Raw genomic sequence first — 43715 nt, forward strand, 5'->3', positions numbered from 1 at the left:
CATTTTATCAGCAACAACCGATTTAATCACCAACGACTCTGCCGATAAAACAATGAATAAAAATAGCTAAATAAATGGAACTAAAACCACAACTAACACTCTTACTTTATAAGTGTTTATGTTTCCCTTAGTAGTTATGTTTTTATTGCGCATTCTTTTTTAAGTAATGCGTTTTTTTTTGCCTAAATTCTAGTAAACGTTTCAGTAAAATTTTATCAACATTTTATCAGCAACAACCGATTTAATCACCAACGACTCTGCCGATAAAACAATGAATAAAAATAGCTAAATAAATGGAACTAAAACCACAACTAACACTCTTACTTTATAAGTGTTTATGTTTCTCCCTTAGTAGTTATGTTTTTATTGCGCATTCTTTTTTAAGTAATGCGTTTTTTTTTGCCTAAATTCCAGTAAAATTTTATCAACATTTTATCCGCAACAACCGATTTAATCACCAACGACTCTGCCTATAAAACGATGAATAAAAATAGCTAAATAAATGGAACTAAAACCACAACTAACACTCTTACTTTATAAGTGTTTATGTTTCCCTTAGTTATTATGTTTTTATTGCGCATTCTTTTTTAAGTAATGCGTTTTTTTTTGCCTATTATTTAGCAAAATGTTTGCTTATTATTTAGCAAAATGAAATGAGTAAAGTCAACGCAACAGGGAAGTGAGGTCTTACGAGAACGGTTATACTTGAACAAGAGTTTTATTGTCAGGAGTGAAAGATGGAATAGCACGTTAACTAACGCGCTATTCTGGCGAGTAATTATTAAAGACTATTTACCAAAATAGTCAGCTAAAAAAGTATCAAAATCTACTTTATCAGCGTTTTCAATATCCTTTTGTCCTTGATGTGACTTTGTTGCCGCGTCAATAAAATACTGCTCATTAAACACCTGATAATCTGCCGCTAGTAACTGTTGACGATAGTCTTGTGCTTTTTGTAAAGCGATGCCTGTTAAGCTTTGATTTTGATTTACCACACAATCGAGTAATTGAGCGGAAGGTGTTAGATTAGGATCAAGCAATTTTTGTTGTTCATTGGCCACCGCTTGACTATATTTGTCACTGCCATAAGCACTATCTAATAAGATTGCGACTTTCTCCATTTGTTGGAAAATTTCACTGCCCCAGGCTTTCACTGATTTATCACAACCATTATCATTGAGTAGTAAAAGTGGATCTCTGCCTCGAACAACAACTTCGTCCATATTGGCATCGCAGCTTTCTTGTTGTTGATAAGTAAATAAAGGGCTATCTGCTAAGGCACAATAGGTAATGAAAACATCGAGAAAATAAACTTGCTCAATGCTTATCCCCGTATCAGAGAATGGATTAACATCAAGGGCGCGTACTTCAATGTATTCAACCCCTCTATTTCTTAATGCTTCTGAGGGTTTCTCTCCAGATTTAGCAACTTGCTTAGGCCGAATAGGCGCATAAAGTTCATTCTCAATCTGTAAAATATTACTGTTAAGTTGCTGATATTTTCCGTTAACCTTTACACCAAAGGCAGCAAACTTTTCTGAAGGTAAATTAATCGCATTTTGTACACCATCTAAGTAACCACTTAAATCGTTATAACAAATTTTCAACGATGCTTGCTCGCTGTTGGTGTAACCTAAATCACTCATTCTCAACGATGTAGCGTACTCAAGGTACATATAACCACTCGCTGACTTTTTGAAAGGAAGCGTGGTGGTTTTATTTTTCAAAAATGAACCACAAATAGTTGGCGAGCTACCGTAAAGGTAAGGTATCAACCAGCAATATCGTTTGTAGTTACGTAATAATGAAAAATATTTTTCTGATATAAAATCATTTATCGGTGCCTTGTTTTCTGAAATTTTTTGCATACTTTGCCAAAAATTTTGAGAAAATGAGAAATTAAAATGAATACCAGAAATAACCTGCATCATACTACCATAGCGATTTTTTAGCCCTTGACGATAGGCTGTTTTCATTTGACCTACGTTTGATGAACCATAGTTTGCTAGCGGTATAGCATCATCATTATCAACAAAACATGGCATACTCATTGGCCACAGCAGTTCGCCATCAATTTTACTTAAGGTATATTTTTGAATATCTTGTAATTGTGCGATAGTTGTTTCGGGATCAAAACTCACCGGTGTAATAAACTCTAATAACGTTTCTGAGTAGTCCGTAGTGATATTAGGATGTGTTAACGCAGCGCCTAAGCTTTTATGGTGGGGGGCTAATGACAAACGTCCTTCAGGTAAAACGCGTAAGCCTTCTCGTTCTATGCCTCGCCCAATGCCTGTTAAGGAAGATAAATGTTCATCTTGGCTAAATGCCATTACATAGTCATCAAAAGAAAGTTTCAAAAATAATCCCTAATACATTAAGCGTAGCTGCTATTGACTATTTGAGGGTAATAATTAACTTTTCAATACTTTATCGTATTAAAAATCAATCTTAAGTGACATCCTCAAAATAAACATTCATTTTCTAAAAGCACTAGACCGTAATACACTAGTTTTATTTTCAAAATAAAACTAGTCAAATTTGTATGAATCTCTTACAAAGCAGTTTCTAAACATTAGCGCTTACGGTAAAGTGCCTTAATAAGATAATAATAAGAAAATAGTTAAAATCATGCAAGACAGTCCTTTATCATTACTTCCTCCACTTGTTGCTATTGTGATTGCCATTTGGCGAAAAAACGCTCTATTAGCTTTATTCTGCGGTTTAATTTTAGCAAGTATAATGTCGACAAACTGGCAAATAATAACTGGCTTAACCGATGGTTTTTTGGCGATTGGTGGTGTATTCACTTCTACCAGTAACCTTTATATCGTTAGTTTTAGTTTATTAATTGGCGCGTTAGTAACCCTAATGAATAAATCAGGCGCGGTTAATGGTTTTATCGAAAAACTGTCCTCATTAAATTTAGTCAAAAACGCTCGACAAGCGAGTATGCTGCCGACAATTATTGGTACCAGTATTTTTACCGATACTAATTTAAGTATGTTTACTGCTGGTATGGCTAGTCAGAAACTCTTTGATAAATATAAAATGAGCCGCGCAAAGCTAGCCTACCTAATTGACTCAACTTGCGCGCCAGTAAGCATTTTATTATTAGTAAACGGCTGGGGTGCTTATGTATTAGGGTTACTTGATGATTATCAACTTGCCGACTCAGTGGGTGTTCTAATCGGTACTGTTAGTTATAATTTTTACGCAATAATCGCTATTTTATTGGCTTTTTATACCGCCTACAGCGGAAAAATTTATGGTCCAATGAAAAGAGCAGAGTCTTTGGTAACCGAGCAGCAACAAGATACTGTAAAACAAATAGCGCCAGCCTATATCATGTGGTTGCCTTTATTAACGTTATTAGCACTGACCCTAATTTTATTATGGATAACAGGTGATGGCGACATACGCCGTGGCTCAGGCTCATTTGCTGTATTTTGGTCAATCATCAGCGCTTTTATTTTATTAGTGCTATTAATTACCTTGAATAAACTCCTTAGTGTTAAAGAAATAACCCTCAGCTCAGCTGCAGGCATTAAACATATGTTTCCTGCTGTTGCCATTTTAGTCTTGTCATTTGCTTTTGGTGACGCAATAAAAGGTTTGGGCACAGGTATTTATGTCAGTGAATTATTTAATGTTGAACTGCCGTTATTTTTAATGGCACCCGTTATTTTTATTGCCGCGGCGTTAATGGCTTTTGCAACAGGAACCTCTTGGGGGACTTTTGCTATATTGGTGCCTATTGCTGTACCTATCGCTCAACAGAGTGGGTTACCCATAGAATTTTTAGTCGCAGCAGTGTTAGGTGGTGGCGTATTTGGCGACCACGCCTCTCCTATTTCTGATACTACCGTGGTTGCATCCATCGCCAGTGGTTGTGATCATTTCGAACATGTTAAGACACAATTACCTTATGCATTATTTGGTGCTGTGCTCACAATTATTCTTTATATCTTCGTAGGATTAGGGCTTTCATAAGTGCAATCGATTAATATAATTTTTGAACACAATAATTTTATTATTGTAGAGAAACCGGCCGATGTTAACTTCCATGATGAAGGCGACCTTGAGCAAGGTTTTTTCAACCAAGTTAAAAAACAGGGAAAAGCGCAAGGTAAATTTGATGATTTATTCCCGGTGCATCGCCTTGATAAAATGACTTCAGGTTTAATGATTTTTGCAAAAAACTTAGCGACTACGCAACAGTTTCAAACGTTATTTGAACAACATAAGGTTGAAAAATATTACCTGGCGATCAGTGATAAAAAACCTAAGAAAAAACAAGGTTTGATTAAAGGCGATATGGAAAAAAGTCGCCGAGGCATGTGGAAATTACTACGAACACAAGTCAACCCCGCGATTACACAGTTCTTGTCGTATTCACTTAGCGATGGTCAGCGTTTGTATTTATTAAAACCGCGAAGTGGTAAAACCCACCAACTACGTGTTGCTTTATCCAGTATTGGCTCTCCAATACTCGGTGATCCACTTTACGCAACGCAAGACGCTTATCAAGAGCAACGTGGTTATTTACATGCATACGCGCTGAGCTTCACTTTAGATGGGGAAAAATATCAATTTGTACTTTGCCCATCTTCTGGAGAAAAATATTTAAGTGAATCTTGCCAACAACAATTAGAGACAATTAAGATCCCTTGGTCACTTACTTGGCCAAATATAAGCTAGCAACGGCCCCTACTGAACGCGTCATCTAGGCCAAGACTTCGTCATCCTGATACTGAAATAAATTCAGCATGACGACAAAGGTGAAAGAAAAACACCATCCCACTTACTAACGCATAGTCATCCTAACCAATTCACTGAGACTGTGAACATAAAAAAAGCGAGCTAAGCTCGCTTTTTTTATGCTCATTTTTAAACTCTACTGTTTTAAAAAAGATTTAATGAATGAATAAACACGACACCTATCGCTGTTGGACAAACAAACTTGGTATACCAAGGCCAAATTTTCCAAAACACACTATGCTCTGCACTATTATGACCTTGCTTAAGCTCCATAAGCACATCATTTCTATGCCAAATCCAGCCAACAAAAACACAACATAGCATCGCTATAATAGGTTGCCCATATTGCGTAGCAGCAATGGCAACAAAATCGAGCATAGTTTCAATATTTAAAACGATAACCACGCTCAATAAGAAAATACCAATACCAATTAAGGTGGTCGCTTTTTCTCTTGGAAGGTCATGACGCTCAACCACGTAAGATACCGGTCCTTCAAGCATTGAAATAGAAGATGTTAAAGCGGCAATAGACATTAATAAGAAGAAAGCAAAAGCGACAAAACTGCCCACATTACCCATGCTTTCAAATAAACTGGGTAAGACAGTAAAGACCAGACTTGAGCCATTGATTAAACTGCCATCATCAGCAAATATCGCCACGCCTTGCGCTTGAGCAACATACATAGCAGGAATAATTAATAAGCCGGCTAGGAATGCGATAGACACATCAATAAGCGTGACTTGTGCACCTAGGGTAATTAAATTCTCTTTTTTAGAAATATATGAACCATAAATAATCATCACACTGGTGCCTAGTGACAAAGAGAAGAAGGCTTGCCCTAATGCGCTAATTAATAAATCAGCTTCAAATACACGGGAAAAATCAGGGTTCAAATAAGCATTTAATCCCTCAGCTGCACCATCTAAGGTAACAACATAAATAATTAACAGTATTAATAAACCGATCAACATTGGCATTAAACGTTTTGACCATTTTTCAATACCATCTTCAACGCCATGGCGAATAATAAAAACGGTCAAGACCATGAATAAGGCGGTAAAGCCTAAATTACGCCACAAAGATTGTGAAATAACCCATTGCGCTGCATCACTTAAACCAACAAAGGTTAAAACGGGTTCAACGGCATAAGACATCATCCAGCCAGCTAAAATCCCATAGAAACTAAGAATAAGTGCCGCACAAACTATGCCTCCAAAACCAACAAAAAAGGCGAATTTTTTCTGCCAAAGACTGCGTGACATTTTTTCTAAAGAGCTAACTGCATTCGCTTGCCCGTATCGGCCTATCAATAATTCGGCCATAAATGCAGGGTAAGCTAAGCAAAAGGCTAAAACTAAATAAACTAAAACAAAAGCAGCACCACCATTACTTGCTGTTTGTGTTGGGAATCCCCAAATATTGCCTAAACCAACAGCGGAACCTGCCGCTGCCATGATAAAACCAATCCGAGAACTAAACCCACCTCTTGAAACACTCATTAAACGTAATCTTTATTATTATTAGAATGCGGTTAATCTACTTAATGTGTCATCAAAACAACAGCGTTAATTGTCTAAAAGTAAGCAATATGTCACTAAAATCATCGTGTACTTGTAAAGATAAGATTACTTACCGGGTAAAACAAAAAGTAAACGTATAAAAAAACAGCACCGATAGTGCTGTTTTTTAGTATTGAGATATTCACCCTTCAAAGGCTGAACGTATTAAGAAAGCGCTGTATTAGTCGCGAAAGTTATTAAACTGAAAAGATTGCTCTAGATCGCCTTCACGAATTAATTGCATGACCGCTTGTAAATCATCACGTTTTTTACCGGTCACTCGTACTTGATCGCCTTGAATGCCCGCTTGTACTTTTAACTTACTGTCTTTAATTAACTTAATGACTTTTTTAGCGATAGGCTGTTCAATACCTTCTTTAAATGAAAGATTTTGAGTGAAGGTTCTACCTGTATGCTCAGTATTAGAAAGGGTAAGGGCTTTAGCATCGATATTACGCTTTGCCAACTGCACGCGCACCATATCTACCAGTTGTTTTATTTGAAAGTCACCTTCAGCTTTTATTACCACATTGGGCTTTTTCCATTCAATGCTCGCTTCAACACCACGAAAATCAAAACGCGTTTCTAATTCTCTCTTGCAGTTTTCAGTTGCATTTCTTACTTCTTCCAAATTAATTTCGGAAACGATATCCATTGAGGGCATGATCTTGACCTTTCGATAATTCAATAATTTAAGTGTTGGCAATCTTAGCAAGATTACCACTAGCGGGTAAAGGTGATCGCAACCGCTATTTTCACATGTTATGATGAATAATTCTAAACTAATGACTTCATAAAATTACCCTTTAATGAAACGTTACATTCAACTACTAATTATATTAGTTTTTTTACTGGTATTAGCACTGATTTTTTTGATCCCTGACGATTTAAAAACCACCGTTATTAATAAAATACAAATAGATACTATTGGCCATGTTATTGGTTTTTTTGGTCTGACTTGGATTTTAGTCGGTTTGATGAAACTACCTTTAATCAATACGGTTATTTGTTTATTTTTTTATAGTGCATTGACTGAATTAAGCCAGTATTACTTAGGCTTTCGCAGTGGGGAATTTTTTGACTTTGTCGCTGATGTTGTAGGCATATCTTTCTTTGCTGTTCTTCAGTGGATTTTTTTACTTTATCAACAGCCCAAAGGCATAAAAAGATAAGATGAATATTGTTATTGTTGGCCAAGGTGCAATAGGTTTACTTTGTTATCATCGGCTTTCTCAAGCGATAATTAACCAACAAGGTGATAACTTAGTGTCATTGTGGCCGTCAACGCCAACAACATTATCTGATTACCTTTTTAGTGAAATGAATGATATTGCAAAAAGCTTTCCATTTACAATGGCTGATAACCAATTAATAGCCAGTGCTGACGTTATAATTTTTTGTGTAAAATCTTATCAAGTCACCGATGCGTTGAAAGCTGTTGATCATTTAATCAGTGACGATGCAGTTATGATTCTTACCCACAATGGTTTAGGAACTCTCGAAGAAATTAGCCCACGACTTAAACCATCACAATGTTTATTGGCTTTGTTACTTACGCAAGGCGCTAAAAAAGTCGCCCCTTATCATGTTAAACATACCGGTATGGGCCATAGCGATCTGGGTATTATTTATGGGACACTGCACTCAATAAAGCAAAAGCAATTATTAGAACATCTTAATAAAAGCCTGAAACAGCTTAGCTGGCAAGAAAACATTCAACAAGCGCAATGGAAAAAGTTAGCCATTAACTGTGTGATCAACCCTATTTCAGCACTAAACGACATTGAAAATGGGGAAGTAAATCAAAAAGCTTACCAAAGAATGACCGAAGATATTATCAGTGAAGTCGTTGCTGTAGCGACGAAGGAAGGTGTAATATTAAGTGAAATATTATTACGACAGTTAATCCATAATGTTGCTAAAAGCACCAATAGAAACACCTCTTCGATGCGCGCTGATGTGCGTAATAAACGTCGTACAGAAATAGAGTATATCAACGGTTACATTCACCGTTTAGGGGAGAAACATAAACTAACCACAGCGATGAATACTCAACTATGGTTAGCTGTTAAAGCACTTGAGGATAAATATTGACCCGAGTAAACGAGTCATATTAAGGACGGTAAACTTTAACGTTCTTATAACCTTCACCAATTAAGTAAAGTGCTTGTAGCTTACTCATTATACCTTGATCACAATACAGTAAATATTCTTTGTCTTGCTCTAGCTCACTAAACTTATTAGATAGCTTATAAAAAGGAATATGAACAACGTTGACGTTTTCAAGTTCTAGAGGATTTTCGTCTTCTTCATCAGGGCTTCTAATGTCAATAACGATTGAATCGCTAGGAAGATCGTCTACTGTATCAACTGCATGAATTTCTTCTTCACTTTCTTTACCGATATCGCGTATATCGTACATACGGGTTTCTTCGACAACCTTGTCTAAAATATCAAAATCAAAGTTTTCTTCTTCTGCTTCAATCTTTGGTAAAATAGCTTTTATTGTTGGTCGTTTAGAGATAACACCACAGTATTCAGGTATGGTTTTAGAAAAATCTTCCGTGCCAATTTTACGAGCAATATCAATAATATCTTGTTTATCGTAAGCAATTAATGGACGAAGAATTAACGTATCAGTTACTCTGTCAATTATGTTTAAATTAGTTAATGTTTGACTTGATACTTGACCTAATGCTTCGCCGGTAACCAATGATTTAATTTTAGCGCGTTTAGCAATTTTCCCAGCAGCACGCATCATCATACGTTTAAGAATAACGCCCATTTGTCCGTTATCTACTTTTTCTAAAATTTCAGCAACAACCGGTTCAAAATCAACGCAAAAGAATTTAACTTTGTGTGAAGCACCGAATTTATTCCACAAATAATAGCTCACTTGCTTCACACCAACTTCATGAGCCGCGCCACCTAAATTAAAGAAACAATAATGAGTACGAGTGCCTTTTCTTATCATTTGAAAACTAGAGACACCAGAATCGAAACCGCCTGACATTAACGATAAAACATCTTCTTGTGTTGCTATTGGGAATCCGCCTAAGCCTTTATGACGCTCAGCGACAATAAATAAATATTGTTCTTTAATTTCTAATAAGATAGTTACGTCAGGCTTTTTCAGTTTAACCTTAGATGACTCAACGTGTTTTTTTAAACCGCCACCAACATATTGTTCAACTTCTAATGAACTAAAATCATGAGTTCCTTTACGTTTTACCCTAACGCAGAAGGTTTTGTTCTCAATAGTTTTTTGGTGCGCTGCTAAGGTTTTTTCAAAAATATCATGAACATCAGTGTATAACGTTTGTTCGACCTCAAGAAAATGAGCAACACCAGGTATACACTTTAAGGTTTCAATTACTGCCAAACGATTTTTAGGGCAATTATTTTTAGTATTAACCTCTATATTATCCCAGTTTGCCTGAGTGGTAATTTGCTCATCAACACGTCGTAAAACATTTTTAATGCTGGATTCTAAAATTTTAGTAAAGCGCTTACGAACCGGGCGACTCTTTACAGCAATTTCAGATTGGAGTTTTACGATGAATTTCATGAACAAACGACCCTAAATATAAAACTAGACTAAAGGCCATAATCGGCCGACAAAAATAATGGCGCGAATTATACACGAAATTGAAATAAAGAGTAAGTTGAAATGAAGAGTAAGTTGAAAAATGTACGCTAAGCAATAAACGGGGGTTCATCACTTAACGCCATCACGATAGTTGAATTTATCGGCTTAATTTATTATTTAATAATAGAAACAGGTTCGGTTTCCTTTGCTTTACCTTGGTTAATTGAAATCTCAACACGACGGTTTCTTCTGCGATTTAGCGCGTTAGTATTAGGCACTACCGGTCTTGTATCGGCATGACCAACAACCAGTAAACGTGACTGGTCAAACTCAGGGACTTTAATCAATTCATGAGCAATAGCGACAGCTCGTTTACTTGATAAATCCCAATTTGAAGAAAATAACTCTGAACTAATACCGCGATCATCTGTGTGTGCTGAAACCATAATTTCACCCGGAACCGTGTTGAGTAGCTCACCTATTTCTCTAATAATAGGGCGAAACTGTGGTTGTAAAAAAGCAGAACCCGAAGGAAAAGAACCATTTTCACGAATACGAATAATCACTTGTTGTCCGAGAGATTCAAGCTCTATGGCACCATCTTGAATTTGTTGCTCTAATTGATCAGCAATTTTTTTAACTAATTCATTTACTTGCTCTTGCGAAGCCTGCTCTAATTCGTCTTGGGCCTTTTGCATTGCTTGGGCTGACATTTCATCTGCAGTACTTTGTGATTGTCCACCACGTTCTGTACCTCGTTGTTCTTGTCGACCACCAGCAGACGTTTCATCACCTGCTTGAAACTCTAGCATCTGTTGGGTCATTTCCATGGTTTGCTGTTGAATAACTTCTATAGGTGTTGGCTCAGGTTTACCCGGGCGAAATTCTTGCGCAATAATACTGGTGCCTTTGGGAATATCTTTTACTTCAATCTTATTTTGAACACCAAAGGCGAATTTCATTGAACCCGCGATTTGTTTAAATTTCAAAACATCCATTTCAGAAAAAGATAAAAGTAAAACGAAAAAGCACATTAATAGTGCCATTAAGTCAGCAAAAGTACCCATCCAAGCCGGGAGTCCGGGAGGTGGACATTTACATTTTTCAGCCATAAATTACTCCCGTTATTCTTCTTCTGTGGTATTTACAACACGCTTACCTTCAGCAAGATAGTTTTTAAGCAACCCCTCGATAACACGTGGGTTTTGACCATCTTGAATACCTAAAATAGCATCTAGAATGAGTTCTTGATTCATTTTCTCTTCAGCTAACCTAAGCTTTAATTTTGAAGCAATAGGACTAGCAATAACGTTGGCAAGGAACGCACCATAAAGCGTTGTTAATAGAGCAACAGCCATGGCCGGACCAATAGATTTTGGATCATCCATATTCGATAGCATCGCCACCAAACCAATTAAAGTCCCTATCATGCCCATTGCAGGGGCAACATCAGCAATCGCCATCATCATGCCAACGCCAGTTTCATGTCGCTCTGAGGTTAATTGAATATCTTTTTGTAAAGTACCTCTAACTACATCAGCGTCGTGACCATCGACCAACATATCCACACCTTTTTGCATAAAACCATTGGTGATCTCGGCTTCTTCTAATGCCAAGAAACCACCTTTTCGGGCCGCATCTGCCATTTCAACTGATTTTTCAATAAGGTCGTCAGGTTGTTCCATTTTGAACATAAAAGCTTTAACTATAATTTTCCCAATTCCAAAAAATTGACTGAGATTATATTGAGATAACACAACAAATATTGAACCACCAAAAACAATAATAACTGACTGAACGTCAATAAACATCCCGATATCACCAGACAACATCATTGCCATAATGAGTAAACCTATTGCGCCTACCACACCTAATATTGTTGCTATATCCACAAAAAAGTCTCCACAAAAAAATGATACGGATAGTCGTATTATTTGATAATACATTAAGGTATTACGATACGCGAATACTTATATTCTTATCCACACTCGTGATTTACCCGTAACCATCCAAAGCGCAGAGTTAAAACGGCATATGAATGGGGTACGGCTCTATAACTTTATTATCGCCCATATTGTCAATAACTTAAGTAATTAGTCGCTATATTTAAGCTAACCCAATTTATATTTATCTATTTATCGTTAACCGCAGCGCTTTAACGATAAATATAAGCGCCAATATAGTCGTAGAATGACCGACAAGAGAAAGTATATGATAGTCATTAAGGGGCAAAAGCATTTGAAGTTTATTGATTAATTAAGGCGTTTGGTATAAATTTGCGCCTAGATATTTAATCACTGAACTCTCGATGATGGCTAAGAAAAAAATAGAAAACTTAAGCTTTGAAGAATCACTCTTAGAACTTGAAACTATTGTTCAGAATTTAGAACAAGGAGCATTGAGTTTAGAAGATTCAATGACCCTTTTTGAGCGCGGCTTAAATCTCAGCCAAGCCAGTCAAGAAAAGTTAAAAAATGCTGAACAAAAAATTCAAATTTTACTGACTAAAAATGGTAAAGCCCAACTTGAAGATTTTGAAAACGAAGTTGACTCAGAAAGTTTGGGTAATAATTAGTGACCCAATTATACCAACTCGACTTTTATCAAACGCGCATTAATGAATACCTTGCCGACAAATTAGCCGCTTATGAAATAAATGATCAAAAATTGCTATCAGCAATGCAATACGGCTTATTAATTGGTGGTAAGCGTATGCGTCCTTATTTAAGTTATATTACCGGTGATGCACTGGGACTTGAATTATCTGACGTTGACGGTATTGCGGCAGCATTAGAATGTATCCATGCTTTTTCATTAATTCATGATGACTTACCTTCGATGGATGATGATGATTTACGTCGTGGGCAACCAACTTGTCATAAAGCGTTTGATGAAGCGACCGCTATTTTAGCAGGTGATAGTTTACAGACACTTGCCTTTGATATTTTAGTTAATCATAACTTTAGCGCCGCGGTTGAATCAAAACGTATTAGCTTAATCCGTCAATTAGTCAATGCTTCAGGTTACCAAGGCATGTGCGGTGGACAAGCACTTGATATTTCTGCGACCGATAAAGTGATCACTTTAGTTGAACTAGAAAAACTACATTCACTAAAAACAGGTGCGTTGTTAAAAGCTTCTGTGACCATGGTTACAGAGTTAAGTAACGATATTTCTGCCGATGAAAAGCACCAACTCGCCATTTATGCTGATCATATTGGTTTAGCCTATCAAGTGCGCGATGATATAATTGATATTATTTCTAGTGAAGAAGAACTAGGAAAACCAGCAGGTTCAGACGTTTCCTCTAATAAAAGTACCTACCCTGCGCTATTAGGTTTACAGGGCGCTCAGCAAAAAGCTGACAACTTATATCAACAAGCACTTCAAGCTTTAGCAACTTTACCCTACAATACAGATAACTTAGCTCAATTTGCGACGTTTATTATCAAACGCGCTCATTGATCTTGCTCTTGCAATTTAAAGAATAAACAAAATAAATATGACTATAAATCTTGCCGACTACCCTTTATTGGCCAATATAAATTCTCCTGACGATCTGCGCATGCTAAATAAAAGCCAGCTAATTCAGGCCAGTACAGAACTGCGTAGTTACTTATTAAGTTCTGTAAGTAAAAGTAGTGGCCATTTTGCTTCTGGATTAGGCACAATAGAATTAACGGTCGCATTACATTATGTTTATAAAACGCCTTTTGATCACCTTATATGGGATGTTGGCCATCAAGCTTATCCACATAAAATTTTAACGGGTCGGCGCGATCAACTGCATACTATTCGTCAAAAAGATGGTTTGCACCCTTTTCCGTGGCGTGAAGAAAGTGAATATGATGTATTAAGTGTTGGCCATTCAAGCACGTCTATCTCTGCAGCACTCGGTATGGCTGTTGCTGCAGAACAAGAAGCCAAAAATCGTAAAGTTGTTGCTGTTATTGGTGACGGCGCAATGACAGCAGGTATGGCTTTTGAAGCGTTAAATCATGCTGGTGATATTAAAAGCGATATGCTGGTTATTTTAAATGACAATGAAATGTCAATTTCAGAAAATGTTGGTGCATTGAATAATCACTTTGCTAGATTGTTATCTGGAAGTATATATACAGGAATACGCGAGGGTGGTAAGCGCATACTTAAGGGTATTCCACCTATTAAAGAATTAGCAAGTCGTGCCGAAGAACATTTAAAAGGCATGGTTGTACCCAGTACCTTTTTTGAAGAGTTAGGCTTTAATTACATTGGCCCTATCGACGGTCATGATGTCAATGGTTTGGTTGATACCATTACTAATATGCGTAACTTAAAAGGACCTCAAATCCTTCATATTGCCACGAAAAAAGGCAAAGGTTATCACGCAGCAGAGCAAGACCCGATAAAATATCATGCTGTCCCTAAATTTGATCCCGCACAAACGAGTTTGCCAAAGAGTAAGCCATGTTTACCTACTTATTCAAAAATATTTGGTGATTGGCTCTGCAGAACAGCAGAAAATAATGATTCACTAATAGCCATTACACCTGCCATGGGTGAAGGCTCTGGCATGGTTGAATTTAGTCAGCGCTTTCCTAAGCAGTACTTTGATGTCGCGATTGCAGAACAACACGCGGTAACTTTTGCTGCAGGTCTCGCTATTGGCGGTAAAAAACCGGTAGTCGCTATTTATTCAAGCTTTTTACAGCGTGGTTACGATCAATTCATTCATGATGTGGCGATCCAAAACTTACCCGTTTTGTTCGCGATTGACCGAGCCGGTATTGTTGGCGCAGACGGGCCAACTCATCAAGGCTCATTTGATTTAAGCTTTATGCGTTGTGTTCCAAATATTGTTATTATGGCACCATCGGATGAACGAGAATGTCAATTGATGCTTAGCACGGGTTTTAAGCATGATGGTCCTGCGGCTGTTCGTTATCCAAGAGGGTCAGGCAACGGTGCGCCTTTACCTGACATCAGCGAGACAATTGAAATAGGTAAAGCAAAAACTATTTTAGAAACAACCACTGATAGTGCTGAGCCGAAGGTTGCCATTTTAAACTTTGGTAGTACTTTTGATGAAGCTAAAGTAGCGGCTCAGCAATTAAATACTACGCTCATTGATATGCGTTTTATAAAACCGCTTGATGTAACACTTATCGACCACATTGTAAAAAGCCATAGTATTATTGTGACCGTTGAAGATAATGCAATTGCGGGTGGCGCAGGTTCAGCAGTCAATGAATATATACTAAGCCAAGGTGTTGCGATTAAAATATTAAATATTGGCTTACCTGATACCTTTATCAAGCATGGTACCCAACAAGAGATTCATCAAGAACTTGGTTTAGATAGTAAAGGTATTATTGATAAAATAACCCATTTTATTGAACGCTAAATATTGTTAAAACGCCCACCAAAAGTCACTAATAATAGTTAATTATTAGTGACTTAACCTTTATCCCCCCTTCTCTTTCCTTCTAATTATTCTTAGATTATTACGACTAATTATTGTTTTTTCTTTAAAAAATTGTCTTTATCTGCTTAAATAATATACGTGATATATTTCTCATATATGAATAAGGATTATTTAATGAAATTCACTCAAAATATTATTTCTCTTGCGCTAATTTCAGCCCTCACCGCTTGTGGTGGCTCCAGTAGCTCTAGTACTAACCCCCCTACAATAGCACCACCACCTGCTCCAGTCCTCATACAAACCGTTGTCAAAGGTAAAGCGATAAAAGGCACAATAGCAAACGCTGTGGTTACTGTTTATAAATACGTTGACGGAAAAGCGGTTAAACTTGAAGATGACGAGTTAGCTGCATCTTCAATTATTACTGAAGATGATGGTAGCTATACCATTACCCTTTTAGATTACGACGGCGCTATCAAAGTAGAATTATCTGTAGGTGAAAACACCACGATGATATGTGATGCTCCTGCAGGTTGTGGTCAATTAGCCCATGGCGCCCCAATAGCACTAGCCACTGTTGATCCAACCTTAGTCTTATCAGCGATTTCAACCGTAGGGAGTGATAATGCAGGGACCGCAAATGTAAATATTTCAGCACTCACCCATTTAGCCGCAGCACTTATAGAAGCCGATGAAAGCGGTGTTAGTGAAACGACAATACAAGCGCACTCTTCTATTATTGCCAATGCTTTTAATATTATGGGCAGTTTAACGACACTTGAGCCTACGGCTGTCGAAAATGCAGCCAGTGTTGCAGGTGAAGATAATGTTAATGAGTTACGCTACGGCTTGATCAATGCTGGCATTATGTCTGCTTTGTTTGCCGGTCAAGAAAATGCTACGGGTGTTTTATCGGATAGATTAGCCGATGTTATTGAAGATATAGTCGAACACAATGGCGCATTATTGGTACATCAAGATGATAACGATGAAGGTTTTGAACTGTCTTTAGTTGAAGTTCTTGATAGTGCTGGCGATGTCGCCGCTGCTGCAGCTCAAGCGATAGCTGCAGATCCAATATTATCAAGCCAAGATAACAGTGAAATACTGAGCGAGCTTGACCAACAAGAAATCACCTTAGAAAACCAATCAGAATATGAAGAGGCCAATGAAGATGAAGATGGCCGCAGTGAGCCTGAAACAGAAGTACCAACAGCAGGTGATGCTATTGCTAAAGCAAAAGCTATGGTTGCTGATGTACGTCTCTTTAGTCATTTATTTGAAGTGGGTAAAGAAGCCAATACCGGTATAGCCACCGAAGGCGACAAGTACATCGAGCTCATTGATAGTGCTGGTTTAATGGTTGAGGCTGAAGCAGCGAGCTTTTTATTACTAGCAGACGTTACCGACGCCTTATCAGAAATGGGCATAAGGTATGAAGCAGGCACCATTACGGAGGGAACCTTCCCAATAGGCCCATTTTTGAGTATTGATGGTGCGGTAGGTTCTATAACGCTTGATGAAGAAACGGCTAATGGCGGCATATTATTTAAAATCAGTGCCACTTCAGGTAGTGAAAAAATCAGCTTAAATGCTTCTGCTGTTTTTGCTGAAGACGGCTTGAGCATTGTTTTAAACCTTGATGGTTCAATTGAATCAGCGGGTGTCATGCTATCGTTAACTCAAGGTAGCTTCGCAAAAGTTAACCTTGATAGTGCGATCACTCGAACCTCACTTGAAGATGATACCTACGCAGGAGAAATAACCTCTGGGGAGTTATCGCTTGAAGTTATCTTAGAACAAAAAGCAAGTGATACGGTAATAGACCCCGTCGCTTTTACTGGCATGATTAAAACTAAGCTAATGCCGGTTAAATCACATGTTTTAGATGCAGTTGAACAATATGCAAGAGATGAAAATTACATAATTATTAGGGATGAAAATGGTAACCCTATGCGTGAAGTTGATCGATACTTAAAGAGTACCGAAACTAATATTCTTCCAGAAATGCTAACCTTAAGTGGTGGGTTTAGCTCGTTAGAAGGTAACTTAATTAGAGCAACTTTAACTGTTAACATTAAAAACTTAGAAAATTACGAAGCTCCTGAATTTAAATACATTGGCGCTCCGGTTGCCGATATGTATACGATTACCGTATCTGATGATAAAAACACTCTGAATGCAATATCTTCAGAGTTAATGTCTCAACCTGTCGATTATACTTTTGTTTTTACCTCTCATGACACACAAGGTGCTTGGAGTAGCGAAGAAACAATTTGGAATCCAGATCAATCTACTGAAACACCACATCGAGTCAACACTACAACACGAATCCCTCGAACATATGGCACAATGTCTGGCTTTGATACTGCAACCAATTTAGACGAATGGGCTTTCTTCGAAACAGTTACTCCAAATGATGATAATGGTGATGGCGTTGCTGATAGTTACACTTGGAAAGGCTATTCGGGTTCTATAATCAATGACGATTACGCTTTAGTTAATAATGAGGGTGAAGTTCATGATTTAGTAACACCTGAATGGGGCTCAAGTAGCTATGATACATTTGAAGAGTTGATGGAAGCACATAGAATGTATCCCGCTTCAATAGCGAATGCAGCAGATGCATTTATATTTGAGATTAAAGCATTTGAGCGTAATGAACTTGAAACTAACTTAACGACAGGTGCTCGTGCATCAGTTTTCTTTAGCGATAATGATTATTCTGCAATCGCTGAAGGGGGGGTCACAGTAATTGCTGCAAATATTACTTCGAGTTTGCCAATTGAAGATGTATTTACAATAACGGTGAGTGATGACAACAACACAGTTACTGTAAAAGACGATACTTATACTCGAGTCTATGGTGTTGATTATACGAACACGGCTAACTTTACCTTTACTCGCCATGTAACAAGTAATATCGGAGACGAGGTTACAGATATAAGAACTTTTTCAACGAATGATGTTGATTTAGATGTAGAAGAGCTCTTAATAAACCGACACGCTTCTTTTGGTATAGACGATGAGTTTTATCTATTAGTTCGAATCACTCCTATTGATGAAAATAATGATGGTTTAGCTGATTACTTTACTCAATCATACACATATAGCGATTACATCAATGAAGAAGGCGTATTAGTTGATGAAGATGGTATCGCTTTAATAGAGAATCCTTTTTATGCATTTGATACTTGGGATAGTGCTGAACTTCATTGGCAGATACCTTTTAATCCTTTTTCAACAACAAATGCTTTAGAAGCTTATAAGCAGTTTATAGTGAATGGAAGAGGATCTTACTTAACAACATATATCGACGGTGTAGGTTCAGTGGAAGCAGAACTATCAACCGAAGATATTGCTTCAATAGTTATAGGTAGTACAACCTTTTCTGGTGTTAACACGCATCCAGATAGTGATGAATCATTAGAAAACGAAGATGTCTTCTTAGATTTAAGTGCTGCGCTCTCATTAGAAGCAACTTTAGGTGATTACCAAGTAAACTTAATGCTATCAGGTCAACGTACCGCTTTTGATGACGGTAAGTTCGATCTTGAAATGAGTTACAAATTGCCTGGCGATCAGAATATGCGTAAGTTTGTTGCCCATATGAAAACTGATGAAGAAGGCGCTTTTAGTGTAAATAACAGCGAAGGTGTATTACTCATAATGAATGATGTGGAAGATTCAACATCCGATGTTATTGGTAGTATTGTAGTAGGTTCTTCAGCCACTAAAGTTGCAGATATAGAAGATCGTGATGGTGTGATTTGGTTTATATTTACCGATGAAACAACCGAAACATTGTAACCTCCATTATTAGCTAAATAAAGAGTAGAGATAAAATACCAGTCATGTGTGTGACTGGTATTTTTTTACTTATAAGTTAAGTTGTTTTATTAAACTTAACCTTTGTTTAGCTACAATAAATATCATGGAAAACACCGCTAGAACTTAAGGAAATTAATGAACGTTAATTATTTATTTTTATTACTATTGATATTTTTATCCACTTTTTCTCAAGCTTCAACAAAAGTTGAAGTATTTACCACAAGCCAATCATTTAGTAATATTTTACCCGTTAAGCAACTGATTACTGACAACTGGCGACAATCACCAGAAAAAAATGCCAGTGACGGTTTTACACAAAATGAAGTGGGTATGAGCAGTTATTGGCAACACTTGTCATTGAGTGTTGCACAACGCTATGATTATTTTGTTTATTCAAATCCCGATACAGCAAAAGTATTCTATTTAGACAGAAACGATTTAGCACTCGACACACAAGAAAAATATCATATCGCATTAAAGTTATTCCATCAGCGTAGTAATGGTTTACGTGTCGGCTATAAATATGAATTTGAAAACTTTAGTAGTGAAATACGTGTCGGTTATTGGGACTTAAATGTCACGAGGGAGTCTAACTTAACGGGTACCCTTGCAAGTGACCTTAATGGCAATATATCTGCCATTGCACAATTAGATGAGTTTTATACTGCCAATAATTTTTTAAAACGCCGCAATAGTAACGATTGGGATGCCGATGGCACAGGTATAACGATTGATATTCATTTAGGTTGGCAGCTAAGCCAATACTTCTCTATTAACGCTGATTTAAAAGATATCTATAACCATTTTACCGTTGACGAATCTGGCTTTAGTGCGGGCAACATAGATACCGATGGTACTTTTATTAATAGTGTTGGCGGGGTCGCCTACTTACCTGTTTATCGTGGTAAAGAAACAACCAGCAAACATCAGTTTGAGTTACCTAAACAATTAAGCTTTATCGGTTTTTATCATCACAGCGAGCAAATAAGTTATCTAGCGCGTTATAAAAGACAGGGCGAGCAAAATTTTTATTATTTAGGATTCGATATCGCACACGAAAATTCATCAACACGGATTTCATTTGATATTGAAAATACCGCCCCAGAAATCCAATATAAAAATGACTGGCTTTCAGTTACCTTTGCGATTGATAGTCTTAAAATAGAACAGGCAATGTTACTAAATTTAGGCTTTAATCTCTACTATCGCTTCTAAAACTAGCCAGTGGCTGAAGTGATGTCGCTTTTCGCTTGCATTGCACGGGAGAACCAACTAATTTAATGACAAAGCTATTAATTTTTTAATTTATATGAAAATTTTCGTTTGGATTATTAGCTGTCTTTTCATTGTTACCCTTAATAGTAGTTTTGCTGCTGTCGTTGAAAAAGACATCTTTGATCTCAGCATAAAAGAACTAATGCAAGTACGTATTAGTTTAGCGACAAAAACTGAAGAAACTGTTCTAACAGTACCTTCAACAATCACGGTCTTTGAACGCACTGATATTGAATCATTAGGGGTGAAAAATGCCTATGATGTGATGAATTTTGTTCCTGGCTTTCAAATGACTCGTGGTGATTGGGTGGGAGCAGTCCCGAAAGAACATGCACGTGGCGTTTATTTAGACAATGGTTATATTCTTGTTATGCTCAATGGCGAACGACTTAATGAAGTTTCCTTTGGTAAAGCTTCCGTTTATACCCCCCATATTCCCATTGATATTATTGAACGTATTGAAGTTATTCGAGGTCCTGGCTCAGCGCTTTATGGCAGCAATGCTTTTTTAGGTGTGTTAAATATAATTACTCAACAATCAGTTAAGCAGCTTAAAGTAAGTATAGGTGAAAAAGGTTATCAGCAACTTTCCTCTAGTTGGCAAAAGTCGATCTCTAAAAACTTACGTTTACACAGTAATATTTCGATTGAGAAGTCTAATGGCCATCAATATACCTCACCATTGAATCGCCAAGTTAAAGACCCCTATAGTAATACCTATTTAGAACTCGGTGCACACTATAAAAATAATAAACTTAACATCCGCTACAGCGAAAATGAACTCGATGAATTTATTAATCTTGGTGGCTATTCTGTCGATAATATCCACACCAGTGAAAGCTTTTCAATATCGGGTAAAAGTAAGATATGGCACAATGACAAGCATCAGCTAGAGATTAAGGCGTCTTATAGCCTCTTTGAAATCAAGTCTGCTGGGATGGCCTTAGCAAAAGAGTCTGGCCTTATCGAAAATGATTTTTTGGTGGGGCCCTTTTGGCGCACTCAATCAAGCGATGTAAACCTAGATCACAGTTGGATAGTTAATCCACGTATTCATCTCAATTCTGGGGTTGAATATCGCCGCGCTAATCAATTTCAATCGGGTAACGCCGTCACTTACTATGATTATCAGCAAGAGCGGATTATCGTTAGTGATGAAAACTATCTCGACAAAATTGTCGCTATCGCTGTGATGCCTGAAACAAAAGCGTTAAATCAAGCCCAAGAAATGCATGGAATTTACAGTCAACTCAAGTGGCAAGTCGCCAATAATATTAGTTTATTTTTAGGGGCTAGGTATGACAATGTGATAGATATTGATCATAAACTGTCACCGCGTGCCGCAGCCGTTTGGCAAGCCAATAAAAACCATAGCTTAAAACTGCAATATGGTGAGTCATTTCGTACTCCGGTAAACAACGAACTTTATTCAAATGACAGTGTGACTAACGGCAACCCTAATTTATCCTCAGAGTTTGTCAAAACAACAGAGCTCGTTTGGATATATCAACATAATGATTTTTCCAGTGAACTGGTCTTTTTTCATAATGATTTACGAGACTTTATAAATAAGGTTCCTGACGATGGCGACGCACAATTTACTTTTGTTAACCATGTTGATATGGAAATTAGTGGTTTGGAAAGCAGTGCCAGTGTTGAATTAACGCCAAAATTACGTTTTTCAATCAATTACACCCATCTCTTTGATGACCCCATTAACGAGAGTTTTAAACACTTTGGTAGCGCCAATTTAAGCTATAAGTCAGGACAATGGAAATTCAATGTTAATGGTATTTGGCGAGATGAAGTAACACTACCTCCAATTAATGATGTCCGTTTTATACAAAAACAGTATTTTTTAATTTCAGGTAAAGTCACTTATGAGCTTGATAAAAAACAGCAACTTTCATTAATTGCGCAAAATTTACTGGATAAAGATTATGTTGTCTTCGACCCAAGAGTATTTAACGGTGAAGTACCATGAAAAGGCAGAGAAATATCAGTGAGTTATCGCTATCAATTTTAACGTAATCACAAGCTTAAATGTTCATCTATAAAAATATTTCTATAGATGAACAAACTCGGACTAACGTTAATTATTCCGCTATATATTCAACAACTTCAAGACCAAATCCTGACAACGAATGATACTTAGTTTGTGAACTTAACAAGCGCATCTTACTAACACCTAAGTTAGAAAGGATTTGTGAGCCTACGCCAACGTTACGAGAGCCAACATGACGCTTTATTTCATTAACAACTTCACCCGCATCAATTTTTGCATACTTTTCAACTTGAGAAATTAACTCCGCAGTAGATTCATGCTTACCTAAAAGTACTAAAACACCGCCTTCTTTGGCAATTTTTTCTAAAGCATTAGCCATTGGCCATTGAGCAACACTCTCACGTTGGCTAAATAATAAATCTCTAAAGGTATTTTCTAGATGAACACGAACTAGTGTTGGTTCGTCAGCTTTAATCTCACCTTTAGTTAGGGCAAAGTGCGCCTGTCCATCAATGGTGTCTTTAAATACTGTTAAATCGAACTCTCCAAAGGCTGTTGGTAACTTACATTGAGAGACACGTTCAATAGTGGTCTCATTAGCATTTCTGTATTCAATTAAGTCGGCAATGGTGCCCATCTTTAAATCATGCTTTTCAGCAATAATTTCTAAGTCTGGTCGGCGCGCCATAGTTCCGTCTTCATTGAGTATTTCAACAATAACGGCGGCAGGCTCTAAACCCGCTAAACGCGCTAAATCGGTTCCAGCTTCCGTATGGCCTGCGCGATTTAATACACCTCCATCTTTGGCTATTAATGGAAAAATATGCCCCGGCTGAACAATACTTAAATGATTAGCATCTTTGGCAACAGCAGCTAATACAGTCGTTGCACGATCGCCAGCAGAAATCCCGGTAGTTACTCCTTGAGCGGCCTCAATTGACACAGTAAAATTAGTGCTAAATTGAGCGTCATTTTTTTCAACCATCAAAGGTAACTTGAGCTGCTGGCATTTTTCAACCGTCATCGGCATACAAATTAAACCACGACCGTGAGTCGCCATAAAATTAATGGCTTCGGGGGTTACTTTTTCAGCAGCCATAATGAAGTCACCTTCATTTTCTCTGTCTTCATCGTCCATCAAAATGACCATTTTACCTTGAGCAATATCGTCAATAATTTCTTGTGGGGTATTTAAATTCATGATCATCTCTTTTATTTAATTTTTTTTCATAATTTTGAGGAATACAATAGTGCGCTTGATATACAAACGCCACCTTGTTTGTTTACTTCATAAAACCGTTACGTGCTAATAGTTCATGAGTCACACCAGAACTATGGTGCTCGGCCGTGCTAGCGGCTTTTTTTGTTAATAGCCTTTCGATATAACGGGCGATTAAGTCAACTTCTAAATTGACTTTAGTGCCCGCTTTATATTGAGCAATAATGGTTTGCGCGTTAGTATGAGGAACGATCGTTAGACGAAATTTATCATCGGTGACACTGTTAACCGTTAAGCTCGTGCCATCAATCGTGATAGAGCCTTTTTCGGCAATGTATGGCGCTAAATCACTTGGCATTTCAAGCCAGTATTCTAGGCTATTACCATTATGTTCAATCGAGGTTATTGCAACCACAGCGTCGACATGGCCAGACACCATATGTCCGCCAAAACGAGTGGTGGGTAACATGGCTTTTTCTAAATTAACAGCCTGCCCTGTTTGATAATCAACAAAGCCAGTACGCTGTAAGGTTTCATTAGAAACATCGGCACTATAAGTTGATGAGTCAAAAGCGACAACGGTTAAACAAATGCCATTGGTCGCTATTGAATCACCTAATTTAACATCACTCATATCTAATAAACCGGTGGAAATAACAATTCTTGCACCCTGTCCAGTAATGTTTATCGCTTGAATGCTACCAACTGCTTCAATTATTCCTGTGAACATAATCACTCTTTAAGTCATTTTTAGGTCAAGTAAAACTCAACACCATACTAAAATTTTACGGTAAAAGTTTAGCAATAATACGGATATCTTTGCCGATCATACGTAAATCAATTATATTTAGTTCTTTTGCTTGGCTCAAGCTTTCAATGCTTGTCATATTCACTAAGCTTTTACTGTCTGCACCCATCAATTTAGGGGCTTGATATAAAATCAATTCATCGACTAAATTTTGTTCAATAAAAGCACCCGCTAATCGAGCACCTGACTCAATGAGTACATCATTTAAATTTAGCTTAGCTAAATATTGAAGTAATGCATGTAAGTCAATCTGTTGTTCATTAGCTAATGTATTGACTACAGGTAAAACCACCTGCTTTACAAAATGAGGCCATTGATGAATGTTTTCAATGGTACGACGAATTAAAATTATTGGGCTGTGCTCATTAAATAAAGCTAAGTTAGGCGTTAAGCGATTTTTTGTATCTATAATCACTCTTATCGGCTGCCTAACGTCTTCCTTTTGATAACTAGCTTTTAATTCTCCTAGCTCAGACCAACGTACCGTCATTTTTGCATTATCGGTTAATATACTGTCAGCACCACTGATAATCGCACAACTTTGTGCACGTAAACGCTGGACATCTTGTCGAGCTTGAGGGGAAGTAATCCATTTACTTTCACCATTTTTCATCGCGGTTTTTCCATCTAAACTCGCCGCTAATTTACAACGGACGTAGGGCAAACCTGTGGTCATTTGTTTGATAAAACCAACATTTAAATCTTCAGCCGCTTGTCTTAACAAACCGTGTTGCGAAGATATTTCCGCTTGGGCTAACATTTTTAAACCATTACCAGCAACTATAGGATTTGGATCAACCATCGCCGCTATGACATGTTTAATACCGGCAAGAATAAGTCCTTTAGCACAGGGCGGCGTTAACCCATAATGACTACACGGCTCAAGTGTGACATAAGCGGTTGCACCTTGCGCATTTTTACCCGCCATTGCTAACGCGTTAACTTCAGCATGACCTTCACCCGCTTTTTGATGAAAACCTTCTCCGACAATTTCACCATCTTTTACCAAAACACAACCAACGCGCGGATTAGGCGAGGTGGTAAAATGTCCTTGTTTGGCAAGCATTATAGCCCGTTGCATAAAACGGTAATCTTCGGCTGAAAATTCTTTCATCTATTTTTCATTACCTAAGCGCGCAATTTCTTCACTAAATTCGCGAATATCTTCAAAAGAGCGATAAACCGAGGCAAAACGCACATAAGCGACTTTATCTAATTCTTTTAATTGTTCCATGATGATATTACCAAGCAACTCACTCGATACTTCTCGCTCACCCGTGGCACGTAGTTTTGATTTGACTTTATTAATTGATAGTTCGACTTGCTCGACACTCACCGGACGTTTTTCGAGTGCTCGCACTAAACCATTACGCATTTTATCTTCATTGAAAGGCTCACGTGAACCATCATTTTTAATAATACGTGGCATAACTAACTCAGCAGTTTCAAAGGTAGTGTAGCGCTCATGACAGGCTAGACATTCGCGGCGACGGCGAACTTGATGACCGTCAGAGACCAAACGAGAGTCAATGACTTTGGTATCTAAGGCTCTACAAAAAGGACAATACATGGAAAGCTCCAAAAAAGGTTATACCAATCCCAATAAGTATATTTTTATCTTAATGGACTCGGTACTTTCGACACATAGCTCTGTTTAATTGACAGAAACAATAATGGCCGCTAATGCGGCCATTTTAGTCTAATTAAGCTATTGTTACATTAACTTATTTATAGCTTTTCCCATTAGACTTTAAGTGCCACAGCTATATCGCTTAAGACACTAAAGTCGTTAGCTTAATTTACGCGTATACAGGGAAGCGTGAACAAAGTTCTTTAACACTGGCTTTAACATCAGTAACCGTCTGTTCATTGTTGATATCGTCTAAAATATCACAAATCCAACCCGTTAATGCTTGAGTTTCAACAACGCCAAAACCACGACGCGTAATAGCCGGAGTACCTAAACGTAAACCAGAAGTTACAAACGGAGAACGTGGGTCGTTAGGTACTGAGTTTTTATTTACCGTAATATGGGCACGGCCTAATGCAGCATCAGCATCTTTACCTGTAATATCTTTATCAATTAAGTCAAGTAACAACAAGTGGTTTTCAGTGCCGTTAGAAACAACTTTGTAACCGCGTTCCTGAAGAACAGCAACCATAGCTTTAGCATTGTCTAAAACATTCTGTTGATAAACTTTAAACTCAGGTTCTAATGCTTCTTTAAATGCAACCGCTTTAGCAGCAATAATGTGCATTAATGGGCCACCTTGGCCACCTGGGAAAACAGCAGAGTTTAATTTTTTATAGATAGCTTCATCATCACAACCCGAAATAATTAAACCGCCACGAGGACCGGCTAATGTTTTATGAGTAGTTGTAGTAACAACATGCGCATGTGGCACTGGGTTTGGATATAAACCGGCGGCAATTAAACCAGCAACATGAGCCATATCAACGAAAAAGTATGCGCCAACACCGTCTGCGATTTTACGCATACGTGCCCAATCAACAACACCAGAGAAAGCAGAAAAACCACCAATGATCATTTCTGGTTTATGTTCTTGTGCTAAACGTTCCATTTCTTCGTAATCTATGTCACCTGTTTCTGGGTGAAGACCGTATTGAAATGCTTCGTAAGACTTGCCAGAAAAACTAACATGAGAACCATGCGTTAAATGACCACCGTGCGCTAAACTCATTCCTAACACTTTACCACCTGGAGTAACAAGCGCTTGAAAAACTGCAGCATTAGCTTGAGAACCAGCATGAGGTTGCACGTTCGCGTAAGTTGCGCCAAATAATTCTTTTGCACGGTCTATGGCTAATTGCTCAGCGATATCTACGAATTCACAACCACCGTAGTAACGTTTGCCTGGGTAACCTTCAGCATATTTATTAGTTAATTGAGAACCTTGTGCTTCAAGAACACGCGGGCTACAGTAATTTTCTGAAGCAATAAGTTCGATGTGCTCTTCTTGGCGAACTTTCTCATTGCTCATCGCTTGATAAAGTTCCGGGTCAAAATCAGCAATATTCATATCACGTGTAAACATGGTTTTTCCTCAATTATTCAGCCTTAGCTGTTACAGACAATTGTCTAATGGATAGCAAAATTTATGCGGCGTATATTGCCTGAAATCAGCTCAGTTGTACACGGATAAAGGTACAAGCTTTAGCTCATTTAGTAATCTAATATGCCAAGAGTGTTGCTGTTATTATCGATAAAAACTTTTACAGCTTTGATCAACGTTAACAGCAAATAGAATATAACGAAGAAAAAAAGCAATAACAAGAAATTTAAAACAGAAATAAAGCAGAAAAACAAAATATAATCTATTTTATTAAGATATAACCAATATTTATTTTATTAAAATATCATTTAGTTGTTTTAGCTCTTTTTGCCTTTTTATATAAAAAGACTGACTGACAAGCCAAATACTCACCAGAAATATATTCAAAATAGCCAGACCAACAATGGGCGATTTTTCTAATTGCTCGGTGACAGCAAAAACATACCAATTGGCAAAGGGCCCAATAATGAGACAAGAGAACTTTATTAACTTGATGTAGCTAATAGACGACTGACAACCGAGAATGGCATGTTCAATTGCTTTATCAGGACTGCCACAATTTATTTTCCATGCCGATAAACGAGCTTTAATGGCAAATATTACAAAAATAATGGAAAGAATGCCGCCACCACCTAAGTAAATAATGGTTGCTTGATCTTTCGATCCACTGAGCCACATATAGCTAGCTACAAACAACATAGCCAACGTAGCCATAATATCTATGACTAATAAAGATTTAGCCCACACAGTTCTTTGCTTTGTTTGTTTAAGTAAACGGTTAATATCGGTTTTAATAATAGGTTGGCTTTGCCAGTCTTGGCTCATCTGCGCCCATTGTTCATCAATTACCGAACTATCGAGTGGTTTAGTCGCTTTATTCTTGGGTAAAGTTGCAACATCAAGTATCGCCTCAGCTTGACTTTGAGTAGATAAAATCACTTTACTTTTTTTATGTAACAGGGAATCTTCTTCGTTCATACCGCCTCCATTAACTTACTCAAAGCGATTTTTGCGCGTTGTAAACGCACACCAACAAGATTAACGGATATCACTAAAATATCGGCAATTTCTTGATAACTCATACCTTCGAGCGCTAAGGTGATCACTTGCTGTTGTTCAAGTTTAAGTTGCCTAATAGATTGAGCTAAACGTTGTTGTCTACGTTGTTTTTCTAAGCTCTGATGGGGTGTAGGTTGAATTTTATCTTGCTCTGTCTCTTGGCAAATATCATCAATACTTTGCTCTACCTTGACACTTTTTACTGCTTTGGCAACATGCGTAGCTAAAACATTATGAGCAATACGAGCGACAAAAGTTTTTACCGTACAGTCATTTCTAAAGCTAGGTAGTGCCCGCCAAAGATTGAGGGCTATTTCTTGAAAAAGCTCATCTTGAATTGACGGTTTTGCTTCAAATCCGGTAATGATATGACGGAGTAATTTTTCATACTCTGTCATCCATTGGGTGAATGTTTGCTGATAATTTGCAGTACGTTTCAAAGAATAACTCAATATATGTTGATACGCCGTTTGAAAGCGGTCTTGTTGCTGTAATGTTAATTCTATCGAGTTATCCATCTTAATACCAACTCAGCGTATTGTCATAAAGATTAACTTAATGACATCACCACTTTTTCTGATTTTAATTTTTGTGCGAGTGCCAGCACTAATGCCACGGTCATCCCCACCGTAATTGCGGTGGTACTTGCAAGCACAGTCCAATCGACAGGTAAGCCCTTAAAAACATCTTCCATCAACATTGATTGTCCTGAAATAGGTAACCAATTCACCCATTCAGGCTTATCATCAATCATCATAATGGCAAACGGTACCATAGCAGGAAGCATAATTAGCATAGAGACGGTTGACTGCGCTTCTTTAAAACTTTTCGCTTGAAACGAAAAGAATAATTGTAAAGCCGTTGCAAAAAAACATAGTGGAATAAGTAGTAGTAATAAGGCCGCAATACTAAAGGCATTTAAACTAAAGGTTGCCCCTATTTTAGTGAGATCAATAAAGCCAACAGAAACGGTGGTTAATACCAACATGATAACAATAGACAATACTGAAATAGAACTGGCACAAGTCATTTTTGCCAACACTATTTTAAGGGTACTGACCGGCTGACATAGTAGCATCTCTAAAACATTACGTTCCCGCTCACCCGCACTCGAGTCAATGGCAATTGATAGCCCTGAAACAAAAGCGCCCATCAATAAATAGATACCTAAAAACATCGAGACCATCACTGCATTGCTGGTTGGAAGTGCTGTATCTTGTTCTTGCAGAACAATAGGTTGTAATAAATTAATATCAACTCCCCTGACCAGTAAACGCTTATAACCGATAGCAAGTGAGTATTCTCGTACCACTTCTTTGACTCTTCGGATCGGTGCACTAGAGGCTTTTTTACCAAAATCCGCACGTAAAACAACGTCTATAGCCTGACCCGCTAACATTTTTTCAGCAAAATCTTTTGGTATATCTACTTCAATATTACGTTCTTGCCATGCGTACTTTTCTTCTTCAGGTACATCGGCAAATTGTAAAATATTATTGACGGCAAACTTCTCAATCAATTTGGGTGCAAATTCAGCGCCGGTAAATTGCACATAAATAGGGGGGTTATCAACGATTTCTTTGATCATGGTTTTCGATATTACCATAATCATTATTGGCGCGAATAAGCCCATACTTAACGCGACCATCAAGGCACGTTTATCACGAAAGGCTTCTCTTAATTCTTTAATTAATAATGCTTTAAACTGGATCATGCGGCAACTCCTTCATCTGAGCCAATTAATTTAACAAAGGCATCTTCTAATAATTTTTCACCCGCTAAATCACATAACTCTTGTGGCGTGCCTTGTGCGGCTAATTTGCCATTAGAAACAATAATTACCCGATCACATAAGGCAGCAACTTCTTGCATGACATGTGATGAAAATAAAATACAATGACCTTTCTCTTTAAATTTGGCTAAGTGATTGCGCAAAACTCGTGTGCTCATTACATCGAGTCCGCGAGTCGGTTCATCAAGAACAAAGTTTTTCGGCTGATGTACTAAAGCCTGAGCTAAAGTGACTTTCATCCGTTGCCCTTGCGAGAAGCCAACCGTTTTACGATGCGCTAATTCTTCCATTTCTAAATCTTTAAATATTTGCGCTATTGCCGCTTTTTTCTTCGCTCCTTGCATACCATGAAGGCTGGCGAAATAGTCCACTTGTTCATAGGCAGTTAAACGCTCGTACAAACCAAATTTGTCCGGGAAGATTCCTAATCGTTGCCTAACCGCTAAAGGGTCTTCTAAAACATTAATACCATCGACTAATACCGAACCTTCATCAGCTTTTAGCAAACCATAGAGAGTACGTAAACACGTCGTTTTACCCGCACCATTTGGACCTAAAATACCGGTGATCTCACCATTTTTCGCAGTAAACGACAAACCATCTAGAGCTTTTACCGTATTTTTTTTATCGATAAAGCTTTTATGTAAATTGTTAACTTCAATCATAATAATTATATCCTTATAGGTTGCCGTTTAAATGCGTCATAAATGTTTCACTTTTTAACTCAGCTAAACACGATTCATCTAAATCATTCGGATTGAGTGTTGTTAGAAATTCATTAACAATTTCAATACCGCAAGGCGTTGAAGCAACAATATGTGCACTGTTTTTAGAAACAATGTGGTGATTATTAGGTAAGGTTTTCGCAGATTCATCACCGTTACTTGGCGGTGTTACTGGGTCTAAATTTCCTGATAAAATAAGTGTTGGGATATTAGCCGTTACACTTTGATAGAAATCATCGCTAACCGCATACTTAGGCCATAACGGACAGGCTTGTAGCCAAGCACTATGGCTATCGTTGCCACCAAAAGTATTGTTAGCATCGCCAGCAAACATTTCAGTAGTAATTTTAGGAAAGTCTTCATTACAGACAATATTTAACGTTAAGCCCACATACATACCCATTCCCCCTTCTGACATGGCAATTAAACCAATCATGGGTTGATAGTTACCTAAAAAAGCCTGATGTATAACCAAGGGCACTAAAGTACGGGTTTGCATAGAGTATAATTGCATGCGTAAATTACTAATAAACTTGCTACGACTTAACACGAAGTCAGTCTTTGTACCTAAACGGGGATGGGCTATTTTAAGATTTACCGGCGCTTGTTCTAGTCGAGCAATAACCGCTGTAAAGTCATCTTTTAATGAAGGGTAAGCACTATTACAACTTTCATCTTGCTGGCAGTTTTCGAGTAATAAATTAAATGAACGCGCGGAACTTTGACCAAAAGTACCAATAGGCACTTCAATGGGACCAACACTGTCTAGTACGACACTGTTAAGTGCATCAGGAAAAAGGTGCATATAAACCAAAGCCGCACGTGTGCCGTAAGAACCACCATAAATATTAATTTTTTCATGGCCGAGTGCAACGCGTACTGCATCAAAATCACGAATAGCATTTTCTGAATTATATTGACTTAAGTCGCCTTTGAATTGTGCGATACAGTCTTTGATTTCTTGTGGAGAAAAGTCTTCAGGAATAATTTCATAAGCGTTTCTTACTTCATTTTCATCACACGATAAAGGATGTGATTTCCCCGTACCCCGTTGATCCACTAAAATAATGTCATGCGACTTTTTAATTTCACCAAAAGTACTAAATATATGCGCAGCTAGTTCAACGGATGCTTGACCTGGCCCACCCGCTAAAAACATTAAAGGCGTTTTATTTTGACTACTATCAATAGCCGGCAGCACCGCAAAATTAACGCTTATTTTTTCACCTTCAGGTAAACTATAATTTTCTGGTACTTGTAATGTGCCACACTGAACTTGCGACTTAATGCCCTTTAGGTGGCAGTTTTCTAAGCTTAAAACTTCTTTATTATTATTTTGTGTATTATTGTCTTCAGCTAAAAGTAGTGAGCTAAAACTCAGTAAACTTAATGCTAAAAGGCTTTGCCATTTTATTTTCATTATTTTATTCCTTTTAAAATATCGAACATATAGTCTCAACCTTAGACTTTTTATTACAGTTTATTTTAATAAAGCTGTATTTATTTTTAAGTGATTGTTTATAAGTGACATTTAACTGTATTATTTTAAGCAAGGATCGATGATTTATAGCATGACGGTTTTAGGATATTTTACTGCAACTGCAAGAACAGATACTGAAATAAATTCAGCATGACGGCTTTAGTACCTTTTACTGCAACTACAAGAACAGATGCTGAAATAAATTCAGCATGACGGCTTTAGCATCTTTTACTGCAACTTCAAGAACAGATACTGAAATAAATTCAGTATGACGGCTTTAGTACCTTTTACTGCAACTGCAAGAACAGATACTGAAATAAATTCAGCATGACGGCTTTAGTATCTTTTACTGCAACTTCAAGAACAGATACTGAAATAAATTCAGTATGACGGCTTTAGCATGACGATAAGTGCGCACGACATACCGTACATCCTCGGCTCGGGCATCCATGCTTTGCTCTATCTCCTGCATCCATGCAGTCTTATACATTCGTCGTTCATTGCCATCCATGGCACCACGACATACCGTACATTCTCGGCTCGGGCATCCATGCTTCGCTCTACCTCCTGCATCCATGCAGTCGTATACATTCGTCGTTCATTGCCATCCATGGCACCACGACATACCGTACATCCTGTACATAAAAAAACCGAATAACATTTAATGCTATTCGGTTTTTACTTCTAGAGAAAACTGTTTTTAATCGTGATTAGAACTGGTTAGAGGTGTTGTTCTCGCCACCTGCTTTAAGCGCGTTCTCACCAGCAAAGTATTCTTTGTGATCATCACCCATGTCAGAGCCTGACATGTTTTGATGTTTAACACAGGCAATACCTTGACGAATTTCTTTACGTTGTACACCTTCAACATAACCAAGCATCGCCGCGTCGCCAAAGTATTCTTTAGCTAGGTTATCTACAGACAATGCTGTTGTATGGTAAGTAGGAAGCGTGATTAAGTGATGGAAGATACCAGCTTTACGTGAAGTCTCAGCTTGGAAGCTACGGATTTTGTCATCTGCTGATGCAGCTAACTCAGTCGTATCGTAATCAACATTCATTAAATCAGCACGTACATAGTTAGATACATCTTCACCCGCAGCAACCATAGCGTCAAACGCTTGCTGGCGGAAGTTTAATGTCCAGTTGAACGATGGGCTGTTGTTGTAAACAAGTTTAGCATTTGGAATTTCTTTACGAACTTCATCCATCATGGCTGTGATATCGGCAACGTTAGGTGTCGCTGTTTCTATCCATAACAAATCAGCACCCGCTTTAATTGCTTCTATGCTGTCAAAAACACAACGCTCTTCACCAGTACCTTGACGGAATTGGTATAAACCAGAAGGTAAACGTTTAGGACGAACAAGTTTACCGTCACGGTTAAAGCATACATCGCCTTCAGCCATGTCAGCTACGTCAATCTCTTCAACATCTAAGAAAGAGTTATAGATATCACCTTGATCGCCTGGCGTTTTAACAACCGCGATTTCTTTAGTCAGGCCAGCACCTTCAGAGTCAGTGCGTGAAACGATGATACCGTTGTCGATACCTAGTTCAAGGAATGCATGACGTAAAGCACGAATTTTTGAATGAAAATCTGCATGAGGAACCGTTACTTTACCATCTTGATGGCCACATTGCTTTTCATCGGCAACCTGGTTTTCGATTTGAAGAGCACAAGCGCCTGCTTCAATCATTTGCTTAGCCATAAGGTAAGTTGCTTCTGCATTACCAAAACCAGCATCGATGTCAGCAATAATTGGTACAACGTGAGTAACATGGTTATCAATTTTATCTTGAATAGCGGCTTTATCAGCGGCACTTGCTGCGTCTAGGTCGCGAAAAAGACCACCGAGTTCACGTGCATCGGCTTGACGAAGAAAAGTATAAAGTTCTTTAACTAAAGCAGCGACAGATGTTTTCTCGTGCATTGATTGGTCAGGAAGAGGACCTAATTCTGAACGAAGTGCTGCAACCATCCAACCTGAAAGGTATAAGTAACGACGGTCTGTTTTGCCACCAAAATGTTTCTTAATAGAAATCATTTTTTGTTGGCCAACAAAACCGTGCCAGCAACCTAAAGACTGAGTATACTTAGAGCTATCAGCATCGTAAGCATCCATATCGCGACGCATGATGTCGGCAGTATACTGAGCGATATCTAAACCAGTTTTGAATTTATTCTGTGCTCTCATACGAGCTATTGACTCAGGATTAATAGTATCCCAAGAGGTACCTGCATTTGCTTTAATCGCTTTAACCGCTTCTATTGCATTTTGATAATTAGACATAGTACTCTCCAAGAGTCTGATAATATTTTTAAAAGGTCTTGTTCGCTTCAACACTTAAAATAAAAAGTAAAAATTAAAGCAAACACACCGAACAAGACAAAGTCTAGAACATCCTGAGAGTATTCTTAAAATATATAATATCAATCACTACCATTCACAAGATAAATACCAAACTCACAAATAATAATTGTACTTGTTTTTCAATAGGTAATAAGCATAAACCTCAGTATTACCGCTTTAAAAGCTGATTAATATTTTTATTAGACAATGAAAACTTCTTGATTTATTTTTCTGCACATGACATATACATTAGTTATATTATTTCTGTTGGTCATAAAAACTATGAATATTGCTAAAATCGATTTAAATCTCCTTATTTACCTTGATGTTTTATTAAGAGAAAAAAATGTTACTCGTTCAGCAAGCCAGCTTAATATTACCCAACCGGCAATGAGTAACGGTTTAAAAAGACTAAGAAACTTATTTAATGATCCGATATTAGTAAGAACATCTGATGGCATGGTACCAACCGAACGCTCGCGCGCTTTAGCACCGGTGATCAGAAAAATCTTATTAGAACTTGAAGAAGCGTTGCAGGGTGAAGAAGAGTTTAATGAAAAGCACAGCCAACGTGTTTTCCGCATTATGGCAAGTGATTACGCGGCTTCAACGTTACTGCCAAGTTTATTAAGAAAAATAAATGAAATTGCGCCGAATGTGACCATTGATATTATGACGCCAAGTGACGTAACTTTTCACGATGTTGAAGCTGGCAAAATTGATATGGCGATTAACCGCTTTGATGAATTACCACAGTCATTTCATCAGAAAACCATCTGGCGTGATTCATTCTCATGTTTGTTAAGTGCTAATAGCCCTTATGTAGCTGAATTCAATTTAGATACTTATCTGTCATCAAAGCATGTTTGGGTGTCAAAAACTGGCTTTGGGGTTGGGGTGGGTATGGATCCCAAAGACGTACAAAAATTGGGTTGGGTAGATGAAGCGTTAGCACGTTTAGGCAAGCAAAGAGATATAAAGGTATTTACCCGTAATTATCATGTTGCCATGCAACTCGCTCATGAAGATGGCTTAATCGCCACTTTACCGACAAAAGCGGCTTTATTACACAAAGATGATAACAAATATACCATTGTTGATCCCCCTTTTGACATTCCTGATATAGAATTAAAAATGATTTGGAGCCCGTTATTACATCATGATGCTAGCCATATTTGGTTTAGACAACTGGTTATTGAAGCGGCAGCACAAGGGTAATATTACGCCATGTTTAGTCATATAATCTACAGTATATTCTCGGTAGGCATTTGTTTGTTAGCAGGAAAAGTGATTGAGACTTTCCTGCCGATCTTACCTGCGAGTTTATATGGCATGATGATGTTCACCATGCTACTGCATTTTAAGATACTTAATGCCAAGCGTATTCAACCTTGTATTGAGTGGGCGTTGGCTAATATGGCGGTTTGTTTTGTCCCTGCGGGTGTTGGCATCATTAATCACTTCGAATTAATTAAAGCGCATGGCTTAACCTTAATTGCCATCATCTTTTTTACGACCTTTTTATTACTCACCTTTGTTGGACTTGTTTATCAGCGACAACTTAATCGACAGCAATTAACCGCAACTAGCGAGCAAAACAAGTGATAAGCCACCCCCTTTTATCAATGATAAGCGCTGCCTTATTTTTTATACTGCTTACACTTGCGGTTTATCATGCTTATGCCAAGTTACAACAAAAATTAAAAAAAGCCTGGTTAAATCCAATGCTGTTGTCGATCCTAACGCTGATCCCATTTTTGCTAATATTTAACATTCCTTTTGAACAATATTACCAAGCCACCGCCTCATTAAATAAACTCTTAGAGCCTGCTGTTGTGGCTTTGGGTTTCCCGTTATACCAGCATCTTCAAACGATTAAAAAACAATGGCGACATATAATGGCACTGCTATTGGTTGGGGTATTTATCGCCATATCGATAAGTTTTATCATCACTTTATTGACCATTAATCAATACGATATTGCCGTTTCGCTTTCTTTGAAATCAGTAACAACACCGATTGGCATAGCATTAACGGAACAACTCAATGGCAGTAATTCCATCACTGCGTTTGCGATAATTTTAGCCGGATTGTTTGGCGCTTTATTAGGTCCTCCTTGGCTATCTTTAATTAAGGTCACCTCACCTAAAGCACAAGGCTTAGCTATTGGCGCGGCGAGCCATGCATTAGGAACCGCAACAATTAGCAAAGTGAGTTATGAGCATGCCGCCTACAGTTCTTTGGCTTTGATTATTTCAGCGGTTATCACTGCCATCTTTAGTCCAATGATTATTAATACTTTGGTACTTTTTTTACGCTAACGGCCCACAACGATTTTACTATATAGAGTGCTCACTATGAATACTCGGCAACAGCTTCACCATAATATTTTTGATGAAAAATGATTAACGCGCTTTATCAAAAGTTACATTCACAAAAAAAACAAATCAAACAACTTACATTCACAATATTTATGGTAGCTATTATTAATAACAATAATTAGTTATTGGACCGATTTTAATAAAATCAAAAACCAAATAGTCTATAATTATCATTTAGATATAATAAAAATCACTTATCAAAATACAAAAATAACAACTAATTTCTTTAGGAAACTTTTTTCAGCTCTTGCATGAAAAAATAATACCTCCTACATTGCACTTAGATACTGTTATTAATTATGTTTAATGCTCTTTTAGAAAGAGGGTTAAATACATTTATGATAAAAATATTTACGCCATAGTTAAATATTCAAATAGAAGTTGCGTAAATGATTGCACAAGAGGAAACATGATGACCCCGTACATAAAGATCCAAAATATCCAAGTAGCGCAATGTTTACATCAATTTATTGAACAGGATGTACTTCCTCATAGCCTAATTTCACCAACAGATTTTTGGCAAAACTTCTCAACAATCATTGAAAAATTAACACCTATCAATAAAGCCTTGTTAGCAACACGTGATGATTTACAAACAAAAATAGATGGCTGGCATCAGAATAACTTTGCCGATAACTTTGATTTTTCATCATACAAAAAATTTCTAAAAGACATTAATTACCTGGTACCTGAGGTTGATGACTTTGCCATAACAACCAAAAATGTAGATGCTGAATTAGCAACAATGGCGGGCCCGCAACTCGTGGTACCAATAATGAACGCTAGGTTTGCCATTAACGCCGTTAATGCTCGTTGGGGAAGCTTGTATGATGCCCTTTATGGTAGCGACGTTATTTCTTCAGAAAATGGGGCTGAAAACGCTGGTGGCTATAATGCCATTCGTGGTCAAAAGGTTATTGAATTTGCCCGACAATTTTTAGATCAAAGTATTCCATTAACTGCTGGTAGTCACGTCCAAGCGAAACACTACAACGTATCTGATGCTCTTTTAACGGTTACACTTGAAAGTGGCGAAACCGTTAAACTTGCAAATGGCGATGCTTTTAAAGGTTATCAAGGCACAGTAGATGCACCAACCGCGCTATTGTTTGAACATAATGGTTTACACTTTGAAATTAACTTTGATAAAAGTAGTGTTATCGCAAAAAGCGATAAAGCAGGTATTTCTGACATTACCCTTGAGTCGGCTTTAACCACCATTATGGATTGTGAAGACTCTGTCGCAGCCGTTGATGCTGATGATAAAGTGGTCGCTTATAAAAACTGGTTGGGATTAATGCAAGGTAACTTAACCACTGACTTAGTCAAAAATGGTAAAACTATTCAGCGCACTATGGCGGTTGACAGACAGTATCATCAAACTGATGGCGCGAACTTAACGCTAAAAGGCCGTAGTTTAATGTTTGTCCGTAATGTTGGGCATTTAATGACGAACAATGCCATCTTATTAGCTGATGGCTCTGAAGTGCCAGAAGGTATTATTGATGCCATGGTAACCTCACTAATCGCTAGCCTTAATTTACAACAAACTGCCGATGCCAAGTCATTTTGTAATAGTGCAGAAAAATCAATTTATATTGTTAAGCCAAAAATGCATGGTCCAGAAGAGGTCGCTTTTGCTAATACATTATTTGAACAAGTCGAAGATGCATTAGCGTTAACAAGAAACACCATAAAAATGGGTATAATGGATGAAGAGCGTCGTACAAGTGTTAATTTAAAGGCTTGTATCGCTCAAGCTAAGTCTCGTGTGGTCTTTATTAACACTGGATTTTTAGACCGTACCGGTGATGAAATTCATACATCAATGGCGGCAGGTATTATGGCTAAAAAAGCAGATATCAAGTTAACACCTTGGATAAGCGCTTATGAAGATAATAACGTTGATGTAGGCTTAGCCTGTGGCTTTAGTGGCAGAGCACAAATTGGTAAGGGCATGTGGCCCATTCCTGATCAAATGTTGAATATGTTAGCTACTAAAATTAATCACGTACAAGCAGGGGCAAATACAGCTTGGGTACCTTCTCCTACAGCAGCAACCCTGCACGCCTTGCATTATCATAGAGAGAATGTTTTCGCGCTTCAGAAAAAGTTAATGCTACGTACTCCGGCTAACTTAGATGATATCTTAACGATACCACTCGCAAAAGACACCAACTGGAGTGAGCAGGAGATCTCTGATGAACTCGATAATAACGCTCAGGGTATTTTAGGCTACGTTGTACGATGGATTGATCAAGGTGTCGGTTGTTCAAAAGTGCCTGATATTAATAATGTCGGTTTAATGGAAGACAGAGCAACTTTACGTATCTCCAGTCAACATATGGCCAATTGGATGAAGCATGATGTTTGTAGTGAACAACAAGTGTTAGCCAGTTTGAAAAAGATGGCTAAAACTGTTGATAGCCAAAATAAAAATGATGTTAACTATCAACCAATGGCAAGTAACTTTGAAAAGAGTATCGCTTTTAAAGCGGCTTGTGATTTAGTATTTTTAGGCACAACACAAGTTAATGGTTATACCGAACCTTTATTACATAGTTACCGACTAAAAGTGAAGCAACTCAGTTAGTCTCGTCTAATACGCCCTCTAAAAAAGAAATATTAATCTTAATATTTCTTTTTTTATTTAAGCTCAATGAAACTTTCCTCCACAATTGCCTGTCTATCTAACTAACTAACTAATACACTTTTAATGATGATTTACCTTGGTTAAGTAAGACTAAAAAGCCATTAAACTCAAATTTTTAACCATTGAACTTATATCGTTGGCTATATATTTCTTAACAATTTATAGTTAGGGTGTAAACAATATAGTTACAATTTCAATTAGATAGAATAGTACAAGTAACATTGTTTTCAATACAGAAATTTTGTAGTCAATGCTATGTGAATTTATAAGACGAGGATCGCAACATGAAATCACAAATTAGAACGGTAGCGTTAAGTGCCATATTCAGCATCATTGGATTGTGCTGTACCCTTTCGACTGCTTCAGCAGAATCAAGTAACGCACAAATGAACAAAGAGCTAAAGACTATTACTTATATGTTTGCTTTTCCTAAAGTGGTAGATGAAGGTGGCGCTAAAGAAAAACCCTTGTTAAAGCCAGACAATAACTTAAAAGAACTTAACGCGGGTACAACAACCACTAAAAATGGATATTTTGAATTGGCCATTATTTTTAATGATAAATTACAGCAGTTAATTTCCGCTTTATTTGTTGATGATATGGGTAACGCTCGTGACATCCCCTTAAAGCAGTTATCTAAAATAGACTAAACTCAAACAACGACTTTAATCATAATAGCCTAAAAATAATTTCAGGCTATTAATAAAAAAAAGCCTCAAGGGCTTTTTTTTTAACAGAAAAATAAGGTTTATGCTTCAAGTTCACCTTGTTTATCCTTTATCGGTACCCTGACCTCAAAACTACATCCTACTTTTGTATCTAGGCATTTTATAGTGCCTTTTAATTTTGCGTCCACTAAATTATAAACAATATTCATTCCTAGACCTGAACCACCTTGACCACGTTTGGTTGTAACAAAAGGGTCGAAGATACGATTAACAACGCTGCTATCTAATCCTTTGCCATTATCACTATAGGTCAGCGTTAAAAAGCCATTATCCTCAACAAACTTTATTGAGATTTCACCACTTTCTCTTTCGTCAAAACCATGAATGTGCGAATTGGTTAAAAAATTTGTCAGAATTTGATTCCATGCACTTGGATAAGTGAGCAAATTAAGTTTTTCATCAACTTCGATATTAATGACATATTTTTTACGTTTAAAGAGAGTTTTTACCGTGTTAACAACATCATTAACGTGTCTGGATAAATTAATTTTCAACTCTGGGTCGGTATGTTGCTCAACAGCAACTGATTTAAAACCTCTGATTAATTCAACCGCTTTGTTTAAACTCCTTTCAATAATATTCTGATATTCAATCAACAGACTCAAGGTTTTAGTTAAATGTGATTTGGTCAGATTTTCAGTCTCTACCGAATGGCTTAACTCCAAGACTTTCTCTTTTAATGCCGTTATTGATGTAACACAGATACCCAATGGCGTATTAACTTCGTGTGCAACCCCTGCAACCAATTGCCCTAAAGAGGCCATTTTCTCTGATTGTACTAGTTGATCTTTTGCTAACGTTAAGTCATCTAAAGATTGTTGTAATTGGTTGTTGCTCGAGGCCAATTTAGCCGTTCGGTCATACACTTTTACTTCAAGTTCACCGTTAAGGTTAATTAACGCATTTTCTGCATCTTCTAACTTTAAGATATCGTTTTTTAAAGTGGTACGCATGTTATTAATCGTTTCGGCAAGCTCATCAAGTTCGTCTTTGGCTTTTGGACGAGAGCTTAATACCAAGGGCGTATCTATTTTATCAGCCGCAACTTGTTGCGAGTAATAAGTAATATGATATATATGACGAGTAATAAGCCAATGAACGATGAATATAATAAAAAACGCCACAATAAAAATCTTGATCACTTCGGCAGTTAAAATAAATCCTGCTTGCTGCCACAATCGTTGATAAATATCTTTATAGCTCGCGGTAACAATAAGCACACCAATATCATTTTCGCTATAAAATATTGGGTACTCAACGACTTTATCGGCTGAGATATTTTCGTCACCAAACTGATAAGTTTTGCCAAAACCTGTGACAATTTTCACATGACTAATATCAGGTAATTTTACAATACCTTGAATTTGCTGTTGTACTAACGGCTCGTTAAAATCCCACAAGCTAGTGGATATAGATTGAAGATAACTTGTTTCAACATTGCTAAATCTTTGATCTAACGTCGTTAGACTTTCATTGTAGTTAACATACAATTGCAGAAAAGTTGAGCTGATAGACAATACCGAACTACATAGCAATATGTAAATAAGTACTCTACGGCTTAACTTACTATTAAAGGATCCAGATTTTTCCATTTATCACACCATCAATAAAAGCAGTAAAATAGATACGACTATCTGTATTACTTAAAAAAGTTTTTATAACATCATTTAAATATTGATCTTGTTTAATGTCAATAAAAATAACGACATAAAGCTATCAATCAGCATAAAAAAAACGCCTCTAACGAGCAAGGTTTGACTTAGATGTATTAACATATCTAGCGACAAATTTTGCTGCGGTTATATCTTCTAGTGCCTGTACTAGCAGCTTTTAAATAATAATATCTACTGCCTTATGTTCTACAAAATAAGGTTTATCAGACATCGAAAATAAATCAGTATTAATACGGTCAGCAAGTATAGCCTTCGCTTTTAACAGCATAGCTAAATAGCCAGTTTAATGTAAGGCACTTTCCATGTTGTCGACAAAAAATATGCGCACACTAAGCACAGATTATCCATTTCTCTCATCTTGGGTCTATAGGCTCCAACCATATCTAAATGTTGATCTTTTTGTAATCATTAACCAAAAGATAATGCTTGTGTATTTAGCGTAGCACAAGAAATAATATCCGCCTTATTGATATAGTTTTTTAAATTTTCAATAGCTTCACAATGAATATAAAAAGATACACCAGAAGTAGCAGCGGCTCTTTATGCAGTCGGTGATAACGCATAAATACTGATTTAACGTTAATTATTTTAATACGAATAACAAATACAAATTTTGAATAGCTGACAGTTCATGCAAGTAATTATCAGAGATTAGTGTAATGAATTTACTGCTGGCATCATTAATAGTTTTGTTTGTCGACTTGCCCGTATTTTTTAATATCAAGATGTCAACGCAGCGGCGCAGTAATATTTTGGTCAATGCGCTTTGTAAGCGCATTAACAATAGAGACAGTAAAGCCTAGTTTACTGGCTCTGCAGAGCAAACTCGATAATTTTTAAAGGATTAGTTAACCAATAAAATAAATCATCACATGAGCAGTCATTAATAAACATCAGCTACTAAGACTTAACTGAGGACTTTACGCTAACGTTTTATATTTAGGTATCCGTCTCTTTATTGCACTGGTTAAGATAACAATTAATGCTGGGAATGCAGCGTAGAGCATGGTGATTAATATTGACTGACTAAAGAGTATCGCTAAAATAATAAAACCTAAACTTGGTAACATTAGCCAAAATGTATGTTCACTTGCACAGACATTGAACAAGCTGCGCATAATAAAAATAATAGCGCCCGTTAACAAGAATGCGGTGAAAGCGGTTACAACTCCGGCATGATAATTAAGTATAAAATGGGGATAAGAATGAAATACTTCAGAGATAGGAGCAGAGACTCCAAAACTGACTAACCAAAAAAACGTGCCTGCAATTAGGCAGCCGAAGTTAAACGACCACAACTTTTTATTAATAGATATCACTAACGACCCTTACTTTTATTTT

General features: G+C 37.3%; 34 protein-coding genes. 15 read left to right on the forward strand and 19 right to left on the reverse strand.

What is annotated here, in order from left to right:
• Positions 1–788: 788 nt before the first annotated feature.
• Positions 789–2360 carry a glutamate--cysteine ligase gene (gene gshA / locus H4J57_RS17585; RefSeq protein ID WP_310733730.1) on the reverse strand — a complete coding sequence of 524 codons (1572 nt, stop codon included), beginning with the start codon at positions 2358–2360 and terminating at the stop codon, positions 789–791.
• Positions 2361–2631: 271 nt separating this feature from the next.
• Here gshA and H4J57_RS17590 point away from each other — a divergent pair, with 271 nt between their 5' ends.
• Both H4J57_RS17590 and H4J57_RS17595 read left to right on the forward strand, forming a co-directional pair.
• Positions 2632–3993: a Na+/H+ antiporter NhaC family protein gene (locus tag H4J57_RS17590; RefSeq protein WP_182243766.1), complete on the forward strand. Its 1362-nt coding sequence runs from the start codon at positions 2632–2634 to the stop codon at positions 3991–3993.
• Positions 3994–4701, forward strand: a complete 708-nt coding sequence (locus tag H4J57_RS17595; protein WP_182243767.1) for a TIGR01621 family pseudouridine synthase — start codon at positions 3994–3996, stop codon at positions 4699–4701.
• A 204-nt stretch (positions 4702–4905) separates the two neighbouring features.
• On the opposite strand, the gene H4J57_RS17600 is transcribed toward H4J57_RS17595, so the two are convergent.
• Both H4J57_RS17600 and H4J57_RS17605 read right to left on the reverse strand, forming a co-directional pair.
• Complete coding sequence (locus tag H4J57_RS17600) at positions 4906–6261, reverse strand: sodium-dependent transporter (protein WP_182243768.1); 1356 nt, start codon at positions 6259–6261, stop codon at positions 4906–4908.
• A gap of 241 nt (positions 6262–6502) precedes the next feature.
• Positions 6503–6985, reverse strand: coding sequence for a YajQ family cyclic di-GMP-binding protein (locus H4J57_RS17605; protein WP_182216720.1), 483 nt, complete (start codon positions 6983–6985; stop codon positions 6503–6505).
• Positions 6986–7130: 145 nt separating this feature from the next.
• Between H4J57_RS17605 and H4J57_RS17610 the strand changes: the two genes are divergently transcribed.
• Positions 7131–7493, forward strand: coding sequence for a VanZ family protein (locus H4J57_RS17610; protein ID WP_182230284.1), 363 nt, complete (start codon positions 7131–7133; stop codon positions 7491–7493).
• A gap of 1 nt (position 7494) precedes the next feature.
• Complete coding sequence (locus H4J57_RS17615) at positions 7495–8415, forward strand: ketopantoate reductase family protein (RefSeq protein WP_182243769.1); 921 nt, start codon at positions 7495–7497, stop codon at positions 8413–8415.
• A gap of 19 nt (positions 8416–8434) precedes the next feature.
• On the opposite strand, the gene thiI is transcribed toward H4J57_RS17615, so the two are convergent.
• From thiI to pomA, 3 genes are all read right to left on the reverse strand, one after another.
• A complete protein-coding gene (gene thiI, locus H4J57_RS17620) occupies positions 8435–9889 on the reverse strand; it encodes a tRNA uracil 4-sulfurtransferase ThiI (RefSeq protein WP_182243770.1) in 1455 nt (484 codons plus the stop codon).
• Between the two features lie 194 nt (positions 9890–10083).
• Positions 10084–11022, reverse strand: coding sequence for a flagellar motor protein MotB (locus H4J57_RS17625; RefSeq protein ID WP_182243771.1), 939 nt, complete (start codon positions 11020–11022; stop codon positions 10084–10086).
• Between the two features lie 12 nt (positions 11023–11034).
• The gene (gene pomA / locus H4J57_RS17630; RefSeq protein WP_182243772.1) at positions 11035–11802 is read right to left on the reverse strand and encodes a flagellar motor protein PomA; all 768 of its coding nucleotides are present in this window, start codon (positions 11800–11802) and stop codon (positions 11035–11037) included.
• A 419-nt stretch (positions 11803–12221) separates the two neighbouring features.
• Here pomA and H4J57_RS17635 point away from each other — a divergent pair, with 419 nt between their 5' ends.
• The 6 genes from H4J57_RS17635 (at position 12222) to H4J57_RS17660 (ending at position 22407) form a co-directional block, all read left to right on the forward strand.
• Positions 12222–12485, forward strand: coding sequence for an exodeoxyribonuclease VII small subunit (locus tag H4J57_RS17635; RefSeq protein WP_182243786.1), 264 nt, complete (start codon positions 12222–12224; stop codon positions 12483–12485).
• A complete protein-coding gene (ispA, locus tag H4J57_RS17640; protein ID WP_182243773.1) occupies positions 12485–13375 on the forward strand; it encodes a (2E,6E)-farnesyl diphosphate synthase in 891 nt (296 codons plus the stop codon). Before H4J57_RS17635 ends, ispA begins: the two co-directional genes overlap by 1 nt.
• 37 nt (positions 13376–13412) lie before the next feature.
• Positions 13413–15296 (forward strand): 1-deoxy-D-xylulose-5-phosphate synthase, encoded by a 1884-nt coding sequence (dxs, locus tag H4J57_RS17645; protein WP_182243774.1) that lies wholly within the window; start codon positions 13413–13415, stop codon positions 15294–15296.
• Between the two features lie 195 nt (positions 15297–15491).
• On the forward strand, positions 15492–19127 hold the full coding sequence (locus H4J57_RS17650; RefSeq protein WP_182243775.1) for a hypothetical protein: 3636 nt from the start codon (positions 15492–15494) through the stop codon (positions 19125–19127).
• A gap of 156 nt (positions 19128–19283) precedes the next feature.
• Positions 19284–20363: a hypothetical protein gene (locus H4J57_RS17655; RefSeq protein ID WP_182243776.1), complete on the forward strand. Its 1080-nt coding sequence runs from the start codon at positions 19284–19286 to the stop codon at positions 20361–20363.
• 94 nt (positions 20364–20457) lie between these two features.
• Positions 20458–22407, forward strand: a complete 1950-nt coding sequence (locus H4J57_RS17660; protein ID WP_182243777.1) for a TonB-dependent siderophore receptor — start codon at positions 20458–20460, stop codon at positions 22405–22407.
• Between the two features lie 112 nt (positions 22408–22519).
• On the opposite strand, the gene ribBA is transcribed toward H4J57_RS17660, so the two are convergent.
• From ribBA to H4J57_RS17715, 11 genes are all read right to left on the reverse strand, one after another.
• A complete protein-coding gene (ribBA, locus tag H4J57_RS17665) occupies positions 22520–23629 on the reverse strand; it encodes a bifunctional 3,4-dihydroxy-2-butanone-4-phosphate synthase/GTP cyclohydrolase II (protein WP_070375862.1) in 1110 nt (369 codons plus the stop codon).
• A gap of 82 nt (positions 23630–23711) precedes the next feature.
• Complete coding sequence (locus tag H4J57_RS17670) at positions 23712–24377, reverse strand: riboflavin synthase (RefSeq protein ID WP_182216703.1); 666 nt, start codon at positions 24375–24377, stop codon at positions 23712–23714.
• A 55-nt stretch (positions 24378–24432) separates the two neighbouring features.
• A complete protein-coding gene (ribD, locus tag H4J57_RS17675) occupies positions 24433–25569 on the reverse strand; it encodes a bifunctional diaminohydroxyphosphoribosylaminopyrimidine deaminase/5-amino-6-(5-phosphoribosylamino)uracil reductase RibD (protein ID WP_182243778.1) in 1137 nt (378 codons plus the stop codon).
• Positions 25570–26025, reverse strand: coding sequence for a transcriptional regulator NrdR (gene nrdR / locus H4J57_RS17680; protein WP_070375859.1), 456 nt, complete (start codon positions 26023–26025; stop codon positions 25570–25572).
• A 229-nt stretch (positions 26026–26254) separates the two neighbouring features.
• Complete coding sequence (gene glyA / locus H4J57_RS17685) at positions 26255–27511, reverse strand: serine hydroxymethyltransferase (RefSeq protein WP_070375858.1); 1257 nt, start codon at positions 27509–27511, stop codon at positions 26255–26257.
• A gap of 306 nt (positions 27512–27817) precedes the next feature.
• A complete protein-coding gene (locus tag H4J57_RS17690; protein ID WP_182243779.1) occupies positions 27818–28507 on the reverse strand; it encodes a hypothetical protein in 690 nt (229 codons plus the stop codon).
• Entirely contained in the window at positions 28504–29106 is a 603-nt protein-coding gene (locus H4J57_RS17695; protein WP_182243780.1) for an RNA polymerase sigma factor, read from the reverse strand. The genes H4J57_RS17690 and H4J57_RS17695 overlap by 4 nt, the downstream gene beginning before the upstream one ends.
• A 32-nt stretch (positions 29107–29138) precedes the next feature.
• Positions 29139–30302, reverse strand: coding sequence for an ABC transporter permease (locus H4J57_RS17700; protein WP_070375855.1), 1164 nt, complete (start codon positions 30300–30302; stop codon positions 29139–29141).
• Entirely contained in the window at positions 30299–31045 is a 747-nt protein-coding gene (locus H4J57_RS17705; RefSeq protein ID WP_182216697.1) for an ATP-binding cassette domain-containing protein, read from the reverse strand. The genes H4J57_RS17700 and H4J57_RS17705 overlap by 4 nt, the downstream gene beginning before the upstream one ends.
• Positions 31046–31058: 13 nt before the next feature.
• Complete coding sequence (locus H4J57_RS17710; protein ID WP_182243781.1) at positions 31059–32525, reverse strand: alpha/beta fold hydrolase; 1467 nt, start codon at positions 32523–32525, stop codon at positions 31059–31061.
• A 770-nt stretch (positions 32526–33295) separates the two neighbouring features.
• A complete protein-coding gene (locus H4J57_RS17715; RefSeq protein WP_182202968.1) occupies positions 33296–34879 on the reverse strand; it encodes an isocitrate lyase in 1584 nt (527 codons plus the stop codon).
• Between the two features lie 342 nt (positions 34880–35221).
• Here H4J57_RS17715 and H4J57_RS17720 point away from each other — a divergent pair, with 342 nt between their 5' ends.
• The 5 genes from H4J57_RS17720 to H4J57_RS17740 all read left to right on the forward strand — a co-directional run bounded on the left by H4J57_RS17720 (position 35222) and on the right by H4J57_RS17740 (position 40623).
• Entirely contained in the window at positions 35222–36157 is a 936-nt protein-coding gene (locus tag H4J57_RS17720) for a LysR family transcriptional regulator (RefSeq protein WP_146795953.1), read from the forward strand.
• A 9-nt stretch (positions 36158–36166) separates the two neighbouring features.
• Positions 36167–36544, forward strand: a complete 378-nt coding sequence (locus H4J57_RS17725) for a CidA/LrgA family protein (protein ID WP_182216694.1) — start codon at positions 36167–36169, stop codon at positions 36542–36544.
• The gene (locus H4J57_RS17730; RefSeq protein WP_310733731.1) at positions 36541–37260 is read left to right on the forward strand and encodes an LrgB family protein; all 720 of its coding nucleotides are present in this window, start codon (positions 36541–36543) and stop codon (positions 37258–37260) included. Before H4J57_RS17725 ends, H4J57_RS17730 begins: the two co-directional genes overlap by 4 nt.
• A gap of 472 nt (positions 37261–37732) precedes the next feature.
• Positions 37733–39913 (forward strand): malate synthase G, encoded by a 2181-nt coding sequence (locus tag H4J57_RS17735; RefSeq protein WP_182243782.1) that lies wholly within the window; start codon positions 37733–37735, stop codon positions 39911–39913.
• Between the two features lie 344 nt (positions 39914–40257).
• The gene (locus tag H4J57_RS17740) at positions 40258–40623 is read left to right on the forward strand and encodes a hypothetical protein (protein ID WP_182243783.1); all 366 of its coding nucleotides are present in this window, start codon (positions 40258–40260) and stop codon (positions 40621–40623) included.
• Positions 40624–40721: 98 nt separating this feature from the next.
• Here the strand turns inward: H4J57_RS17740 and H4J57_RS17745 are convergent, their stop codons facing one another.
• Positions 40722–42293 (reverse strand): ATP-binding protein, encoded by a 1572-nt coding sequence (locus H4J57_RS17745; protein ID WP_182243784.1) that lies wholly within the window; start codon positions 42291–42293, stop codon positions 40722–40724.
• Positions 42294–43294: 1001 nt separating this feature from the next.
• The gene (locus H4J57_RS17750; protein ID WP_182222783.1) at positions 43295–43693 is read right to left on the reverse strand and encodes a hypothetical protein; all 399 of its coding nucleotides are present in this window, start codon (positions 43691–43693) and stop codon (positions 43295–43297) included.
• Positions 43694–43715 lie beyond the last annotated feature (22 nt).

Source organism: Colwellia sp. BRX8-7, from assembly GCF_014077275.1.
Classification (GTDB): domain Bacteria; phylum Pseudomonadota; class Gammaproteobacteria; order Enterobacterales; family Alteromonadaceae; genus Colwellia_A.

What these genes read in the sequence shown, in the direction of transcription:
- H4J57_RS17590 (WP_182243766.1), top strand. Translation starts at nt 2,632, where the DNA reads ATGCAAGACAGTCCTTTATCATTACTTCCTCCACTTGTTGCTATTGTG.
- H4J57_RS17600 (WP_182243768.1), bottom strand. Translation starts at nt 6,261, where the DNA reads ATGAGTGTTTCAAGAGGTGGGTTTAGTTCTCGGATTGGTTTTATCATG.
- H4J57_RS17605 (WP_182216720.1), bottom strand. Translation starts at nt 6,985, where the DNA reads ATGCCCTCAATGGATATCGTTTCCGAAATTAATTTGGAAGAAGTAAGA.
- H4J57_RS17610 (WP_182230284.1), top strand. Translation starts at nt 7,131, where the DNA reads ATGAAACGTTACATTCAACTACTAATTATATTAGTTTTTTTACTGGTA.
- H4J57_RS17615 (WP_182243769.1), top strand. Translation starts at nt 7,495, where the DNA reads ATGAATATTGTTATTGTTGGCCAAGGTGCAATAGGTTTACTTTGTTAT.
- thiI (WP_182243770.1), bottom strand. Translation starts at nt 9,889, where the DNA reads ATGAAATTCATCGTAAAACTCCAATCTGAAATTGCTGTAAAGAGTCGC.
- H4J57_RS17625 (WP_182243771.1), bottom strand. Translation starts at nt 11,022, where the DNA reads ATGGCTGAAAAATGTAAATGTCCACCTCCCGGACTCCCGGCTTGGATG.
- H4J57_RS17635 (WP_182243786.1), top strand. Translation starts at nt 12,222, where the DNA reads ATGGCTAAGAAAAAAATAGAAAACTTAAGCTTTGAAGAATCACTCTTA.
- dxs (WP_182243774.1), top strand. Translation starts at nt 13,413, where the DNA reads ATGACTATAAATCTTGCCGACTACCCTTTATTGGCCAATATAAATTCT.
- H4J57_RS17650 (WP_182243775.1), top strand. Translation starts at nt 15,492, where the DNA reads ATGAAATTCACTCAAAATATTATTTCTCTTGCGCTAATTTCAGCCCTC.
- H4J57_RS17655 (WP_182243776.1), top strand. Translation starts at nt 19,284, where the DNA reads ATGAACGTTAATTATTTATTTTTATTACTATTGATATTTTTATCCACT.
- H4J57_RS17660 (WP_182243777.1), top strand. Translation starts at nt 20,458, where the DNA reads ATGAAAATTTTCGTTTGGATTATTAGCTGTCTTTTCATTGTTACCCTT.
- ribBA (WP_070375862.1), bottom strand. Translation starts at nt 23,629, where the DNA reads ATGAATTTAAATACCCCACAAGAAATTATTGACGATATTGCTCAAGGT.
- H4J57_RS17670 (WP_182216703.1), bottom strand. Translation starts at nt 24,377, where the DNA reads ATGTTCACAGGAATAATTGAAGCAGTTGGTAGCATTCAAGCGATAAAC.
- ribD (WP_182243778.1), bottom strand. Translation starts at nt 25,569, where the DNA reads ATGAAAGAATTTTCAGCCGAAGATTACCGTTTTATGCAACGGGCTATA.
- nrdR (WP_070375859.1), bottom strand. Translation starts at nt 26,025, where the DNA reads ATGTATTGTCCTTTTTGTAGAGCCTTAGATACCAAAGTCATTGACTCT.
- glyA (WP_070375858.1), bottom strand. Translation starts at nt 27,511, where the DNA reads ATGTTTACACGTGATATGAATATTGCTGATTTTGACCCGGAACTTTAT.
- H4J57_RS17690 (WP_182243779.1), bottom strand. Translation starts at nt 28,507, where the DNA reads ATGAACGAAGAAGATTCCCTGTTACATAAAAAAAGTAAAGTGATTTTA.
- H4J57_RS17695 (WP_182243780.1), bottom strand. Translation starts at nt 29,106, where the DNA reads ATGGATAACTCGATAGAATTAACATTACAGCAACAAGACCGCTTTCAA.
- H4J57_RS17700 (WP_070375855.1), bottom strand. Translation starts at nt 30,302, where the DNA reads ATGATCCAGTTTAAAGCATTATTAATTAAAGAATTAAGAGAAGCCTTT.
- H4J57_RS17705 (WP_182216697.1), bottom strand. Translation starts at nt 31,045, where the DNA reads ATGATTGAAGTTAACAATTTACATAAAAGCTTTATCGATAAAAAAAAT.
- H4J57_RS17710 (WP_182243781.1), bottom strand. Translation starts at nt 32,525, where the DNA reads ATGAAAATAAAATGGCAAAGCCTTTTAGCATTAAGTTTACTGAGTTTT.
- H4J57_RS17715 (WP_182202968.1), bottom strand. Translation starts at nt 34,879, where the DNA reads ATGTCTAATTATCAAAATGCAATAGAAGCGGTTAAAGCGATTAAAGCA.
- H4J57_RS17720 (WP_146795953.1), top strand. Translation starts at nt 35,222, where the DNA reads ATGAATATTGCTAAAATCGATTTAAATCTCCTTATTTACCTTGATGTT.
- H4J57_RS17725 (WP_182216694.1), top strand. Translation starts at nt 36,167, where the DNA reads ATGTTTAGTCATATAATCTACAGTATATTCTCGGTAGGCATTTGTTTG.
- H4J57_RS17735 (WP_182243782.1), top strand. Translation starts at nt 37,733, where the DNA reads ATGACCCCGTACATAAAGATCCAAAATATCCAAGTAGCGCAATGTTTA.
- H4J57_RS17740 (WP_182243783.1), top strand. Translation starts at nt 40,258, where the DNA reads ATGAAATCACAAATTAGAACGGTAGCGTTAAGTGCCATATTCAGCATC.
- H4J57_RS17745 (WP_182243784.1), bottom strand. Translation starts at nt 42,293, where the DNA reads ATGGAAAAATCTGGATCCTTTAATAGTAAGTTAAGCCGTAGAGTACTT.